Raw genomic sequence first — 57,671 nt, 5'->3', positions numbered from 1 at the left:
GGCGGTTCCGGTGTATCCGGTGTGTCATCTGGAATTTCAATTTCCGGAGTTATTTCTGGACTAACTGCCGGTGTCACTGCCGGAGAAACAATCGGTGTTTCATCCGGGTCAGGATCAGGAGTTACGACTGTCGAAGTACTCAGGGTTCTGGTATGTGCCTTAATGGAGAAACAATACTCGGATTTGGCTGCATCTGTCCATCTTTTTCCATCTGCGGAATAAAAACTTTGATTTGCATCAATACCGGCAACTGTTGTAAACCAGGAACTGCTGCTGCTTGTTTTTTCCAGATAATATCTCTGAGAACCGTTCGGAATTTGAAGAACAACAGAGTAGAGAGTTCCCGGTGGAATCTTCACCGGCTTCTCAAGCCGAATGGTCTGGATTCCGGCAAAGGCCTGCGTATATTCCATTGGTGTGGCATAAGCAGGAGTGCCGCTTGTCGGATCAGAAGGATTCGTCAGATCGGTATAAATCTGAATCTGAAAATCAGTATTATCCTGTGGAACTGCAGTAACGATCTCACCGAGCTCTTCATCTTTTCCTTTTCCGGCGGTTGCCTTAAAAATATTGGAAGCATAGTATCCATTGGAAATACCTGGAAAGACAACGGTTCCTGCGGAAGCACCATCATAAAAATAATTATTATTATATTCTTCTGAAGTTGATGCAGTATTGCAGACCAGGTTGGAAAAGGTTGCATTGTCATAGGCCATATAGAAATAGCCTTTGTCACCGAAGCCTGTGCCATAGCTGTTTTTGACAATCCATGCACCGTTTCTGCTCGGCTTGGGACCATCTATAAAGTTTTCTTTCTTATAGTTGTCATCCCATCCCACAATTGTCACAGCATGATTGACCATCTGTTTACCATTAGAGGAAAGTTTAGGAACAGCCTGGTAATAGGCTGCGGTATTGACAGTATAATTCTGAAGATTCCAGTACATCATCGCCGATACAGATTTATATTCGCTTAAAAGCAGTTTTACACGGTCTTCATCGTATTCCGAAAAGACAGCATCCTCCATATATGCAGCACTGTCGTATGCAAGATCTTCCGGCCAGGTTTTGGTTGTGGAAGAGAAAGGTACCTTTTCTTCGGTGGTCATACCGGACCAGGTGCTTAAGAAGAAGGAAGCCACCTGACCATTTCCGGTTCCGTGATAATCAGCATTGGTTCTTGTGATCTTGTCGTTGGGAGTATTAACAAGAGGATCATTTACGCGATTGGCCCAGAAATAAGCAAGATGCTCTTCTGAGAGATCATAATATCCGAGTCCTCTTGAAAGAAGAGAGGTCTCAATATTTGAGGTAAGACTGAAATCCCAGCAGAGGCTGGTCGAACTCTGATTTTTTACGGGTGTGACAAGCCCTTCTTTTGCCGAGTTGTATTCTTCTGGATAAAGTGCATAGGGTACAATATCCAGATCACTGGTGACTTCATCCGTTACAGGCATATCGGTAAGTTCCGGGATCATGGCGAGCTGGGCTTCACGTTCTTCATCTGTCATTGGACGCCCGAGAACATAATCCAGTTCGCTGTCAATGTCAGTAGCTGTCCCGTCTGAGAAAACTTCCTGGCTGTCATCACTGCTAAAATCGTCAGATTCATTTTCTTTATCAGAATTGACTGCCGCAATAGAGGAACCTTCCTCGTCTGTAGATACATCGGAATCTGTTGCATCAATGGACAGATTCGTATCCTCTGAAGCCACTGTGTCATCTGAAGCAGCCATATCAGCTGCTGAATCAGAATCAACTGTCAGATCAGAACCATCGTCTTCGGCTGATAATTCAACATTGCTGTACTCGCCGGCATAAACGGGAATTCCTCCGAAAAGGAGCGAGCCAGTAAGAAGCAGTGCAAGGACTCGTCTGTTTTTAGGTGATTTATGGTAATGCATAATAACCTCCGATTTTAAAAACGTTTATAGCAGCACTTGAAAACAGATTTTTTTTATCATAACACATATGAGAATAAAAGCAACCGGATGAAAACAGAAAGTTGACATAAAAATACCCTGAAGATTCGAAAATCTCCAGGGTAACTTAGGAAAAAAGATGGCCGATGATTATTTGTTGATAACAACACCTTTCTGCAGCATAACATTTGCATACAGAGCTTTTTCACTTGTAGAAATGATGCAGTAAGCTGTTTTGGCTTCATCATAGAATGCAAAACGTTCGATGTTTCCTACTACAGCATCTCCTCTGTCATCATATTTACGGATGATCTCTTTGTAGGTATCCCAGATTGGGGTTTCTACATCGTCACCAGGCATTACTTCCATCAGGTTAACCGGATGTTCTACATAAGTATCCAGTGGGAAAACTTTCAGGATCGCTTCCAGAATTTCCGGAACACCATGTCCGTCACAGCGGATGGTAATCGCATTTTTACCCATAGATTCAACCGGGAAGTTACCGTCTGCGATAACAAGACGATCGCTGTGTCCCATTTCACATAATACCTTTAATAATTCAGGTGATAAGATTTCAGGAATTCCTTTTAACATATCTTTATGCCTCCGTTCAAATTTTTACTGAATTATGGCATATCTCGCACAGAGACAGCCTCTATATAAAGAATGTACCTGCATTTATGATACTTTGCAAGAGAATATTTTCCGATAAAAGATGAATATTTTACACTGTTTTGAAGAAAGTGAAAAGTGAATATTTTATGGTTGACAGAAGCAGAGAACAGAGGTATGATTGGCTCAAACGGAAACGTTTCGGTTTTGCAAATGTTATCCGGCATTACAGAAACAGTAAGAACAAAAATCATACATATATTATGAGGAGGAAAATCATTATGCCACTTGTTACATCAAAAGAAATGCTGTCCAAAGCTCAGAAAGGCGGTTATGCAGTAGGTGCATTTAACGCAGAGAACATGGAGATGGTCAAAGCAATCATTCAGGCAGCAGAAGAACTCAAAGCACCAGTTATGATTCAGACTACACCATCTACAGTTAAATACGGTACCGTAGATACCTATGCGGCAATCGTTGCAGCAGAAGCAAAGAAAGCATCTGTTCCGGTATGCCTTCATCTGGATCATGGCAGCAGCTTTGAGCTTGCTATGCAGGCAATACATGCAGGATATACTTCTGTTATGATCGATGGATCCAAACTGGATTTTGAAGCAAACATCGCAGAGACCAAACGTGTGGCAGATGTAGCAAAAGCACTTGATATTCCATGTGAAGCAGAACTTGGTAAGGTCGGCGGCAAAGAAGATGATCTGGAAGCAGAGGCAGACACCAACACAGATCCACAGGAAGCAAAAGAATTCGTAGAGCGTACAGGAGTTACATCTCTTGCAGTTGCAATCGGAACTGCACATGGTTTCTATGTGGGAACACCGGTTCTCGACAAAGAACGTCTCAGTGAGATTCGTGAAGTTGTAGACATTCCGCTGGTTCTCCATGGCGCATCCGGACTCAGTGATGAAGATGTTATGGATTGTGTAAAACGTGGTATCTGCAAAGTAAACTTTGCTACAGAACTTCGGGCAGCATATTCTAAGGCAGTGAAAGAACTTCTTGCAGAAAAACCGGATACCATTGATCCGAAAGCATATGGCAAGACAGCTATTGCAGCAGTGAAGGAACTGGTTATGGCAAGAATGAAAGTCTGCGGATGTGACGGAAAAGCAGAATAAAAACAAAAGTACGAGAACCATGATTCAGTACACAGAAATATCAGTGGAAACAGAAGGCAGTGAGACATAATGGCGGCAACAATGAAAGACATCGCCAGACGGACTGGTCTTGGTCTGGCTACGATTTCTTCTTATTTTAATGGCGGTAATGTCCGAGAGAAAAACAGAATAAAGATTGAAGAAGCCATTGAGGAACTCCATTATGAAGTCAATGAAGTTGCCAGAGGGCTGAAGACGAATGCGACCAAAACAATAGGTGTAGTGATTCCGGAGCTGAATAATACATTCTGCGCTGAAATCATAACGGGTATGGAAGATATCCTTCGAAGTCATGGCTATGCCACGATCGTCTGTGACTGCCGAACCGATAAGAAACTGGAACGGGAGGCAATAGAGTTCCTGATCCGCAGGCGGGTTGACGGAGTTATTAATATGCCGGTCGATGAAGAAGGAAATCATCTGAAGAAATTTCAGAAGACAGGAAAACCAATCGTTCTGATTGACCGTAAGATACAGGGAATCTCCTGTGACAGTGTGTTGGTGGACAATAAAAAAGCTGCGGAGGATGCAGTACGACAGTTTATAGAAAGAGGTCATCGCTATATCGGGATCATCGGTGGACCGAAGGGGATTTTTACTGCACAGGAACGTATGGCCGGATATTACAGAGCATTGAAAAAGGCCGGAATTCCGGTCAGAGAATCCCTGATCTGTCATGGAGATTATACGATTCAGGGCGGTGTACAGAGTCTGGAGGAACTGGTGCAGAAAAATCCGGATATGACAGCGGTGTTTGTGACCAACTACGAAATGACAATGGGGGCCATGATCGGAGTAAATGAACTTGGAATACAGATACCGGAACAGCTTTCTGTGATTGGTTTTGACAATCTGCAGTTTGCGAGAGCATGTAACCCAAAGTTGACGATTGTATCACAGCCAACGGATGGAATTGCCAGAGAAGTGGCAAGAATCATGCTGGAACATCTGGAAAATGGCAAAAAAGAATCAGAAGAGTTTTTTACAGAAAAACTGCAGACAGAAATCATAGAAGGCAAGTCTGTAAATACTTTAAAATGATACAGAGAGAACAGATCGGAGTGTCAGCTGAAGAGAAGAAAATCCGGATATTTCGGAAAATGGGAGCAGCAAAATGAAAAAATCATATTTACTTGGAATTGACATCGGAACAAGTGCCTGTAAGGTTGCTGTATTTGACAGAGAAGGCAGAGTCCTTGCAGCTGCAAATGGTGCTTATCCGGTATATTATCCGCATGAGGGATGGGCGGAGCAGAATCCTGAAGAATGGTGGAGCGCAGTCTGCCAGGCAACAGAGGAAACGATACAGAAAGCCGGAATCGCACCAGAAGAAATCGCCGGAGTGGGAATTGACGGACAGAGCTGGTCGGCAATCGCAATAGATCGGGAAGGAAAAGTCCTTACCAATACTCCGATCTGGATGGACACCAGAGCACAGTCTGTTTGTGACAGACTGAATCAGGAGATTGGAGCTGATGAGATTTTTAAGATATCAGGAAATTCCCTTCAGCCATCTTATTCTACAGCAAAGATCATCTGGTACAGGGAAAATCAGCCGGAGGTTTATAAAAAAATATACAAGATCCTTCAGTCGAACAGCTACATTGCATTTAAACTGACAGATGCGATCACGCAGGATGTTTCTCAGGGATATGGACTGCATTGCTTTGATATGAAAAAAGGATGCTGGGATGAAGAGATGTGTGAACAGCTTGGAATTCCGATGGGATTCCTTCCGGAAATATGTGACTGTGATCATGTGGTAGGCACTGTCACCGCGAAGGCAGCAGCAGAGTGTGGACTTGCCGAGGGAACACCGGTTGTTGCCGGTGGACTTGATGCTGCATGCGGAACGCTTGGAGCTGGTGTGATCCATACAGGAGAAACACAGGAACAGGGAGGACAGGCCGGGGGAATGAGCATTTGTACAGATGAGTACAAAGCTGATCCAAGGTTGATCCTCAGTTATCATGTTGTTCCGGGCAAGTGGCTCCTTCAGGGAGGAACTACCGGAGGCGGTGGAGTCATGCGCTGGTTTGAACATGAATTTGCAGACTATGAGCGTATGATGAAAGAAGAGACAGGAGCTTCATCACTGGATCAGCTTAATGAAATCGCAGAAAAAGTAGCCCCGGGATGTGATGGAATGGTATTTCTTCCATATATGTCCGGAGAGCGCTCACCAATCTGGAATCCGTATGCAAAAGGTGTTTTCTACGGCCTGGATTTTGCCAAGACCAAGGGACATATGGTGCGTGCCTGCATGGAAGGAGTGGCTCTTTCCCTGAGACATAACCTGGAAGTTGCAGAGGAAGCCGGAGCGGAGGCAGAAGTTCTGAGAGCTATGGGTGGATCTGCGAATTCTTTACTCTGGACACAGATTAAATCCGATATCACAGGTAAACCGATCGTTGTTCCGGCATCTGATACGGCTACGACACTTGGAGCAGCAATCCTTGCAGGCGTAGGAGTTGGATTCTATAAGGATTATGATGAGGCAGTTTCACTTACTGTCAAAGAAACCCGCCGTCATGAACCGAGTCCGGAGAACAAAGCAGTTTATGATAAGACTTATCAGACTTATCTTGAACTCTATAAGTCCCTGGCCCATATGATGACCGCGAAATAAAAGCTGGGAGGGCGTTTCCCTCCTTTATGAAAGGAGAAAATATATATTATGAAAGCAGCAGTAGTAGTTGCAAATGAAGACGTACAGTATCAGGAAGTCGAAGAACCAAAAGTAACCAAAGGAACTGTAAAAATCAAAGTCAGATACTCGGGTATCTGTGGTTCTGACATTCCTCGTGTTCTCAATCACGGAGTTCATTTTTATCCAATTGTTCTGGGACATGAATTTTCCGGTGATGTGGTAGAAGTTGGCGAAGGCGTAACCAAAGTCAAAGTTGGGGATCGTGTATCCGGTGCTCCACTTCTTCCATGCATGAAATGTGACGATTGTCAGCAGGGCAACTTCTCACTCTGTAAACATTACAGCTTTATTGGATCCAGACAGCAGGGCAGCAATGCAGATTATGTTGTAGTTCCGGAGCAGAATGCAGTACCATTTGATAAGACAGTTCCATATGAACAGGGCGCTATGTTTGAGCCTGCAACAGTAGCAATCCACGGTGTATTCCAGAATGATTATCATGGTGGCGAATATGTTGCAATCCTTGGTGGTGGTACAGTCGGAATGTTTACTATGCAGTGGACAAAGATCTTCGGTTCCAAAAAAGTTGTTGTATTCGATATCAGTGATGAACGTCTTGCACTTGCAAAACGTCTTGGTGCAGATGAAGTCATCAATACAAAAGAAGAAGGATATATGGAAAAAGCCATGGATATCACAGGCGGAAAAGGATATGGTTTCGTATTTGAGACAGCCGGACAGGTTCCGACCATGCATATGGCATTTGAACTGGCTGCAAACAAAGCTCATGTATGCTTTATCGGAACACCGCATGAGAATCTGACCTTTACACCAAAACAGTGGGAAAATATGAACCGTAAAGAGTTCAAACTGACAGGTTCATGGATGTCTTACAGTGCACCATTCCCGGGACGTGAATGGGATCTGACAGCACATTACTTTGCAACCGGTCAGCTGAAATTTGATCCGGGCTTCATTTATAAGAAAATCCCGATGAGTCAGGCACAGGAAGCATTCCAGTTATTTAAGACACCAGGACTTGTAAAAGGTAAGATCCTGTTATCAAACGAGGAAGAATAAAATGATACTGACAGTAACATTAAATGCTGCAATCGATAAACGATATGTAGTTGATGATTTTAAAGCAGGTGAAGTAAACCGTGTCCGGGAATGTTCTTACGTTCCCGGAGGCAAAGGTCTTAATGTATCCAAGCCGGCATCTATTTATGGTGCGGAAGTCGTAGCAACCGGATTTGTAGGTGGCCACGCAGGAAATTATATTGAAGATGCTCTGAAACCGTTTGGAATCAAAGGTGAGTTTTATCATGTAGATGCGGAAAGCAGATCCTGCATCAATATATGGGATGAAGTGAATCATGTACAGACAGAATTTCTGGAACCGGGATTTACGTTGACTGAAGAAGATTTCCGGGGATTTGAAAAAAAATTTACAGAGCTGGTTAAGGATGCAGATGTTGTTTCCATGTCCGGAAGTGTACCGAAGGGGCTTGATGGAACTGCATATCAGAGACTGGTCAAAATCGTAAAAGAAGCTGGCAAACCGGTGATCCTTGATACCAGTGGCAAACTTCTTGAAATGGGGATCGAAGCATGTCCGACACTGATCAAACCAAACATTGATGAGATCCGTATGCTGACAGGCAAACACTGTGATGACATTCAGGATATCATTGATGCAGCTAAGACAATCCATGCAAACGGAGTGGAGATCGTAGCAGTTTCCCTTGGTGCAGATGGTTCTCTGGCTGTTGGTGAAGAAGGCATCTTCCGTGCAATCGTTCCGAAAATTGATGCCGTAAATACCGTAGGATGCGGTGATTCCATGATCGCAGGTTTTGCACTTGGATTAAGCGAGGGCCTTTCTCTGGAAGAAACTTTAAGAAGAGCAAGTGCAATCTCAGCCGCTGCGGCAATGCGTGAAGAAACGGGATTTTTTGTAATGGAAGATATGGAAAAACTGCTTCCACAGATTGTTGTACAAAAACTATATAATACAATTTAGGAGGAAACAAAAATGGCAGAATTTATTGATCCGGCAATCGTGCCGAAGGTAACACTTCCGTCAGGAGAAAAAGTTCCATGTATGGGTATGGGAACCTTTGGTTCTGACAGAGTAAGCGCTGAAGATGTTTCAGCAGCAGTTGCAGGTGCAATCCGCAGCGGATATCGTATGTTTGACTGTGCAGCATGCTACGGAAATGAACATCAGATAGGTGAGGTTTTCAAAACAGCTTTTGATGAAGGTGTTGTAGAAAGAAAAGATCTTTTTATCATGACAAAAGTATGGAATGACATGCACAGAAAGGTCGAAGAAGCCTGCACAAAGAGTATTCAGGATCTTCAGTGCGATTATGTAGATCTGTATTTCATTCACTGGCCATTCCCGAACTATCATGCACCATTCTGTGATGTAGATTCCAGAAATCCAGATTCCAGACCATTCAGCGTAGAAGAATTCATGGATACATATCGTCAGTGTGAAGAACTGGTAGAAAAAGGAAAAATCCGTTATATTGGTATTTCCAATATGACCATCCCGAAACTGGAAGCGGTTCTTCCTTTAATGAAAATCAAACCGGCAGCCTGTGAACTGGAACTTCATCCATGCTTCCAGCAGCAGGAACAGTATGATTATCTTGTTGCTCATAATATCCAGCCGGTAGGCTATATGCCACTCGGTTCACCGAGAAGACCGGAAAGAGATATCTGTCCGGAAGATGTTGCGGATATGCAGACACCGGAAATGCAGGAAATTGCCAAAGCACACGGTGTTCATCCTGCACTGATCGCTCTGAAATGGGCTCATCAGAGAGGTGAGATTTCTATTCCATTCTCTGTACATAATTATGTAAGTAATCTGAAGTGTGTGACAGAAGATCCGTTGACAGAAGAAGAAATGGCCAAGATTGGAACACTGGAAAGAGGAAACCGTCTGGTTAAAGGCCAGGTATTCCTGTGGGAAGGTGCAAAGGATTGGCATGATCTGTGGGATGAAGAGGGATTTATTGTTAAGTAAGGAAACTGCCCTTAGCCCCGTCAATCATTTTGACAATTGAAAAATTTTGCGAGGGGAGGGCGCTCATAGTTGCGAAGGCCGCTCTCCCCTCGCACACCCCACCGGGTTATGCCTGTGTGGGGCTTTTTATTGGAAAAATATCAGTTTTTGAATTGTAGATGGCTGAGATTAAAGCAAGTATTAAACAAGTCCATGAAATAACGGGTCGTGAATGACCTGTAAAAGAGTAAGTACTGAACGGATCAACAAAAATAGCCGAGTTTGGGTGGCTTGGAAGTAAATAAGCATGATAAAGGTCAGTGAAGTGCCGGAAATTGGGATGATTTCACTATGATTTCCACAGTCCAGTGGGTGGACAGAGATACTTCTACTCACACCCACGTACCGATGATACATAGTGCAATACCACTTAGTATTACTCCCATTTCACCCACGTGTCTGTGAAAATAACTACACAAATTCTTCAAATCATGTTACAATAAAATACTGACAAAAAATAGTCAGACTTAGTCTGACATGATAAGGCACGTGAATTTAAAGATGGGGGAGTAAATACATGTATCGAATATTACTGGTGGATGACGAGATCCTCGTCCGTGATGCCATTAAAGAGAACATTGACTGGGGTGCAATCGACTGTGAACTCGTAGGCGACTGCGAAAATGGAAAACAGGCAGCTGAATTTGTAAAAGAACACCCGGTGGATATTGTACTGACGGATATATTGATGCCATATATGGATGGAATGGAACTGAGCAGTTTTTTGCATGATAATTATCCGGAAATTGTAATTGTGATTTTTAGCGGGTTCGGAGAATTTGAATATGCAAAAAAGGCAATTAAGTATGGAGTAAGTGAATATCTGCTAAAGCCGGTGACAGCGACAGAACTTACCGAAGTAATTGAAAAAATGAAGGAAAAAGTGGAACAACAGCGTCTTGAAAAAACTAAAATGGATGTATTGGCCCAAAATTCGGAAAAGTACCGTAAAAATAAGCAGATGATCCGGTCAAAAAATATAGAAGCGCTTGTAAATTGTACGACGGATGTGAATGCGAGCATTGAACGTCTTGAGGATATGGGAATTGATATTTCAGCAGCAGCCTATCGTGTTGCACTGTTCGATATAGATCTATATTCGGGAATGTATCAGCTGGATACAGAAAAACAACAGGAAAGTGCACTGATGGCGTTTGTGTTGTTTAATATCAGTGATGAGATCGTAACCAGGGAAAATGCAGGAATTGCCTATCAGGAGGGCAGCAATCGTGTATGTATTCTTTTCCGGGAAAACTGGAGCCGTAATTTTACTGTCAAAACAAAAGAAATCTGTCTGGAGATTCAGCAAAAGACCAAAGAAGTTATGGGCTTTGATGTCTCTATGGGAATTGGTAAGTGGGTAAAAAAGCCGGAAGAACTGATCCAGTCGCATGATATGGCAGAACGGACGTTACAGTATCGATATCTGCTTGGCGGAAACCTTTTTATCGACATGGAAGAACAACATCCGGTGCAGGAAATTGCGATTGATGAGAACCTGTCTGAACTGAAAGAAGCAATGAAAACCGGACAGAAAGAACAGGTGGATCAGATCCTTTACGATATTGAAACTGCAATTCGTCAGGCACTTATGGAAAAGAGCCGTGCATGTATGTATCTGCAGCAGGTTATCCGAACTATGGACAACGCGTGCGAAGACGTATCGGCAGATATGGACAGAATCAGGGAAGGCAGAGATGAATTGCTGCGTCAGGTAACCGACCAGAAGTTTTTTGAAGATGCATGCAAAGTCGTACAGAAACATACAGACAGAATTTTTGCAATTCTGTCAGAGATGAATACCTCCAGCAGTGAAAGACAGGCCCGACTGGCGATTGACTACATACAGAAGAATTATATGGAGCCGGATCTCAGCCTGAACAGTATCTGTTCTTATTTAAATATCAGTACCAGTTACTTCAGCACGATCTTTAAAGATGAAACAGGAGAAACATTCACAGAGGCTTTGATTCGAACCAGAATGGAGAAAGCAAAAGAACTCCTTGAAAATACAACAATGAAGAACTATGAGATTGCGGAAAAAGTTGGTTTTTCAGATCCTCATTATTTTGGAATCTCATTTAAAAAGATGACGGGATATACACCTACAGAATATGCAAGGGAGAAGCGTAAATGAAAAAGAAAAATCTTTCAGCGTGGTTTATTGGAAGATTCAACAGCATACAGAGTGTTATTTTTGCTACAGTGGCGGTACTGATTCTCAGTGCCGTTGTTGTCGTTACGGGCGTTTCTATGCGATTTACAAATACCTCAATTTTTGAAAATTCTTCCGAATATACGCATACGATCATTCAGCAGATGAATCAGAACATCGATTCTTATATTGATTATATGGAAAATATTGCTTATCTGATATCAAGTAATGAAGATGTGCAGGACTATCTGTTTGCAGATGAAGTTGACAGTGAGGGCCGCTATCGTATCCTGAATCAGTTTCAGACGATACTGGACAGCCGTAGTGATATACGTAATGTTGGGATTATAAGTAAAAATGGCAGGATGCTGATCAATGATGGAAGTAAATCTGTGAATAGAGATCTTGATCTGAATACACAGGAATGGTACACAAAAGCATTAAAAAGTCCTGAGGCGCCGACGCTGACATCTTCACATGTGCAGCATATCATCAGCGGAGAGAGACCTTGGGTGATTACTTTGAGCAGAGGAATTCGAAACCGCGATGGAAGTGGTGAAAAAGAGGGGGTTTTCTTCATTGATCTGAATTACAGTGCAATCAGCGAATTATGTGACCAGAGTACCGTTGGAACAAAAGGATATGCATTTATTGTAGATGCCAAAGGAAATATTGTGTATCATCCACAACAGCAGCAGCTGTACAATGAGCTGCAGACGGAAAATATCAGTCTGATCATGAATACGGACGAAGATACAGTTCTGACAGGAACTACTAATAATGGGAAACTTTATTCAATCTCCCGGTCAGATAAAACAGGGTGGACAGTAGTAGATTGTACCAGTGTGAGAGAACTTTTAAGCAAAAGCCGCCAGGCTCAGAGTGTTTATGTGCTGACAGCTATTGTACTGGTTATTATAGCACTTCTTTTTTCAAGATTCATGGCAAGAAGTATTACACTTCCGATTCAGAAACTTCGAGATTCCATGAAAAAAGTACAGGAAGGAGATTTCGGTGTTTCGGATGTTGTGGTAGATTCAAAAAATGAAATCGGAAGTCTGACAAAATCGTTTGATGTCATGACGCATAAGATTCAGGAACTGATGGAACAGAATGTCCATGAACAGGAAGAGAAACGAAAGAGCGAGCTGAAAGCACTGCAATCACAGATTAATCCACATTTTCTGTATAATACGCTGGATTCTATCATATGGATGGCAGAAGGAAAAAAGAATAAAGAAGTTGTCCTGATGACCGCTTCACTGGCAAGATTACTTCGCCAGAGTATCAGTAATGAGGACGAAGTTGTACCGATAGCGAAAGAAGTGGAGTATGCAAGAGGATATCTGACGATCCAGAAAATGCGTTATAAAGACAAACTGGAGTTCCAGATAGACGTAGATTCTTCTATATTATATATACCACTGATCAAACTGGTTTTGCAGCCAATCATAGAAAATGCCATTTATCATGGACTTAAGTACAAGGAGAGCAAAGGACTTCTTATTGTAAAAGGTTTTATGAAAGATGGGAATGCAGTGCTTCAGGTGATTGATGATGGTGTTGGAATGGACGAAGAAACACTTGCACATATTTATGATAAACATAAAGTTAATTATCACTCTAATGGCGTGGGTGTGTATAATGTACAGAAGCGACTGAAACTGTACTATGGTGATGATTATGGAATTACCTATGAGAGCGAAAAAGGAAAAGGAACTACTGCAACGATTACGATTCCGGGAAGACAGGAGGGGCAGTTATGAAAAAACAGAAAAAATGGCTGAGTATCTTTCTGGTAGTCTGTCTGATTGGTGGAATCGGATGTGGCATCTGGTATCACCAGAAAAGAATTGATGGGCGTAGGCTTTCACTTGTGTATATTCCAAAGGTCGTAGACAAGACAAATGATTTCTGGAAGGCACTGATCCTTGGAACCAGAATGGCAGCACAGGAGTATAATGCAGTGATTGAAATCAAGGCACCATCCGAGGAAAATGACGTGGAACGCCAGAATGCACTTTTAAAGGAAGCAATCGAAGAAAATCCAGATGCGATCCTGATATCACCATCCAGTTTTACAGAATCCAACAAACTGTTGGACGAAGCGAAAGAAAAAGGAATCAAGATCAGCTTTATTGATTCTTATACGGAAGAACCGGTACAGGATCTGACGGTTGCAACGGACAATCTGGAAGCAGGAGAGAAACTCGGTAAATTTGCGGCATCACTTCTCGGACCGGATGATCAGATTGCGATCGTGGCCCATGTGAAGGGTGTATCTACCGCAGTGGAGAGAGAAGAGGGATTCCGCAAAGGACTCGGAGATCTGGCAGACAATATTGTCGATGTTGTTTACTGTGATTCCCAATATGAGAAATCCCGCAAGCTGACATTGGAATTGATGGATAAATATCCGGATCTCAAGATGGTAGCCGGGATGAATGAATATTCTTCTGTCGGTGCGGCACGTGCGGTAAAATCAGCCGGAGCCAAAGAGAGAATCCAGGTGGTCGGTATCGACAGCTCCCAGGAGGCAGTACAGCTGATGGAAAATGGAGTCTTCAAAGGTCTTGTTGTCCAGAAAGCATTTAAGATGGGGTATATGGGTGTGAAGGAGACAGTCCTTATGCTTCGTGGCAAGAGCTATGAAAAAGATGTAAATTCCGGCTGTGAACTGGTGACTCCCGAAAATATGTACAACAGTGAGATCGAGAAACTGCTGTTTCCGTTCAATACGCTCAAACTTTCCTGATGATTTTGTGAACAGAAAGGTTAAAAAAAGAATATAATAGTGAAAAAACTCTAAAAAAGGTTAAATATTTATGGACGAACCGTAAATATTTAACCTTTTTTTGTAAGATATTCCATTACAATTGTTCAGAATTAACGTTATTATATAGAAAACGCAAGAGATGTGTATAAAACTTTTAAGGAGGGTGAAACATTGGAAAAGCTGAAACAAAATCCAATAATCAAAAAACTCGGCCTGAACAGAATCTTACTTGTATGTATTCTTGTTCTGATGTTCGCAGTTTTTAAGTTAGTGCTGGGAAATAAATTCCCTGTTGGAGACAGCATCAAGTCCACTTTAAACTATGTATACTTCTTGGGATTCTTGTCACTGGGAGTTACGTTCGTAATTGCAACCGGAGGAATCGATTTCTCCATCGGACCGGTTATGTTCTGTTGTGCACTGGTATCCGGTTACTGTATGACATCTTATGGTGTTCCATGTGCAGCAGCAATGGTTATCTGCGTTCTGATCGGTCTTGCATTCGGTATCTTCAATGGATGGCTGGTATCTTATTTGTCCGTTCCAGCGTTCATCGTATCCATGGCTTCCATGAATATCGCAAAAGGTATCGCTTCTGTATTTACAAAAACACAGTCTGTAAGCTGGCCGCTGAGCACTGACCCGAAAAACGGATGGTTCCGTAGCATCGTATCAGTTAATGGATTCCCGGTAGGTCTGGTGATCTTCCTTGGAATGGCAATTGTATGTGGTATCGTTCTTTACAACACAAAACCAGGACGTTACATCCTTTGCCTTGGATCCAACAGTGAAGCAGTTAGACTTTCTGGTGTAGATACCAAGAAATGGAACATGCTCGCATATGTAATCTGTGGAGTCCTTGTTGGAATCGGAGCACTTTTCTTTGTAGCAACATATACAACCGTTCAGCCAGGTTATGGCGATCAGTACAACAACGAAGCAATCGCTGGTTGTGTAATGGGTGGTACATCCATGGTTGGTGGACTTGCTTCCATCGGCGGTACTGTAATCGGTGTATTTATTATCTCTCTTCTGCAGCAGGGAATCATGGCATTCGGCCTTGGTAAAGGACAGCAGATGATCATCACAGGTATCATCGTTATCGTAGCTGTATATGCCGACGTTTCTGCAAGACGTAGAAAGAACTGATCGAAAGGGAGGATGAAACAATGGGTGACGTTATTTTAACAATGAAGGATATTGATAAGTCCTTTCCTGGAGTTCATGCCCTGGATCACGTTAACTTCGAAGTGAGACGCGGTGAAGTACATGCACTTATGGGAGAGAACGGTGCTGGTAAATCAACACTTATGAAAGTTCTTACCGGTATTTATCAGAAAGATTCCGGATCTATTACATACAAAGGCCAGGAAGTTGCTTTCCACAACACTCGTGAAGCACAGGATAATGGTGTTGTAATTGTACATCAGGAATTAAATATGGTCGGTGACCTTACAGTTGCACAGAACATCTTTATCGGACGTGAGCCGAAGAAAGGTATCCGTGTAGATGACAAGAAGATGATTGAAGATTCCAAGAAATTATTCCAGGATCTGAACATCGACATCGACCCGAGAGAAAAGATGAGCAACCTTACTGTTGGTAAACAGCAGATGTGTGAAATTGCAAAAGCTATTTCCCACAAAGCAGAAGTTATCATCTTTGATGAGCCGTCAGCAGCTCTTACAGAAAAAGAAATCGCTGACCTGTTTGTAATTATTCGTGATCTTCGTGAGAAGAATCTCGGTATCGTATATATTTCACATCGTATGGATGAGATCAAGGTTATCACAGACCGTGTAACAGTCATGCGAGATGGTGGATATGTAGGAACACTGATCACAAAAGACAGTACAAAAGAAGACATCATCAACATGATGGTTGGTCGTGTTATTTATGAAGATCCTAAGGAACACAGCATGGTTGCTCCGGATGCACCGGTTGTTCTTAAAGTAGAACATCTGAACGCTGGTAAGATGGTTCAGGATGTAAGCTTTGAACTTCGTAAAGGTGAAATCCTTGGTTTCTCAGGACTTATGGGTGCAGGACGTACAGAGACTGCAAGAGCACTTTTTGGAGCAGACCCGAAACAGAGTGGAAAGATCTCCATTATGGACAAGAGCGGTCAGCTTAGAGAAGTTACAATCAACAGCCCACAGGATGCTGTTAAATATGGTATCGGTTATCTGTCAGAGGACAGAAGAAGATATGGTGTTGTCGTTCAGAAATCTGTTAACGAAAACACAACACTGGCAACAATGGAAGAGTTCACAAATGGAATCTTCATCAATAAGGCAAAAGAAAAAGAAGTCAGCGAAAGATATGTTAAAGAGCTGGCAACTAAGACACCAAGCGGTGATCAGCTGGTAGTTAACCTTTCCGGTGGTAACCAGCAGAAAGTCGTTATTGCGAAATGGCTTACCCGCGACAGTGACATCCTGATTTTCGACGAACCTACAAGAGGTATCGACGTTGGTGCCAAGAACGAAATTTACAAGTTAATGAGTAAACTGGCAGCAGAAGGAAAATCAATCATCATGATTTCTTCTGAAATGACAGAAATTCTCCGTCTGAGTGACCGTATCATCGTTATGTGCGAAGGTAAAGTAACTGGAAATATTGATATTTCCGAAGCTACACAGGAACACATCATGGATAAGGCTACAAGAAATATCGATTAAGGAGGATAGTCATGACTAAGAAGAAAAAAAGTATTATAAGTGATCAGAGATTTATTGTATTACTGGTTATCATCGCTCTGACAGCGGTTTTCTCCATTATGAGTAAGGAGTTCAGACAGTATACAACTCTCTTAAGTATGTTGGATTTCTCTTACTATGATCTTCTGATGGCAATCGGTGTTACATTCCCACTTATCACTGGTGGTGTAGACCTGTCAATCGGAACCGGAATGGTTTGTTATGCACTTATCGCCGGAACAATGGTAAGAAGCCATGGATGGCCGGTAGCAGCAGCTATGGTGCTCTGCCTGGTACTTGGACTCATCATTGGAGCCCTGAATGGTGTGCTCATCGGTGTTATGAACCTGCCACCGTTCCTTGCAACTCTTTGTACATGTATGATCACCCGTGGTGCTGGTTCTCTTTGCAGCGCAACACCATGGCCGGGACTTACACAGGATGGTGGATGGTTCCACTCAATCTTCAAGATCACAGTTGGTTCAGGAAGAAGTGCTTCCCGTTACCCAATCGGATTCCTGTGGATGGTTCTTCTGGTTCTGCTGATGGAATTCGTTCTGAATCACACAAAATTCGGACGTTACACTATCGCAATCGGATCTAACAAAGAAGCAGCAGCTCTTTCTGGAATCAATGTAAAATTCTACCATGTTATGGTATACGTAGTATGTGGTCTGTTCGTAGGACTTGCAGCTATCGCTTATGCAGCAGTAACACCTACTGTACAGCCTGGTACTGGTGCCGGACTTGAAATGGACGCGATCGGCGGTGTATTCGTTGGTGGTGTTGCAGCAACCGGTGGTTATGGTTCCGTAATTGGAACATTTGTTGGTATCTTCGTTATCATGCTCCTGAAAACAGGTCTTCCATATGTCGGCCTGCAGGCTAACTGGCAGCAGATCATCACAGGTCTGGTACTTATCATCGCAGTCCTGATCGATATCATCAAAGAAAAGAAAAAAGCAGCAATGTAAAGAACAAGCAGCAAGGCGGATTACAATGTCCGCTCTGCTGTGAAAGAAATTGAATATTTATTAAAAGGAAAATTCAATAAGGATGTGGGGCGTCAGACAATTTCCTACTGACGTATCATCATAAAAAAACTATATAATTTATAAGGAGGAAGTAAATTATGAATTTCAAGAAGGTAGTAGCATTAAGCATCTGTGCAGCAATGGTAGCAGGAATGTCCGCATCAACAGTTATGGCAGCTGATCTTCCGGATCAGTTCAAAGATCTCAAAGCAAATGAAGCTTATGAGTTCCCAATGATGGTTAAATCTTTCCAGTCCACATACTGGGATGCAGCACAGGAAGGTATGAAGAAAGCTGCAGAAGAACTTGGTGTTACTTACACAGCTCAGGGACCGAACAGTGAATCTGATATCGCTGATCAGGTTAACATGATCAATACAGCAATCGCTTCCAATCCAAAAGGATTAGGACTTGCAGCTTGTGATACATCTTCTGTTCTTGACGCTCTGAACGAATGTGTATCCAAAGATATCCCGGTTGTTACATTTGATACAGGTATCGCAGATGCTCCAGAAGGATCCATCGCTTGCGAAGTTTGTACAGACAACGCACAGGCTGGTTCTGTAGCAGCTGAAAATATGTACAATGCTATCAAAGATGTTGTAGCTAACGCAGATGGACAGGTTATCATCGGTGAAGTTAACCAGGATGCTACAGCTCAGAACATCCAGCAGCGTGGTGGCGGATTCATCGACAAAATGATCGAACTGCTTCAGGCTGACGGAAAAACAGTAGCAGTTGCTGGAAACGAATTCTATGTAAACGCAGCTAAAAACGCTGATGCAACAGAAGCAGACGCAGACGTTGTTATCCAGGTTGCTGTACCGGCACAGACAACTGTAGAGCTTTGCTCTAACGAAGCTCAGGCTATCCTTTCCAAAGAAAACTGCATCGCTATCTTCGGATCCAACCAGACAGCAGCAGAAGGTGTTCTTGCAGCTAACGCTAACCTGAACGTTCTTGGATCTGACGCAGCAGCAGGCGATGTTATCGGTGTTGGTTTCGACGCTGGTTCTATCATCAAAGCAGCAGTTCAGGACGGAACATTCCTTGGTGCAGTTACACAGTCTCCACTTATGATGGGATACTACGCAATCTACGCTCTGACAGCAGCAGCTAATGGACAGGAACTTGAAGATGTTCCTACAGATGGATACTGGTATGATTCCACAAACATGGACGACGAAGAAATCGCTCCAAACCTTTATGACTAATCTTTAGTTTAGGGTGAAAACCCCCAGGGCATTTGCCCTGGGGGTTTTTTAAGTAACACATTCACAATTTACTTCAATAAAGCAACTGAGGACACTTTTTTTTACAAACGAGGTTCTTAACATTTATCGCTTTTTAGGATATTATGTTATTATCAAATATGAAAGAACCTTTTTGACATGGCATTTTGCACAACAATAAATGCTATACACATCTTACATATTTAGGAGGATTTAACAATGGCAACATATTATGCAGCAGTAGATATGGGCGCATCCAGTGGACGTCTGATTCTTGGACACATGGAAAACGGAAAGATGGAACTTGAAGAGATCCATCGTTTCGAAAATGGTATGGTTAAGAAAGACGGAGAACTCTGTTGGGAATTCGACCGAATTTTTACAGAAATCGTTGCTGGTCTTAAAAAATGTAAAGAAATCGGCAAGATTCCGGTAAGTATGGGTGTTGATACCTGGGGCGTTGACTTCGTTCTTCTTGACAAAGAAGACAAAGTACTTGGAAACACTGTAGGATATCGTGATCACCGTACAGAAGGCATGGATGAAGAAGTTTACAAATTCATTCCAGTAGAAGAACTGTATGCAAGAACTGGTATCCAGAAAGCTATTTACAATACTATTTATCAGCTTATGGCAGTTAAGACAAAACATCCTGAATATCTGGAAAAAGCAGAAACTCTGCTTCATGTACCGGATTATTTCCATTTCCTTCTGACAGGACAGAAGACTTGTGAATATACAGAAGCTACAACAGGACAGATGGTTAACGCTGAAACAAAAGACTGGGATTATGAGATCATTGACAAACTTGGATATCCAAGAAGAATTTTCCAGAAACTGATCATGCCTGGAACAGTAGTTGGACATCTGACAGAAGAACTTCAGAAAGAAGTTGGATTTGACCTGGAAGTAGTTGCACCTGCAACTCATGATACAGGATCCGCTGTTCTTGCAGTACCGGCAAACGATGATGACTTCATCTACATCAGCTCCGGAACATGGTCACTGATGGGTATCGAAAGAAAAACTCCGGACTGCTCCGCAAAGAGCTGTGAACTGAACTTCACAAACGAAGGTGGATACGAAGGACGTTTCCGTTACATCAAAAACATCATGGGTCTGTGGATGATCCAGTCTGTACGTCATGAAGTAAATGACAAATACAGCTTTGCAGAAATCTGCGCAATGGCAGAAGAAGCAAAAGACTTCCCGTCCAGAGTAAATGCAAATGATGAATGTTTCCTTTCTCCAGAAAATATGACAGAAGAAGTAAAAGACTACTGCCGTAGAACAGGACAGAAAGTTCCGGAAACAATGGGCGAGATCGCAACAGTTATCTACACCAGTCTTGCTGAATGCTATGCAAAAACAGCAAAAGAACTGGAAGAGATCACAGGAAGAACTTACAGCCGTATTCATGTAGTTGGCGGAGGCTCTAACGCTGGATACCTTAATGAACTGACAGCAAAAGCTACAGGAAAAGAAGTTCATGCTGGCCCTGGCGAAGCAACAGCAATTGGTAATATTACAGCACAGATGCTGAAAGCCGGAGATTTTAAATCCGTAGAAGAGGCTCGAACAACAATCCACGAGTCCTTCGGAATCAAAATTTATAAATAACAAATAGGAGGTTTTACTATGTTAGTAAACACAAAGGCAAAAGTCGGTGTATTTTCTATCGCTTTAGGAGCATATCTTCCTCAGTTTCCATCACTGGTACCTGAGTTTGAAGCTCAGTATGAGGCATTCAAGAAGACAATTCCGGATACAGTAGAGATCATTGACGGAGGAATGGTAACAACAAAAGAGCAGTCTATGGAAGCCGGAGATAAATTCCGTGCAGCAGATGTAGACCTTGTATTCCTTCAGATGCTGACATATGCTACATCTTACAATATGCTTCCTGCAATCCGTGATCTGGATGTGCCAGTTGTTCTGGTTAACGTTCAGAAACTGAAAGCACTGGATTACGATCACACAGATATCGCTGCATGGCTTGGTGAAGGATATGCCTGCGGTGCTGTTGGTGAAGCTGTTGCTGACCTTGAAAGAGCAGGCAAGAGACATGCTGTTATCACAGGTGTCGTAGAAGGTGGAGATCCGGCTGTACAGGCTGAGATCGAAGACTGGTGTAAAGCTGCTCAGGTCAGAAGAAGATTCCGTGATACTAACATAGCTCAGATTGGAAGACCATATCCGGGTATGATGGACCTTTACATCGATGAGACAAACCTGTACAACAGAATGTTCCTGTACACCAAACAGTTTGACTGGGAAAAAATGTGGGCTATCGCTGATGATATCACAGATGAAGAAGCAATCCGCGCAAAAGCTCAGGATATTCTTGATACATTCGATATCGAAGATGGCGGCACAATTGAAAAAGTATGGGATATGGCAAAATACGTTGTAGCATTTGAAAAATGGGTAAAAGATGAGCACCTCAGCATGGTTGCTTCTCATTACGACGGATTTGCACAGGGCAAAGCCGGTGTCCTTGACAGTATGCTGATCCCGGCATTCTCTATGCTGATCAAACAGGGTACAGCATGTGCAGTTGAAGGTGATATGAAAGTCGCTATGGCAATGAGTATCCTTAAGACAATTTCCGGTACAGGCCAGCTTTCTGAAATGTACTCCATCGACTTCAACGATGACATCTGCATCATTGGACATTCCGGAAGTGGAGATGCTGATATTTCCGATAAGAAACCTACCATGAAGATCGTGCCGGTATTCCACGGTAAAACAGGCGGTGGATATCTGACACAGTTCTATCCATACACAGGTCCGGTTACCTATCTTGCAATTACACAGGATAAAGACGGACACTTCAAATTTGTTGTAGCGGAAGGTGTTAATGAAGAAGGACCTATCCTTTCCTTTGGTGATACAAACATGAGAACACGTTTCACATGTGGTGCAAGAGAGTTTGTAAACCGTTGGAGCGAAGCTGGCCCGACACATCATATGGCAGCAGCTACAGGAAGACATATCGATACAATCCTGAAGGTGGCAAAAATCTTCAATATTCCGGTTGATATCGTTACAAGATAATTTTACCATCTACTTTATACACATATTCATATTCAAAAAAGAGATCGCATAAAGCGGTCTCTTTTTTTATTTTCCGTATAATGGAGGAATAGAATCAAGGGTTGCAGAATGTTTTCGGGCAGGTATACGAATTTCAACTTCTGTTCCATGGCCGGGATTGCTGGTGTAGCTGAGTCCATAATCAGGGCCATACAGGATCTGAAGACGTCGATGTGTATTGTACACTGCTATATTTGTGCCACCGGAGGAACTTGCACCTTCACCGGACAGGATCGTTGCAAGTTGCTCCGCAGCAATTCCGATTCCGTCATCAGATATCAGAAGAACAATGTCTGAATCTTCCATCCATCCGGTAAGAACAATAGTTCCTGTTTTATCAGCGGTTTCCAGAATGCCGTGCAGTACAGAATTCTCAATGATTGGCTGCAGAGTCAGCTTTGGAATCTGATATTCCATGAGTTCATCAGGAATGTCGGATACAAAGGTAATGCTGTCATGATAACGCATATTCTGTATCAGCAGGTAGATGGAAACGTGTTCTGCTTCTCTGTAAATCGTGCTGATGCTCTGTTTGCGGCTTAAAGTCAGCTTATAAAAGCGGGAGAGACTCTGAACGGCGCGGGAAACTTCATCTGTCCGTCCCTGCTGCGCCAGCCAGTTGATCATATCCATGGTATTATAAAGAAAATGTGGATTGATCTGGGCCTGAAGAGAACGAAATTCAGCGATTCGAAGTTCTTCTGCAGCTTTAGCCTGATCAGTCATAAGCTGATCCATCTTACGCGTCATATAGTTGTAAGTATCAATAAGATCACCGATCTCATCATGGTATTCCGGACTGTCCATAGGACTTAAGGTTCCTTTACGTACCTTACTCATCTGATGTATGACAGAGGAAATTCGGTTCGTGATCGAGTGTGACATAAAATGTGCAAGAACCAGGGCGAATACCAGAAAACCAAGATACATCAGGACATACTGAACCATGATGGCATTACTCTGATGAATCAGTGGACCAGAAGGTAGGACAGTAACCATAAACCATTCGGGCTGTTTGATGTTATAGAAGCCGGCATACACGGTAGTATCCAAAATATTCCGTTCAATGAAGTTGTTGGAGGACATAAAAGATTCCTCAATTGTATCGTAATCCAACAGATAGATACCCGAAAGGGATATATCGGAGGATGCGACCACGGCATTTCGATCATTGATGATGTAAGAAACACTTCCGTCAATCGTCAGATTATCTTTCAACATATCTGAGAGATAATCTGAAGAACTGTAAAGGGCGATGTAAGCCTGACGGGCTTTTCCCTGATAATAAAAGGTCGTGGAAGTAATATATGCAAGATCTCCGTATTTTTTTTTCTCGCGTTCACCAAGATAGAAAGCAGGACAGAACAGGGAGGACTGCTGTGTACCCTGAAAGATACCGTACCAGTAGGTACCACGAGCTTTGCTCATAGGTGAAAAATAATCTTTCGTAAGATCATCACTGAAAAGTCGTACAGATTGCGGTGGAAAATCCATATAGATCTGTAAACCGGAGATCATATCAGAATCAATCAGATTTTCTACATATTCATGAAAATACTGTGCATCGTTTGTATCCAGAAACATCTGAAATGGTGAGTTAACAGGCTGGTGGAACAGAATCTGAAAAAATTCCTGATCAGTGATTCCGTCATGGGCATCAATGATCTGCTGTACAAGATCTTCTATGTAAGGAGCTGTCTGGGCGGAAGTATCCTGTTCCTGACGAATCGTGTAGGAGACAACCATGTCATAAAGTTTTCCATAGAAGAAGCAGGCCATCATTACAACAGGTACAGTTGCAGTGAGCAGCAGTACAAGTGTAAATTTGTAACTCAACTTCATGTCACCATAAGACTGCCGGCATTTTTTTATAATATTATTCATTTCAAATTCTGCTCCCTGTATTCAGAAGGAGAAAGCCCACTGTATTTTTTGAAGCTCTTTCCAAAATAGTTACCGTCACTGTAGCCAACCCTGGAAGATATGTCTGTGATTTTAAAACGTGCATCTTTCAGAAGCTGTTTGGCTTTTTCCATACGATATTCTGTTATATACTGATTCAGCGTCTGCCCGGTCTCGCTTTTAAAGAATGTGCATACATACGAAGTAGAAAGAAACACATGGGAACTGATATCCTTTACAGAAAGAGTTTCGTTCATATAATTCTTACTGATGTAGTCTTTGATCAGAAAAATAGTCGGATTTTCCTGAGAAGTTGTTTCGGCTTTCGTGAAATATTCTTTTGTTTTGGTGATCAGGGTCTGATGAAGCTCCGGAAATGTGAAACAGTCATCAATTGTTTCGGCGATACTTTCAACATTTCCGGAACCGGCAATCTTCTGTTGGTGGCGGGCATCTTCCAGGCATAAAAAAAGTTTGTAATAAAGATCTTTGACCGGATTCTGCAGAAAACGATGATTTTTATAAAAAGTAGTATACAGTTTCTGAAGAATAGTTTCAGCGGAGATCTGATCCAGCCTGGATAATGCATCTGCAAAAGCCGCCGCCGGCGAGTCTGAAAAAATATTACTCTGTACATCCGGACTTTCGTCTGGCTGGGCAGAAGTCAGTAGCGTATTTTCTGGAAAAAAATAACTGCTCTGTAACAGAATAACAGCAGAAGTATAGGTCTGATAGGCTTTTGAAAGGCCGTATACTGTATCACCACATGCCATAGAATAATGTCCGATCTCTGCAAAATGACTGCAAAGGTAAGTATTCACTGACTGCAACTGTCTGCTGGCTGGCTCATTCTGTGAAAACAGAAAATAAACAAGATACTGCATTTTCTTTTCGAGATAAATGCATTTCATATGAAATGGTTCCAGAAAATCCTGGAATTCCTGATAAAAATCAGTCATGGATGGAATGGATGCATCCAGAAACAGATCCGTTTTTACGATAAAAGAAGTAAAGTAAGTGGATGCATTCATAGTAAGCCCAAGTTCAGATGAGAGCTGCTCTATGATCTGGCTGTTGCCTCCGTAGGGAAGAGTCAGCTGCAGTGCCAGACGGGAAGCAGTTTCCATTGAATGCAGTGTCTCGCCTCTGCGGGAATGGACTTTTTGGGTGTAAAGTTCACGGGCTTCGCGGATGGCAGTTTCGATTTCTGAAATAGAAAAAGGCTTTTCAATATAGTTGACTGCTTTTAATTTGATAGCCGCCTTCAGATATTCTTTATCTGAGTATCCGCTCATGAAGATCGGAACAGTATCAGGAAGAAACTTTTCCAGACGTTCCAGCATGGAAATACCATCCATGCGGGGCATACGCACATCACACAGAATGATTTCCGGCTTGCAGAGCCGTGCTGTTTCAAGACCGTGCACACCATCATCTGCCTGCAGGACTTCATCTATGCCAAGAGAAGCCCAGTCCAGCGAAGTGATCACACCAGTGCGGGTAAGCTCTTCATCATCTACGATCAGTAATTTCATATGATTCTCCTTAGTATTGGTGCAGTAAAGATTAAAGTTACCAAATCATTTTCAGAACCTTGTTACAGATATCAGCAGCACAGGGATGCTGAATTTCATTAAAAAGACGGTTTACCCGTGTCCGTTCAGATTTCCAGAAATCCTCTTTTGGAGAGAGGGCATCCAGAAAGTCATTGAATGTCTCAGGCTTCGGACCAGGGGTTACGTCATCATAATCAAAATTCATGCCGCGTCCGTCAAGGTACTGCTGACGGTCGTACGGAAGAAATATCATTGGTTTGTCAGTGAGAAGATAATCAATGTAAATACTGGAATAATCGGTGATCAGGCAGTCAAAGATATTCAGAATACCGGTGACATCTTCAGCCTGTTCATTTCCAAGAAAACGAATTCTTTTTCCAAGATATGGAGCAGCAGAACCCTGTTCGGCAACATGAGTCCGTATAAAAAGCAACATGTTCTTTTCATCAAGAAATGCCTCCAGCTGTTTCTGATCAAAATCTTTAAACGGAAACAGCTGAACCTGTCCATAATCGCGGAAAGTTGGGGCATAAAGCACAGTCTTTGTATATTCCGGAAGATCCGGAAACAGTTGGCCTAAAATTTCACGGCAGTCATTTTTTTGGAACAGTCCATCGTTTCGCGGCTGTCCCCAGACCTTGATTTTGTCTTCAGAAACAGCAAAACTTCTGGCCATAAGGGGAATCAGTTCATGAGAGGTTGTCAGGATACAGGTATAGTTTTCAGAGAAAATCTTTTTGAAATAAATACGTGCTGCTTTTTTGAGATTAGGATCCAGAAGAGCAATTTTTTTCAGTGGAACACCATGCCAGAGATTAATGATCAGTCTCTTTTTGTGAAGACCGGTCCCATAGGCAGGAAGCCCGGCAGATGTAAACCATACACCGGCTGACAGTGCCTGACGAATACCCTGTATATTTTCTGTTTCGATAAAATACTGTTTTCCATATTTAGAGGAAAGACTATTTCGAAGCTCCGGATCATTGATCACGAAAAGAGGGGTGATCTCCGGAAGATTTTCTTTTACGTATTCAAAAAGATAACGGGAATTATAATTGTAATGACTGTTATCTGTAGAAGAAAACAGCCAGATATGAGAATCTGGACGAATCTGTCCAAAATGCTCCAGGCATGCTGTGAACAGCAGATTTTTGGCTTTTCCCATGGTTGCTATGTCCTTTCCAGTTAAAATGATACAGTATCAGCGGTATTTCCAGAATCCATGTATGGCATAGGAAATAAAATACAGAATACAGCGCATGTGGCTGTAGCCCATATAACGATATACTTTATAAGTCATAATGGCAGATTTCTTTTTGTCTCCGGATTTGCTGGTTTTGCTCATACGATATTTAAGAAGCGGGCGGTCAATACCGGCAGCGGGACCGTATTTGCGCAAAATCTTAAGCCATGTAAGGTAGTCTTCGTGGCTGTCATCGTGTTCCATCGGGAATTCAGCAGCGACATCTCTCAACAGGAGAACAGAAGAACAGTTGATACTGTTATGTTTCAGAAGATCCCTGTAAGAGACTGTTTCCTTCACCGGGATATATTTGCCGGTAGGAGTTCCATCGTAGTTCATAAGTTCTCTTCCGGTAGAACAGAGTACACGACCTGTTTCGTGAAGAGTATCCAGCTGAATCTGCAGTTTGCCGTTTTCCCACCAGTCATCTGCGTCAAGGAATGCGACATACTGTCCGTGAGCTTCCTGAACCCCCCGGTTACGGGAGGCTGCAGCTCCAATATTATGTGGATTTTTCAGATAATGGAAATCTGGACGATTCCGGTAAACGGACAGTACTTCTGAAGTCTGGTCCGTGGAACCGTCGTCAATGACCAGCAGTTCCAGAGGAATATTCTGGCAGAAAACAGATTCCACTGCCTGTCGGATGGTAAAGCCACCATTATAGACGGGCATGATAACTGAAATCAGAGGTTTATTTGTTGTCATAAAAAGTTCCTTTCAGTTTTTGGACGAGATATCACCGGCAATTAAAGCCTCTACCTGGGCGGCTGAGGTACGGTTAATGCATTCGGCATCGATATGCAGTGGGAGAACTTTTCCTTCTGCGAATAACTGCATGCCGTGCAGGAGTCCGGCTTCTGAATCTTCGAGCAAAAGCCCGCCGTATTTTTTCAGAAAACTGTGACATCCGCTTACGTCGCAGGCCATTACAGGGATACCGAGTGTTGCCGCTTCCATAAGAACGATTCCCTGTCCTTCATAATAGGAAGAAAGAAGGAACAGATCACAGCGTTTCAGAATGGGCATAGGATTGGTGACTGCACGGATCAGGATAATATGATCGGATGCGCGCAGAGCCCTGGTATGAGCCAGTGTTTCATCGTAGAGATTACCAACACCGCCGATGATGATCAGCCAGGTGTCAGGGTGCTCCTTCCAGTATTGTTCAAAAGCATCCAGAAGTCGTTTGTGTCCCTTCTCAGGTGAAAAACGACCGATGCTGATAAATTTTGGAGCGTCAGAATCAAGTACAGACTGTAGTGTTTCCAGAGAAACATTGGATAGTGTATCTTCATTGAATGCAACGGGAGCAAGGCTTCGCTCCAGCACACTCTGATAATCGTGACAGTTGTGTATGACCGTGATTCTGGAACGGTCAGCACCGAATTCACTGACAACAGGCTGGATAAGATCTTCACTCACCGGTACAATGTGATCATAGGTATGATATGCCTCTTTCAGAAGATAAGGGTTCATATTGCCTTTCAAGTGGACTTCCCTTGCCATATCATTGTGAATCCAGATACTTCGTGGGCATGGAGCCTCTTCAAGAAGTGAAGTTGTATAGGCTTCGTAGCCGTTATAATGAATTACACAGGCAAATTCAGTACTTCCGAAATGTTTTTTCCATTCGCGTCTGTAAGCGGTATGCAGTCTGTGTTCGGCCCAGGAACCGGTATGGCCTTTCAGTTTCAGAAGCTGGACAGCCATTGTCAGCAGATCCATATTCATTTCACTGGCCAGTGGATAGATCCCGACGCCTTCCGGGAGGCGTTCCATCCTTTCCGGGTGATCTTTTACGTACAGTGAACGGAAAGAAATAAAATAATTATAACGGGTAAGATCCAGTTCATGAAGCTGAGAATACAGGACAGTTGTGATACCGTTGAGATCCAGGTCTCCTGCATAAATCAGAATATTTTTTTTACCATTGCCATGATATTGGTACTTGCGGCAGCAGTCCTCATGAAGGAAGACCTGACGACAGATCTTTTCGGCACCGTGTCCGTCTTCATAGCTGGCATATTTTTGCATAAAAGCATTGTCCGGTGTGCCACCGGAGCAGTGTGCAAATGGAATGACCTCCTCTGCTTTTTCGGTATAATCAAAAGGATAGGAATCGATTGTTTCATACATACCACGGGAACTTTCATATTCCTTGCGGTCATAGGCAAAAAGTATGATTTTTTTGCCGGAGTTGGCATAATCATAAAACACGCTGGAATAATCCGTGATCAGCGTATCACAGACACTCAATCCCTCATAAGTATCCCAGGATGCCGGAAATGGCAGAATATGATGATAACCGGAAAAATCTTCCAGACCATGAAGGAACGGATGCAATTTAATAAGAAGAATCTCATCCTCATTCAGCTGGGAATCCCACAGAGAAAGATTTTGAGAGAGCGTTTGCATATATCCCTGATCGTCCAGAGCATCAAAATTACCACGGAAAGTCGGAAGGTAGGCAAGCAGTTTTTTGCCCTGCAGACCGACCTGCTCTTTTAAGTGGAGATTTGCCGGCTGACGAAAGATATCGTTACGTGGGTAACCCTCGCGAAGAACGGTTCCGCGGTACAGACTGTCCAGCATATAGGCTCCTGACATTTTTTCTTCCATAAACTGGTTTGGAAATACCAGATAGTCAGAATCCAGCAGATTCCGCTGTACATTTCCCATGGTTACCATCTCAGGACGATTGTCACGTCCCATCTTCTTAAGAGGCGTGCCATGCCAGGTATTCAGGTAAATCTGACCTTCCTTTTTTATAAAGCGTCCCGGGAACGAGGTATCATTCACAAGATAGCCGGCACGGCTGAGGGCGTGGTAATAAGCAACAGAACCGGTACGCACAAAACGAACTCCCTGAATGGAGTTCTTCTGGAGTTTCTCTTTTATTTCATTTTCAGAGTCACGATGGACGGACAGTACAAGTGTGAAACTGCGATAGGGTTCCTGACAGAGCTCTTTTAATAAGGAAAGAATATTACTCTCCAGAGCTTTGCCACTTCTGGATTCCAGCAGGATCATATGGGGATCCAGATTATTTTTTTCATAGAATGTATTGTAAAAAGGATACCAGCTGCCGTTTCGCAGTTTCTTTTTTACTTTGCCAAGAAAGCTCATTTTTGCACGAATTCCCTTCAGTAATAAATATATAGTAACTATAACAAATGCAAAAACTCATGTCAATGTCATGGAACGCTTGCTGTGAACAGTTACTAATGACAGTGCCTGTTTTGGGAAGATAACTGGAAAATATTACCCATTAACAGGAAAATATTTTACCCCGATTCGAAATATTTTCCTGTTTTGGATAGAAAGTTTTATTGTTATAATAATAACAGATTTAAGAAAAGGGAGGAAAGAGCCGTGTCTGAATATGTTCTTGAACTTAAAGGCATAACAAAGATTTTCCCGGGCGTTAAGGCACTGAACAATGTACAGTTCCAGTTAAAACCTGGCGAAGTTCACGCACTTATGGGTGAAAACGGTGCTGGTAAATCTACATTTATTAAAGTAATTACCGGTGTACATAAGGCAGAAGAAGGCGAGATGTTCTTAAATGGACAGAAGGTGGATTTCAAAGGACCGAAAGATGCACAGGCCGCAGGTATCGCAGCCGTATATCAGCATCCGACATCTTATCCGCATCTGACCGTTGCAGAAAATATTTTCATGGGACATGAGATCATCAAAAACAGAATGATCCAGTGGAAAGCCATGAACACAGAAGCAAACAAACTTCTGAAACAGCTGGATGCAGATTTTGATGCAACAGCAGAAATGGGTACCTTAAGTGTTGCTCAGCAGCAGATGGTAGAGATTGCAAAAGCAATGTCCACCAATGCAAGAATCATCATTCTTGATGAGCCTACTGCAGCACTGACAAGATCCGAATCCGAAAAACTTTACACACTGGTTGATAAATTAAAAGCTGACGGAGTTTCCATTATCTTCATTTCTCACCGTTTTGAGGATATGTATCGTCTGGCAAGCAGAGTTACTGTATTCCGTGATTCCCAGTATATTGGAACTTACGATGTAGATGGAATTACAAATGCAGATCTGATCAAAGCAATGGTTGGTCGTGAGATCAAAGACCTGTTCCCGAAACCGGAAGTGAAACTGGGAGATGAGATGCTCAAGGTTGAAAATCTTTCCAGAACAGGTTATTTCAAAGATGTATCTTTTAAAGTTCGTGCAGGTGAAATCCTTGGACTTACCGGTCTGGTAGGTGCAGGACGTACCGAAACCGTTGAAGCTGTCTGCGGTATCACACAGCCGGATTCCGGTAAGGTTTACCTCGAAGGTAAAGAAGTTCACATCAAAAAACCGTCCGATGCAATGGAAAAAGGTATCATTCTTCTTCCGGAAGACCGTCAGAAAGAAGGTCTGATCATGAGCTGGGGACTGGGAAGAAACGTAACACTTCCTACCATCAGCAAATATGCGAAGAGTGGTATCAATGATGAAAAGACAGAACGTGATCTTGCCAAAAAACTTCTTGAAGAAGTTGATACAAAGGCAGTTGATATCTTCCAGCCGGCAAGCTCTCTTTCCGGTGGTAACCAGCAGAAAGTTGTTGTTGCCAAGGCGTTAAGCCAGGAAATGAAAGTTGTTATCATGGATGAGCCTACCAAAGGTGTAGACGTAGGTGCAAAAGCTGAAATCTATGCGATCATGGGCGACCTTGCAAAGAAAGGTTATGCGATCATCCTGATTTCTTCTGAAATGCCAGAGATCCTTGGTATGGCAGACCGTATCGTTGTTATGTGCAACGGACGTAAGACCGGCGAGCTGAACCGTGGCGAAGCTACACAGGAAAGAATCCTTGAACTCGCAATGGAAAAAGGACATACAGGGGGTGCTGAATAATGGAAAAGAAATCAGTCATGAAGAAGATCACAGGCTCCCGTGAAGCACTGCTTGCAGTTGTCCTGATCGTTCTTTTTGTAATCATTACAGCAATCAACCCATCATTCCTGACTCCTAAGTCACTGATGGATATGCTGAAAAACAATGCAGTAACAATGGTAATGTCACTTGGTATGCTGTGTGTAATGCTTGTTGGCGGAATTGATATTTCTATCATGTCAACACTTGCACTTTCCGGTATGAGCATCGGTATGCTTCTGAAATATGAACATATCTCCAGCACATTCCTCGCATTCGTGATCGCAATTGCAATCGGTATCGTATGTGGAGCTGTTGTTGGTCTGATCATTTCCAGAGCAGATGTTCCTCCGATCATTGCAACCATGGGCTTTATGTATATCTACCGTGCACTTGGTTATCAGGTATCCCACGGTGGTGAATGGGCAAGTGCAGCAGCACTTGGTAACTTTAAGAATTTTGCAACAACAAAATTCCTTGGACTGAATGCAGTCATCTGGGTAATCATTGTATGCTATGTATTCTTCTTCTGGTTTATGAAATGGACCAGAACAGGTCGTATGATCTATGCAGTAGGTAGTAACCCGAGTGCAGCAGAAGTATCCGGTATCAACGTAAAGAATATCAAACTTCTTGTTTATACGATCATGGGTCTTCTGGCAGGTCTTGGCGGAGCTCTTCAGGTTTCTGTATATGCATCCGCAATGCCGGATATGCAGTATGGCGGTGAGATGGATGTTATCGCAGCCTGCGTTATCGGTGGTGTAAGCATGAGCGGTGGACGTGGTACCGTAATCGGTGCTTTACTTGGATCCCTGATCCTTGCAACAATTGCAAAAGCACTTCCGCTGATTCCATTCTTCAACCAGTTATGGCTGAATACCATCAAGGGTATTATCATCCTCGTCGTAGTAGTAATGAATGTAATCCTGCAGCGTATCGCTGATAAGAATGCACTGAAAGGAAGGGAGATGTAATCATGGCTGGAAAATCTGGAAGAAGTATTAATAATGTGCCGGAGAGCCCAGTGAAGAAAATGATCTTCTCCTGGGAAGGAATATTGGTCCTGCTGTTTATTGCAGTCAATATTTTCTGTGCAATGTTTTCTGAATATTATAACCTGAGCAGTCTGCTTCGTCAGATGCCGGTTTATCTGGCAGAAGTATTCATGATGCTGCCGATGGCATACATCCTGGTACTTGGTGAGATCGATATCTCCGTAGGTGCGATTGTTTGCCTTTCTGCAACAATGAGCTGTATCGTGTGCAACACAAATGCACCATTTATCGTAGTTGTGATCACAGCGCTTGGCGTTGGTACCATCTGCGGAGCAGTTAACGGATTTATCCTTACCAAATTCCAGGAACTGCCTCCAATGATCGTTACACTGGCAACACAGATCATCTTCCGTGGTATTTCCGAGATCGTTCTTGGAAGCGGTGGAAGTATTTCTGCAAGTAACACTGATGGCTTCCGTGCGATCGGTGGAAAGATCGGAAATGTTCCATACATTCTGTTCCTGGTACTGATCCTTTCTGTAATCTTTGCAATTGTTTTAGGTAAGAGTACATTCGGACGTCGTGTATATGCAATCGGTACAAACCGTCTGACAGCATATTATTCAGGTGTTCATGTACAGAAGATCCGTTTTATCATCTACACAATCATGGGTACTGTTTCCGGACTGTGTGCACTGTTCCTGGTTTCTTCTTCATACGGTGCAAACACAACAACCGGTAACGGATTTGAAATGGATGCTATCGCAATGGCAGTATTCGGCGGTATCTCTTCTACAGGTGGTAAAGGTAATATCGCTGGTGGTGTTATTTCTGCATTCATCATCGTTTGCCTTCGTGTAGGTCTTGGTCAGAGAAACGTCAATGCACAGGTTATCCTGCTGATCATCGGTCTTCTTCTGATTGCAGCAGTAGCTCTTCCGAATATTATCGGAAATGTTAAAAAAGCAGTAAGCATGAAGAAAAACTAAATAAAAATTTAATAACGCTAGTGGCTGCTCTCTTGTAGCAGGGGAGCAGTTGCAAATAAAAAACTATATTTCCAAGGGAGGAAAACAAAATGAACAAAAAAATTATCAGCGCACTTCTTTGTGGAGCAATGGTACTTGGCTGTGCAGCACCTGTAATGGCAGCTGACAAAGCTGGGGACGGACAGAAAATCGCACTGGTTGGAAAATCAGCAGGTAACGCATTCTTCGAAATCGCTGCAAAAGCATTTAAAGAAACAGCAGAAGCTGAAGGTGCAACTGTAGATGTTGTTTACCCGGAAGCTGCAACAGCAGATGCTCAGATCAAAGTTCTTGACAACCTGATCTCCCAGCAGCCAGATGCAATCTGCATCTCCGCAAACGACGTTAACGCTCTTCAGGCTAAACTGGAAGAAGCTATGGACGCTGGAATCAAAGTATCTTCTTTCGACTCCGCTCCGAATAAAGACAGCCGTCAGGTATTCGTAAACCAGGCTGGTACACAGGCAGTTGGACAGGCTCTTATGGATGCTGTTCTTGACATCTCCGGTGGAGAAGGACAGTTCGCTATCCTTTCTGCAACATCTCAGTCTGCAAACCAGAACGCTTGGATCGACGCTATGAAATCCATCATGGAAGGCGATGAGAAATACAGCAAACTGGAACTTGTAGAAGTAGCTTATGGTGATGACGAACCTCAGAAATCTACAGACCAGACAGCAGCTCTTCTTCAGAACTACCCAGATCTGAAAGTTATCTGTGCACCTACAACAGTTGGTATCGCTGCAGCTGCTAAATACCTTCAGGACAACGAATCTGCTTGCAAACTGACAGGTCTTGGACTTCCTTCTGAAATGCAGGAGTATACAGGTGATGACGATGCACATTCCTGCCCATACTTCTATCTGTGGGATATGGAAGGTCTTGGAAAACTTTCCGCATATGCAACAATGGCACTTGTAAAAGGTGACATCACTGGTGCAGAAGATGAAACATTCACAGCTGGCGATATGGGTGAATTCACAATCACAAAAGCTGATGATGACGGAACAGAAATCGTTCTTGGTGAGCCACTTCAGTTCACACCAGACAACGTAGCTGACTACGCTAAACTGTACTAATCAGCACGCTTGGAGAAGCTAAAGTTTTTCTGAATATGATAAATCCTTAAAAACAGGGCGGAGCCGAAAGGCTTCGCTCTGTTTTTGTGTACTTTTTTGTCATATTGCTTTATACTGTCTGAGCATGGTAGAATAAAAGAAATAAGTTACCGGAGCAAAATTATAGCAGTGAAGAAAGCGGGAGTAACAGATGCAGCAGGCTTTATTGGATCATTTAAGAGTTGTAACAGAAGAAGAACAGAGAATCCTGGATGGGGTTGCAGAGGTAGATAAGGATCTTTATACATCTGGGAAGGATTTCACGGTGGACAGTGCGAAAATGCTCAGTGAGGGCAAACTGATCGCTGTACGTACCCATACACGATTTGTGCATTTTCCATCGCACAGGCATAATTATATTGAGGTGCTTTATGTCTGCCAGGGACAGCTTACAAATATTATAGGTGGCAAAGAAGTCGTGATCCATGCAGGCGAACTGTTGTTTTTGAACCAGTATACGAGACATGAGATCCTGCCAGCGGGGGAAGAAGATATTGCAATCAACTTTATGATTCTTCCGGAATTTTTTGATGTGGCCTATACGATGGCAGGGAGTAATAATGTCCTTGCGGATTTTCTGGTCAATGTACTCAGACAGGATGAAGAGCGGGGAGAGTACCTGCATTTTAAGGTCGCAGAGGTGCTGCAGATCCAGAATCTCCTGGAGAATATGATATACTCTCTTGTGACCGGTAAAGGCGATCAGAATCGGATCAACCAGACAACGATGGGACTGATTTTCCTCTATCTTCTGGAATCTGTACAGTATGCGGAGATGCGCCTGCCGAATCAGTATGAAAACATGATCACTATGACAACGCTGGATTATATCGAACAGCAGTACAAAACGGCGACACTTACAGAACTCTGCGAAAAATTGCATTTGCCGATGCATATGCTGAGTAAGATGATCCGGAAAAATACGGGATTTAATTTCAAAGAACTGCTTCAGCGCAAACGTCTGAACAAAGCTGTGGAACTGATGTGCGAGACAGATCTTCCGATCAGTGACATCATTGCAGCGGTTGGTTATGAGAATGGCAGTTATTTTCACCGGGTATTTAAAGAACGCTACCATACGACACCGAGAGCGTTCCGTGTGGCAAATGGAAAAGAAGAACGGGTGAGATTATAAAAAAGGGGCATTGCAGATGTAATAATAACATACATTTGTAATGTCCCTTTAGATTTTATTTTATCATTTGTGTCAGACAAGAACTGTCCACAGATTATGTAGAACATGAATGCAGAGAAGATGCTGTTCTGAACAGTTACCGGAGAAGTCCTCTTTTGTGTCCTGTTCTTTTGTACATATTCTAAAATCTGTGGTCAGTATATCACATGGTCAGGTTTTTGAAAAGCTCGATATCTGACGCTTTTACTTTGAGATTTGTCTCAATCACTTTTCCTTCAGCTGTTGTGATTTTGATCTCAATCAGTGTATCTTCTTTGACAGCTGTGCTGGCTGCCTGAAGAAACTTCGGGAATTTCGGATGATTCTGGGTAAAGGTTGCCCAGGAATTTTTTAACTGCATTAAATTTCCAAGATTCATGTGTTGTGCCTCCTAATTCTGAAAATGAATCTGCTCACCCTGAATGACCGGATAACAGATTAAAGTAGTTCCATCCAGATTTTCTCTGTGCATATCAACAGCACTGATCTGGTGGTTTTCGTAAGTTGTATAATAGTAAATTCCTTTTGTTGCGTTACAGCAGGATGTATAGAGTGTGATTTCATATTTTCCCTCAGTAACCTCGCAACAGCCCCTCTGCTGGTCAACGGAGCCAAGAATATGGAAAAACTGGCTGATGCTTTCAGCTTCGGAATCTCCGGAGATGGAATTCATCTTTGTGAAAGCAACACGTGCAAAACGGGAAGCAGAAGACAGGTCACCCGGAAGTCCGAGGGCACCCATTCCGCGGCTGTAGGCAGTAAGAGTCAGATCATCTGCAAAAGTATTTACGGGCTGTTTTGAAGAAATGTGCATATAATTATTCAACTGGAACATCTGCTGTGGAAAAGGTGGGTTATTTGTGAGTACACCGACCGGATTATCGTAGATATGCAGACCGTCTGCGATGGATTCTACTGTAATAGATGCAGTTTCATCAGAGATGATCCAGTGAAGCTGCGCCAGAGGAAACTGTTCGCTGAATGGAGTATTGACCAGATTCATGTGGGAAAGAAGTGTGCGAACTTCCGCGACAGAAGCACACTGGCTTAAGATCCACGGGATGAATTCGAATTGGGCAACATTGGTTACATCCGGTTTTACATTGGCATAAGCAGCATTTCCAACGAAATTCAGTCCTGCCATGCCAACACCTTTTTCATTGATGGCATCATAATATAATGGATAACCTCCGGCTACATGAGCCATGCCGATGATCGCATAGTGCGTTTGTTTTGTACCGGCATGCCGGAAAGAAAACGGATAATTCCTTGGAGTGATCGTAATCTGATCGCCGTAAGAAAATTCGTAGTCCAGTGTTCTTCCAAAATAAAAATCTTTTGTTTTATAAGTTGCAGCTGTACACATAAGCATTCCTCCTTAGAAATCGAAGTCTGCGTAATCTTCCGGCAGGAAGCGGTGGTAAATGATATGGCAGCCTTCGTCTTTGAAACAATAGTAATAAGTGTCTTCTGGTTTATCAGCAAAACGGATCAGACGGTCAAATTCGTCGTTGTTTATTTCTTCTGTGATAATGTTCTGTGAATAAGTATGGAACAGATCCAGAATTTCATTCATCGTGCAGTCGTGTTTTGCTACTAATTCCACAAGACTTTTGATGAATTCGTTTGGTGCGGTGTTATCATGCACATAGACGGTTCCTTCTTTTGGGATGTGAAAACAGAAACGATCTCCTTTGTGAGAGATTTCGATCTGTCCAAGCTTTTCTGTGATGGATGTCGGTAAGGCATTCAGGCGGGCCTGCATCTCGTCTGCATTGTCTGTGGCAGAGAAAAAATGATTCAGGGAAGAAAGCGGATAGTACAGACGGATATCTTCTTTAAAGAAACCGAGTTTCGCCTGTTCTTCCTTGATGATGTCGATCAGATTTCGTTCAAGTTTATCATAGCCCATGTCGGGAAACCTCCTTTATATAAGATGGATTAGTTTGCAATATGCATTCGGCCAGAATCGAAATGGTCGTAAGCAGTAAGTTAAATAACTGCAACATATTGTAGCAGATTCATACATAAAATACCAGAGTCGTTCGGAAAAAATAGAATGGACAGATTCGACAAAATGTTACAAAAAAAGCTCGTTGACAGTACCAGGGCAGTGGGATATCATAGAACAAAAGAGGTAACTGTTTACAGAGACTCAAAATTTGACATATAGGGGAAATCATCATGTTAGTTTTAGTATATCACAAATGCAGCACCTGCCAGAAAGCCCTAAAATGGCTTGATGAACACAAGATTTTTTTCGAGGAGCGCCCGATCATAGAGGAAAATCCTACATATGAAGAATTGAAAGAATGGTATGAAAAAAGTGGAATGCCACTTAAGAAATTTTTTAACACCAGTGGCATGCTCTACAAGCAGATGAACCTCAAGGATAAACTTCCGGAGATGTCAGAGGATGAACAGCTGAAATTACTGGCAACAGATGGCATGCTTGTCAAACGCCCGCTTGTAGTAGGTGAAGATTTCGTCCTTACAGGATTTCGCGAGAAAGAGTGGGAAGAGAAGATTCGGGGCTAGACGACAATTTTATACTGTGAAATTTTTGCTTACGAAAGTTTTGTTGATTTATCTCTATTTATCTATTGTATTTTAGGGTATATTCGTGTAAAATAGAATACAATTTAGTCTAGTAACGCATGAATGCGTGAATTCTGGCGAAGCTGTAAATGCATCGGCCGGAAATCCTTTGTAGAATAGAAATAGAGATGGAGGAAGAGAGCAAATGGCAGATCATGAGATGTTGAATCTTGAAGAGATGGGCAATTTGAAAGACAGCATGGAATTGCTTGGGGAAGAACTGATGAATGGTCACCGGATCAACCCGAATCTGTATGTAGAATATGATGTAAAAAGAGGCCTGCGTGACTCCGCAGGTAAAGGTGTCCTGACAGGGCTTACCGAGATTTCAGATGTAACAGGTTACGATCTTATTAATGGACGTAAGATCCCGGCACATGGAAGACTGTATTATCAGGGATATAATGTAAATGATATCATAGATGGTCTTAAGGGACGTAAATTTGGTTTTGAAGAAACCATCTATCTGCTTCTGTTCGGAAGACTTCCGTCAGATAAAGATATGGAAATATTCAAAAATATCATGGAAAACTTTGAAACTCTGTCCGGACGTTTTGTGCGTGACGTTGTTATGAAAGCTTCCAACGGTGATATCATGAATGCAATGCAGAGATGTATTCTCACTCTGTACACCTATGATTCCAAACCAGAAGATATTTCTGCGGAAAATGTTCTTCGCCAGAGCATTGAAATGATCGCAAAACTGCCTTTGATTGCAGTATATTCCTATCATTCCTACAGACATTTCCGTCGTGATGAGACTTTGTTTATCCGTAATCCACAGAAAGGGCTTTCCCTTGCAGAAAACATCCTTCTGATGCTTCGACCGGATGGCAAATACACAGAACTGGAGGCGAAAGTACTTGATATTGCCCTGATTCTTCATGCAGAGCATGGTGGTGGTAACAACTCTACTTTTACGACACACGTAGTTACTTCTTCCGGAACAGATACTTATTCTTCTATTGCAGCATCTATCGGTTCGCTCAAAGGACCTCGTCATGGTGGTGCAAACCTTAAGGTACAGAACATGTTTGAGGATATCGAGGCGAATGTCAAAGACTGGACAGATGAGAAAGAGGTAGAAGCATATCTCCGCAAGATTCTGAATAAAGAAGCATTCGATCATACCGGTCTGATCTATGGTATGGGACATGCTGTTTATACACTTTCTGATCCGCGTGAAGTAATCCTGAAACGTTTTGCCAGAGACCTTGCACAGGAGAAGGGAATGATGAAAGAATTTGCCCTTTACGAACTGGTAGAACGTCTGGCAGGAAGAATGGTCATGGAACAGCGGAGACTTTTCAAAAATGTCTGCGCAAACGTAGACTTTTACAGTGGTTTCGTATATACTATGCTTGGAATCCCCAAAGAGCTGTTTACACCAATTTTCGCAATTGCACGTATTCCGGGATGGAGCGCACATCGTCTTGAGGAAATCCTCAATGCGAGCAAGATTATCCGTCCGGCATATAAATATGTGGGACATCATGCAAACTTCGTTCCGTTTGAAGAAAGAGAGCCGGAGGAAGGCTGCGAAGAAGTATTGCGGGATCTCGAAAAGGAATCCCCAGAACAGCCGGAAGAACAGGCAGAAACTATAGAAAAAGAGGCACCGCAGGATTCGACAGAGTGCCCTGAGGAGAAGAAATAAATGAAACAGGTTATTTTAACTGGTGACCGTCCTACCGGAAGACTTCATGTAGGACATTATGTAGGATCACTGAAAGAACGTGTCAAACTTCAGAATTCCGGTGATTATGATGAAGTTTATATTATGATCGCAGATGCACAGGCACTGACAGACAATGCAGAGCATCCGGAGAAAGTACGTCAGAACATCATTCAGGTTGCACTGGATTATCTGGCATGCGGGATCGATCCGGCAAAATCTACAATCTTTATTCAGTCTATGGTACCGGAACTGACAGAACTGACTTTTTATTATATGAACCTTGTTACGGTTGCACGTGTGCAGCGTAACCCTACCGTTAAAGCTGAAATTCAGATGCGTAACTTTGAGGCAAGCATTCCGGTTGGTTTCTTCTGTTATCCAATCAGCCAGGCAGCAGATATCACAGCTTTTCGTGCAACTCATGTGCCGGTTGGCGAGGATCAGCTTCCAATGCTTGAACAGTGTAAGGAGATCGTACACAAATTTAATACAGTATATGGCGAAACTCTTACCGATCCAAAGATTGTCCTGCCATCCAATAAGGCATGCTTACGTCTGCCTGGTATTGACGGCAAAGCCAAAATGAGTAAATCTCTTGGCAACTGCATTTATCTTTCTGATGAGGAAGCGGATGTTAAGAAGAAGATCATGTCCATGTTTACGGATCCGAATCATCTTCGTGTCCAAGATCCTGGTCGTGTAGAAGGTAACCCGGTATTTATTTACCTGGAAGCATTCTGCAAACCGGAATATTTCCCGGAATTCCTTCCGGAATACCAGAACCTTGAAGAACTTGAAGATCACTACCGCAGAGGCGGACTTGGTGATGTCAAAGTTAAAAAATTCCTGAACAAGGTAATGCAGGCAGAACTTGGACCGATCCGTGCAAGAAGAAAAGAATGGGAACAGCGTATCCCAGATGTTATGGATATTCTCAAAGAAGGCAGCAGAGTAGCAGAAGCCAAGGCCGCTGAGACTTTGAATGCTGTTAAGGCATCCATGAGAATCAACTATTTTGACAGCGACCAGTCTGATATGTATCAGAAATAAAAAGCATTAAATTATAGCAACTGTTTTGGAAAAATCTGAAACAGTTGTTTTTTTGTGCGTTTTAAATCTGATAGAAAAAAATGTGTGTTGTTTTTTGTGGGTTTCTTTTTGGAAATCAGTTGTTTTTTGCAGAGTTTAAATAAGATAACCTTGACATCAGGAAAGTTAAATAGTAAAATTATAACTATTAGATAGTCGGTATTATATGAGGTATTTGACGATAGATGAGATTATGAAAGTGAGGAGCTATCAATGGCAAATGAACATAATGATCAGATCAGAATCGTGCAGGAGACGGTTGCAGGTAAGGAGATTACCTTTGCACATGTAATGGGTGGCCCGGCTCCGATCATATATCAGAAACTCGGATTAAATCCTCAGGTGGATTATCGTTCATCTGCAATCGGAATCATGAACATGACACCATCTGAGTCAGCAGTTATCGCATCTGATATTGCAGTGAAGAGCGGCAATGTATATCTTGGATTTGCAGACCGTTTTACAGGAACGATGATCATTACAGGAGAAATCTCAGATGTCATGTCCGCAATGACGGAAGTCGTAGATTATTTCCGCGATACGCTGGGATATGTGGTTTGCAATATTACCAAGAGATAGGAAGTAAGGCATGGAAGAACGAATAACGAGAGAAGAGCTTCTCGAAAGACTGTTTCATGATGATTATGAAAATCTGAAAGGAAAGAAACTTCGTCTGACGCGTGTACGGGTTCCGGGTAAGTCTCTTGATTTTGCACATGTAATCACTCCTTCAGATCCGGCTGTTTATCAGAACCTGGCACTCAACATTGGTGTTCACGAAGGAGAAGATCATACAGGTGAATCCATTGGTATTATGCGCGTTACGCCATGGGAGGCCATTGTGGTTGCAACAGATGTTGCAGTGAAGGCGGCAGATGTTCAGGTAGGATTTATGGATCGTTTCAGTGGAGCACTGATTATACTTGGCGGTTTATCGCAGGTGATGACTGCAGTAGAAGAAGTTGTGAAATTTTTTCGTGATGAGCTGCATTTCGATGTATGTGAGATTCACAAAAGCTGATAACAGGACAGGATAAAGAATGAAAAAAGTTTTCTTAATGGGGCGAAGTGAAGCTGGTAAGACTTCTTTGACACAGGCGTTGAAGGGTGAAGAATTACATTATCACAAAACCCAGTATACAAATTCAAATGAAGATACGATCGATTCACCGGGAGAATACGCAGAATCCAAGCATTTCAGCGTCGGACTGGCGTGTTTTTCTTTTGAGGCAGATGTTGTTGCAATCGTGCAGGCGGCAGATGAACCATTCAACTTATTCAGTGATGGCAGCAGATGTTTCCTTTTGAGACCGCTGATCGGTATTATTACAAAGGTTGATTCTCCATATGCTAATTTACCAATGGTTCGTCAGTGGATGCAGAATATGGGATGTGAGCATATTTTTGAGGTGAATAATGTTACACGTGAAGGTATTCCTGAATTGATGGCGTATCTTCAGGATGATCTTCCGAAGCTGACACTTGAACAGGCTAAGTTTAAGCAGAGCCTTGGGCTGAACGAATGGCAGCCATTGCCGGAAGGTGTGGAATATCCGAAAGATATTCGATAAGACATGACAGAGAGACATACAGAGATGTGTGTCTTTTTTTTATGTAATAATGGAAAATTACTCCGTAATGTTCCTATTACATAAAAACGCTCTGCGAGGATGCGACCAGATGCAGATGGAATATGTCTGCTACCTGGTAGAAAAATGAAAAGAATGAAAAGTTTTCAGAAATGAAACATAAAACATGGTAATAAACATCAAAAATGAATAATAAAAAGATGCAAAACATAGAAAAAATATACGTATAGCACAAAAATATTGACTGTATTTCTGAAAAATGATATGTTTTAAATGAAAAATGAAACAAAGATTGAAAGAAAAATGAAATCATAAAGGGGGTAATGAGATGGTAAAAGTCGGGATTATAGGATGTGGAAAGATTGCACAGGTTCGTCATATTCCGGAATATCTGGATAATCCGAATGCAAAGCTGACTGGCCTTTATGATCTGAATCTGCAGCGGGCAAAAGAACTTGCTGAAAAATATGACTGTAAGTCTTATGAAAGCGTTGAGGAGATGCTGGCAGATCCGGAAATTGATGCAGTCAGTGTATGTGTGGCAAATCATGTGCATGCTGAAATTACGATTGCAGCATTAAAAGCCGGAAAACATGTACTTTGTGAAAAACCGATGGCAACAAAATTAAAAGACTGCCAGATGATGGTGGATACAGCAGAGCAGATGAGCAAAAAACTTATGATCGGTCAGAATCAGAGATTTGCAAAAGCCCATGCAGAAGCAAAAAAACTCATCGAGCGTGGAGATATCGGAAGCGTTCTTACTTTCAAAACAACATTCGGACATGGCGGTCCGGAAACATGGAGTGTAGATGCTGGTCCGCAAAACTGGTTCTTTGATAAGAAGAGAGCTGCAATGGGAGCAATGGCAGATCTTGGAGTACATAAGACAGACCTGATCCAGTACCTGCTTAATGATACAGTAGAGGAAACAACTGCAAAAGTTACGACTCTGGATAAGAAAGACAGTAATGGAAACCTGATTGGAGTAGATGACAATGCCATCTGTATTTACAAAATGAAGAGCGGAATCATCGGAACGATGACAGCCAGCTGGACGTATTATGGTGAGGAGGATAATTCCACGATCATCTATGGAACAGAAGGAATGCTCAAGATTTATCATGACCCGAAATATTGTATCGAACTGATCCGCAAAGATGGAGGAAAAGTGTTCTACGATATTGATCAGATTCAGACAAATGATAATCAGACAAAATCAGGAATCATTGATGCCTTTGTAGAATCTGTAGAAAATGATACAGAACCGGCTGTTCCGGGGAAAAGCGTACTCAGTGCAATGAAAGCAATTTTCGGAAGTCTGAAATCAAGCGAACTTGGAAGAACCGTTCGCGTAGATGAGGAGGAATTAGAGTGAAGATAGGGTTAGTCAGTGCAATACTGGAAGATTATGATTTCAAAAAAATGATCGATACGGTTTCAGAGATTGGCTATGAATGTGTGGAAGTTGCCTGCTGGCCGAAAGCCAAAGCAGAGCGCAGATATGCAGGAGTCAGCCACATCGACGTGGCAAATCTGGGAGACAAAGAAGCAGAAGAAATTCTTTCTTATTGCAAAGAGAAGAATGTGGAGATTTCTTCTCTGGCATTTTATCCGAATACCATGGATGGAAATCTGGAAAAAAGAGCTGCCAATATTGAACACTTATACAAAGTAATCGATGCAAGCAAAAAACTTGGAATTAACCTTGTTACAACCTTTATCGGAAGAGATCAGACAAAGACAGTAGAAGAAAATCTGGAACTGGTAAAAAAAATCTGGATTCCGATCGTGCGTTACGCAGAGGAAAAGAAAGTTCGTATTGCAATCGAAAACTGCCCGATGCTCTTTGACGGAGATCAGTGGCCAGGTGGACAGAACCTGATGACAACACCGGTAATCTGGAGAAAAGTCTTTGATATTCTTGACAGTGATTATATCGGAATCAATTATGATCCATCTCATTTTGTATGGCAGATGATTGATTACATCCAGCCGCTTTACGAGTTTAGAGATAAAATCTTCCATGTACATTACAAAGACATTAAACTTTTCAAAGAAAAACTGAAAGAGTGTGGAACAATGGCATATCCACTTCAGTACATGAAACCAAAGCTTCCGGGACTGGGAGATGTGGATTGGGGCAAATATGTGTCTGCATTAACAGACATTGGATTTGAAGGATATACCTGTATTGAAATTGAAGATAAATCTTTCGAAGGTTCCGAAGAAAGAGTTCTGGACAGCTTGAAACTTTCTCTGAGATATATGAGACAGTTTGTAATCTGAGAAGTTGCTCTGAATAATTGAATTATTAAATAAAATGCTGAAATAATGCGGGGGAAAACCGCTTATTAAAAACAAACATATTCCAAAAGGAGGAAATGAATTATGAAGAAAACAGTAGTTTGCATGCTGATCGCAGCTATGACAATGGGTAGTATGGTTACTCCAGTATTTGCGGACGGAGAAGGAGATGCTACACACATTTATGTACTGACAGCTCCGGAAGATCATGGCTGGACTGGTTCCGTAGCAACATTCGCAAAAGAAAAAATCGAAGAAGTAAATGACGCAGGAACTTACAGTGCAGAGCTGATCACATCTGCAGATGCAGCAGAACAGATTGTCAACATCGAAGATATCATCGCAGCTGGTGAAGACAACATCGCTGTTGTTATTCAGCCAATCGATGATACTGTTCAGTCTGCAATCCAGCAGCTGGTTGACGCTGAGATCCCATATGTAGCTTTTGACCGAATCATTGAAGGCGTAGCTGACAGTGCAGTATCCAACGTAAAAGGTGACAACGAAGGTATCGGTGCAGCATGTGCGGCTTACTATACAGAGCAGGGATTAAAACCTGGTGATGCAGTTTATGTATACGAAGGAGATACTTCTTCTGTAACAACTCTCCGTGATGAAGGATTCACAAAGTACCTTACCGGAGAACTGGAATACGATGGAAAAACAATTGCAGACGATGCAAAATGGTCTGAAGACGATCTGAAATCTATCACATATTCAGGTGCTATGAACTGGAGCCGTTCTGATACAAAGACAGCCTATGAATCTCTGCTCGGAGATGCATCCAACGCAGATATCAAATGGTTCTATGCAGAAGACGATGAACTTGCAATGGGTATCCTTGAAGCTCTTCAGGGCGGCGGAATCGACGATGCAACAAAAGAAAAATTCCTCGGAAATGCACCTTATCTGACAGGCTGTGGCGGACTGGATGAGCTTTATGCAGTACTTCGTGGTGAATCCTTCACAGATATCGCAGATCAGTTTGGTGGTATTGTATCTGTAACTTACAGCCCGGCAATGATCCAGACAGCAATCCAGGATATGGTTGATTATCTGGATGGAAAAGATGTAGAACAGGATCACGTAATTGCCTGCGAAATCGTAAATAAGGACAACGTAAAAGATTATCCTTCTTTCTAAATCGAGTAATTTTCGTGATATAATTCTTTTTAATAAGACAGAAATGGCGAAGGGAACTGTAAAGTTCCCTTCTGTCAGATAATTAAATGAATGCGTATCAGAGCAATGTATCAAAAAGCCCGGTAACTCGGGCGGGGAGGCGAGAATTATGAGTTTGCTGCAGATGAAGAACATCTGTAAGTCCTTCAGTGGGGTTCCGGTACTGAAAAATGTACAGCTTACAGTAGAAAAAGGAGAGGTGCATGCACTTCTTGGAGAAAATGGAGCGGGAAAATCAACACTTATGAATGTTTTGACAGGTGTATTTCCGCGTGATAAAGGCGAGATAGAATTTGATGGTAAGGAACTGAAAAATATTACAATAAAGCAGTCTGAAAACCTGGGAATAGCTTTTGTTCATCAGGAACTAAATCTGTTTAATGATCTGAAAGTATATGAAAATATTTTTCTTCAGAAAGAATATACGACTAAATTTGGATGTCTTGATAAGAAAAAAATGATTCAGGAGGCAGAGAGACTGTTCCAGGAACTGGGAGTGGATATTGATCCTACGCAGCAGGTTTCTAAACTGAAAACCAGTCAGAAACAGTTACTTGAAATATCAAAAGCACTGTTTTTTAAAGCAAAACTTCTGATTTTGGATGAGCCAACAACATCATTAAACAATGATGAGGTGGCACATCTGTTTGACATTGTCAATAATTTGAAGAAAAAGGAAACTTCCTTTATCTTTATTTCACATAAAATGCCGGAGATTTTCCGTCTGTCAGACCGATATACCGTATTCCGAAATGGAGAATTTATAGGTGCCGGAAATATAAAGGATACTACACCAGAAGATGTTACACGTATGATGGTTGGAGAGAAATATTCGGATCAGGATGTATATGAAAAAAGGTCGTTGGGTGATATAATCCTGGAACTGAAGGATTTCAGTGGAGAAGGTTTTCGCAATATCAATCTGGCAGTAAAAAAAGGCAGTATTGTTGGACTGACCGGCCTTCAGGGTGCCGGAAGCAGTGAACTGATGCAGTGTATGTTTGGTGTAACAAGAGCATACAGCGGCGAGATGCGGGCAATGGGCAAAGTTATGCGGGATCACTCTATTCATACAGCTATGAAAGATCAGATTGCGATGCTTGCTTCGAACAGAAAAGAAAATTCTGTGATTCCAGATATGAATATTCTGGAAAATATGTATCTGTCAGAACATACTCTTTCTGCATGGAAACCAGCTATTTCAAAAAAGAAAGAAATAGAGAGATATAAAAAATATAAAGAGATGCTGAATATAAAGGCAAATTCCTGCGAAGATTTAATTACATCATTAAGTGGTGGAAATCAGCAAAAAGTTTTTCTTGCACGTTGGCTGAATACAGATGCAGAAATTCTTCTTCTGGACAACCCGACACAGGGAATCGATGTAGGAGCAAAAGCAGAAATTTACAAACTGATCCTGGAACTTGCAAAACAGGGAAAAACAATTCTGATCAATACTTTAGAAATACCGGAGATCCAGAAAGTTGCCGATTACTGTGCAGTATTTTATAACGGTGAGATCATTAAAGTTCTGGAACATCAGGAAATTGATGAGATGACAGTCATGATGTATTCAACAAATGCGGCGCAGGCAGAGGAGGGAAAATAAGATGAGTAAAAAGAATACAGCAGTTCCTGGACGTATCGCAGGATTTTTGGGAGAAAATAGTTATATCATTGTTTTTGTGGCAATTTTTATCGTATATGCACTGACAACAAACGGACTGACCTGGAGCGGTATGATGAATGTATTTCGTCATTCTGCAGTAATTGGCATCATCGGATTGGGCATGGGACTGATCTGCATCACCGGTGAGATCGATCTTTCTGTTGGTTCCATGCTGGCTTTAGATGGTGGATTTTCTGTCATTATCTTTAACATGACAAACAGCATTATCCTCACATTTTTATTTGCAGTTCTGTTTGGCGCATTCTGCGGACTGATCAATGGCGTGATGGTAGGATGGATCCAGATGCCAGCATTTATCGTTACACTGGCAACGATGCTGATTTATCGTTCTTTTGCACAGTATTTCTGCCAGCATGTGGATAAAGCACTGATCGGGGGAGGAAGTTCTGTGTACAAGATGGCAAACAGCCAGTCCTCTTATCAGACACTTTATAATTTTGGTAATGGAAAAGTATCTACGATTCCGATCGTTGGTCTGATCCTTATTATCATGACACTTGTTTTTGTATATATCACAACAAGTACAAAATATGGCAAAAAAGTATATGCAGTAGGAAGTAACATGAAAGGTGCACAGATGGCGGGAATCAATACCGCGGTTGTGAAAATTTCTGTATTTGTGATCGCGGGTGCACTTGTTGGAATCGGTGCTTTTCTCTGGATTGCAATGAATGCTTCTGCTGACCCGGCAACGACAGGAAACAGTTATGAGATGTATGCTATCGCAGCAGCAGTCCTTGGTGGAATCAGTATGTCGGGTGGAAAAGGAAAATGTCTGGGAATTCTGTTTGGTGCAATGTCCTATACGATTATTGATAAAATTATTGTGTCCCTTAAAATGGACTCTCTTATTAACAACGCGATTAAAGGAATTATTCTGTTGATCGTCATCATGGTGCAGATTGTAGGTCCGCAGATCAAACAGAAATTCAAGAAGACAGAGTAGAAATACAGGAACATAAATATCTCTGTTAAACAGGCTCAAAATGCTTTATAATAGAAATGATTTTAACCTAAAACCTGAAAAAGAGAGAAAGTATGAAGAAGATAACTGTTTCGTTAATTGCTGAGAAAGCACAAGTATCACCGGCAACGGTATCAAGAGTTCTGAATCACAGAGAACTGGTGAAAGAGCCAACAATACGACGGGTAGAGGAAGCAATGCGTTCTCTGGGCTGTCAGATAGAAAATACAGTCACAGTTTCGAAGGAGACACAGCCGTTGATCGTTCTGAACATTCCGGGAATCGAGAATGTATTTTATCAGGAGATCATCCGGGGTGCGAGAGTATCTGCAAAGGCACATGGATGCCATCTGCTGATCCATGAATCACATCTGAATAAAGGGAATCTGCTGGATTTCTGCAATCTTCTGCGGAGAGTGGATGCAGCAGGCGTGATTCTTCTGAATCGTGTTTCGGAAGAGGGCCTGAATCAGATACGAGTGATCGCTCCGCTGGTACAGTGCTGTGAATATAATGACCATGCGGATTACCCATATGTCAGTATTGATGACGCCAGAGCTGCAGAACTTGCAACGGAATATCTTCTGTCAAATGGAGGAAGTAAGATCGCGCTGATCAACGGACCGGGAAACTTCAAATATGCAAGAAGACGTCAGGAAGGATTTATGAATGCACTTCGTAACGCGGAGGTCATGATCCCGAAGCAGTGGATCGTGCAGCTGCCGGAAGTAAGCTATGAGATGGCTTATGCAGCGGTGTGCAGACTTCTGAATTCTGACAGCAGACCGAATGCATTTTTTACCATATCCGATGTTTTTGCAGCGGCAGTGATCCGTGCGGCGAAGCGTTTTCACCTGCATGTACCGCGGGATATTCTGGTGGTTGGATTTGATAATATTGAGTTATCCTCTATGACCTCACCTTCGATCACAACTGTCAATCAGCCGAAATTCCAGATGGGCTATACAGCCTGTGAAATGCTTCTGGAACTGATGGAAGATCCTCATGAGGAAATGAAATCGCTTTTACTTGATACAGAACTGGTGATCAGAGAATCAACCTGAGATAAAAAGATATGTAACTTTACAGAAAAACACCGGAGCAGGTTATGAAATCTGTTCCGGTGTTTTCTTGAATATGTGTGCATTCTTAAGATATCATATCTGAATCCCAGATGCAGTAGCACATATTATAGAAATATTGTACATTTTCTATTTTTGATAATTACATTCCATCTTTCAGCACATCATAGTCTCTCAATACTTTCTCGATCACCGTTCCCTTAATGAAGTGGAGCAGAGGTTTCTTAATGATGCCGGCTCCCGGAATATCAATTTCCAGTGGAGATTTACCATCCATCAGCTTCACACTGCTGCTTAAGAGTTCACGGATATCGTAAACGCTTCCCCATACTTCCGGTACGCCACGGTCAACACCGAGGAGTCCATAAACAGCTTCCATCGCAGTTCTGACAGAGTATTCTGTGGTGAATACGGTATCACGCGGGGTATCTGCGAACTGACCGAGGAAGGCGAAGTTTACACAGCCATCCGGGATAACATCCGGGCGGTCACCCTTGGTTCTTGGCATGAAGAATGCGGTGATATAAGGCATCATGGTCGGTACGCACACTGCACTGTGTTCAGCAAGTTCATCAATCTGATCTTCCGGAACACCGAGATGATACAGCCACTCTGCGGTGATCTCTTTACCGGTACAGTCTTTCATAGGTTTCTTGATATAGTCGCCAGGTACATCTGTGAACAGACCATAAACCCATACGCAGACCTTATCTTTGTCCTGATCCTTGAACTGTCCCTGACGGTTGATGGTCCAGCTTAAGAGCCACTTGGAATCCTGACAGCTTACGATACCACCTGTAACAACTTTGCCAGTACGCGGATCACGTTTGCAGATGTCAGTAATATAAGGAATGATCTTGTCATCCAGAGTTGTGACGGTCGCGGATTCCCAGTTGGTCTTGTTGATATCGGAGCAGAATTTTTCCGGATGTCCGAAGGACGGATCCTGTGCTGCGATATTTTTCCAGAGTGACCAGCAGCCGCTTGTACGAACTTCCGCATCACCGTTTGGTGCATGGTTCTGATCACCGTAGATCGTGCCTTCTGTACAGCTTCCGTTGGTAACAAATACGAGGTCATTTTCAGTAAGGACGATGCCTTTTTCTACGCCGTTGACTTTGCATTCGATTGCAGAAGCAATCTTCTTGCCATCCTTGAAATCAAAGATAACGTTAGTAACTTCAGTATTAAACTGGAAGTCAACGCCAGCATCTTCCAGATATTTCTGCATAGGCAGGATCAGGGAATCATACTGGTTGTATTTTGTGAATTTAAGTGCACTGAAATCCGGAAGGCCTGCGATGTGATGAATGAAACGCTGGAAGTACAGCTTCATCTCCAGGGCACTGTGCCAGTTTTCGAATGCAAACATGGTTCTCCAGTACAGCCAGAAGGTGGAATTGAATACTTCATCATCGAAAACATCTTCGATGGTCTTATCGTAGAGGTCTTCATCTTTAGTCATAAAGAGCTTCATGATTTCCATACAGCCCTTCTGGCTGAGGTTGAATTTGCCGTCTGTATGAGCGTCTTCTCCGCGATTTACAGTTGCACGGCAAAGAGAATAGTTTGGGTCATGTTTGTTCAGCCAGTAGTATTCATCCAGTACGGAAACACCAGGTGTTTCAATAGAAGGAATGCTGCGGAACAGATCCCAGAGACACTCGAAATGGTTTTCCATTTCACGGCCGCCTCTCATGACATAGCCACGTGTTGGATCAAAGATACCATCGCAGGCACCACCGGTGATGTCCATAGCTTCCAGAATGTGGATATGGGAACCAGGCATCTGACCGTCACGAACGAGGAAGCAGGCAGCAGCGAGTGAAGCAAGCCCGCTGCCTACGATATAAGCGTTTTTGTCATCGACGCCTTCTGGCTTTTCCGGACGGGCGAATGCTTCGTAGTTACCGTTTGTATAATAAATACCTTTGCTGTTCTTTTCATATTTGCCGCGTTCTGTGTTGCGGTAATCAGATCTGGCAGCTTCGGCTTTTTTGGCCTTTGTAGCTTTGATCTCTTTATTTTCCTGAGACGTTTTGGTAAGAATAGCTGCTGCGCCGGCTCCGGCTGCAAGTACAACACCAAGTTTTAATCCTTTTTTAGACATGTAAAAAACCACCTTTCATTTGTTTGTGATGATGTGTAGCTTTCCTTTTCTGTCTCTTATAGTATTGCCATTTGCGTTTGAATTCAATTTACAAAAAATATGGAATGAGTAAAAACTTATCATTTGGCATGTTTTGTAAAGTTTTGAATAGAATTTGTGATGTTTCCATGGATTGTGATGCACATGTTGTCACAGATAGATGCATAATCTGATCGCATTCCCTGACGAATCCAGTCGAGCATGATTCCGACAAAACTGTATTTGTAAAAATCAGCGATGAAATTTTTCTGTTCGTTAGTAAGAAGTGTTTCTTTTGACTGCTCTTCGACAACACCCATGATAAGGTAATGAGTTAACTGGAAGAGAAAATTCTCAATCTGTTCCCGACTGATTGCGTTGTAAGCATTTATAATGAAAGGTTTGTTTTCATAGACTGCTTCAAAAATCTGAAGAAGTCCTTCCTGCCAGGTATCATAGGTCTTTTTTCCCTGGAGAGCTTTACGTGATTCTTCGAGACATGCCCATTCGACCAGATCGTAGATATCTTTGAAATGATAATAAAAAGCCATACGGCTGATGCCACAGTCGGTGGTCAGATCGTTGATCGTGATTTTGTTCAGCGGCTTTTTGAGAAGAAGTTTTTTCAGGGATTCTGCCAGAGCATGTTTGGTGATATTTGACATGGGATTCCTCCGTTTGTGTGTTGGCTTTGAAGTGCATATTTCGGGATTTTGCCATATTTATGACAAAACACTTCACGGGATAGTGCCAGTGAGCAGTAACTGTTTATTATTATAATAGGATAACGGAATGTCTGCAAGGTTGACAGTTACTGGCACTGGTGAGAAAATTAGGATACAATTACTGTTTACTCAGTTGTTGTGAACGGTCAGATATAATGAACATCGGAGGCAGGATATATATGAGTGGATTAAAAATAAAACAGGAATGGATGCAGAAAACAGTTGTTGTCTGGTTTGGCGCACTTTTATGTTGTCTGTTGTGGGGAAGTGCATTTCCCTGTATCAAAATCGGATATCGGCTGTTTGAAGTTGATGCAGCGGATACGGCATCGCAGATCCTTTTTGCCGGCTGCAGATTTACACTGGCAGGAGTTCTGGCAGCTGGGATTGGAAGTGTAATGGAGGGACGTTTTTTACGTCCGGAGAGAAAAGCAGCAAAAGAAATTATCTGGTTAAGTCTGCTTCAGACGATCATTCAGTATTTCCTTTTTTATATGGGACTTGCACATACCAGTGGAGTAAAAGCTTCTATTATAGAAGCGGTGAATGTATTTATTGCGATTCTGGTAGCCGGATTTTTGTTTCATCAGGAAAAGATTACATCAAGAAAAATCACTGGCTGCATTCTGGGATTTGCAGGAGTAGTATTGATTAATCTGAATGGAATGAACTTTCAGTTCAGTCTTGCAGGAGAGGGAGCCATTTTCTTTTCTACGATCGCTTATGCATTTTCTTCGGCGTTTGTAAAGAAATTTTCTCAGAAATTTAATCCGGTCATGCTCAGTGCTTATCAGTTTATTATCGGAGGAATCGTGCTTATGGCAGCAGGAGGCGTTATGGGCGGACATATTACAAAAGTGACACCAAGTGGAATCGGACTGCTGGTTTATCTGGCGCTGGTTTCAGCAGTGGCATATTCCCTCTGGGGCATTCTTCTGAAATATAATCCGGTTTCAAGAGTTACAGTATTTGGATTTATGAATCCGGTATTTGGCGTGCTTCTTTCGGCACTTCTGCTGGGCGAAACAGATCAGGCATCCGGAATATTGGGATTGCTTTCACTTCTGCTTGTAAGTGTTGGAATTTATGTGGTAAACAGTGGAAAGTGACCATGGATGATCGAACATGAAATACAGCGTAAAAAATCGTAAAAATTATGGAAAAAACTGTTGACATATGAATGCCCTTATAGTAGAATAACTCAATGTGACATAGTGCGATGACTCCTGAGCCAAAGCCCCGGCAAAGGTGTTTTTATCAGCGGTTTCGGACATTTCCGCAGTATAGATTTGCACTGTTCACCAGGAATTTTATATATGATATTACGGATGACCGTAATTACACAAACTATCGTTGATAAATAACAGGAGGTAAAACCATGCAGACTTATATGGCTAATCCAGATAAAATCGAAAGAAAATGGTATGTAGTTGACGCTGAAGGCTGTACACTGGGCCGTCTGGCATCTGGTGTTGCTAGCGTATTAAGAGGAAAGAACAAACCGCAGTTCACACCACACGTTGATACAGGTGATTATGTGATCATCGTTAACGCTGATAAAGTTAAAGTAACTGGTAAGAAAATGGATCAGAAGATTTACTATCATCACTCCGATTATGTTGGTGGAATGAAAGAAACCACATTAAAAGAAATGATGGCTAAGAAACCGGAGAAGGTTATCGAGCTGGCAGTTAAAGGTATGCTTCCAAAAGGACCTCTGGGAAGAACCATGTACAAGAAACTTTTCGTTTATGCCGGACCAGAGCACAAACATGAAGCTCAGAAACCGGAAACCTTAACATTTTAATAGGAGGTAGGAGACATTGGCTAGCGCAAAATTCTACGGAACAGGAAGAAGAAAGAAATCAATCGCAAGAGTTTACCTTACACCTGGTACAGGCAAAATCACAATCAATAAAAGAGATATCGACGAATACTTCGGATTAGAGACTCTGAAAGTTATCGTTCGTCAGCCACTGGCTGCAACAGAAACAGAAGGAAAATTTGACGTTCTCGTTAACGTTAAAGGTGGCGGATACACAGGACAGGCTGGTGCCATCAGACATGGTGTTGCAAGAGCCCTTCTTGAAGCAGACGCTGAATACAGACCAGTTCTTAAAGCTGCTGGATTCCTTACACGTGATCCACGTATGAAAGAACGTAAGAAATACGGTCTCAAAGCAGCTCGTAGAGCACCTCAGTTCTCTAAACGATAATTTATCGTTCAATATTGTATTATCTATCCCGGGAGCAATATGCTTCCGGGATTTTTCTAAAATTAATCTAATATCTTCTGATATTCAAAGCATTGATTCATTCATAATTCAAACAATTCAAATCAGTTAAAATAAATTTCAATAAAAAAATCCTAAATTATATTAATAAAATAGAATAGCAAAAAAAGTATCTTCAAAAGGGAAGTTAAAGTAATAAAGATAAAATCTAATGGCGGATGTTATCCTCGGACCATAGTAATAGTAAGAAAAGGATACAATCGCGAGTGATAAAGTATCTTTAAACAATGGAAAAATAACATGAGGATGCAATTGAGAATGATAAAGCATCTTTAAACAATGGAAAAATAACATGAGGATGCAATTGAATATGGCAAAGCATCTTCGGGTTTAGGGCAAGATGAATTAAGGATGCATTTATCGGTATCTGATATATGAAGAATATCTGCAAAAGTATAGAGAAAATAGTTGAGGATGCACAATTATTAACAAAAGTATCTACATGAGGAATTGAGAAGCAAATGAAGATATAACAGGATACAAAAAAGTATCTTTAAATTTAAGGACTATCAAGTTGAGTCATAGTTTAAGTCTTATAAAATAGCAATTGAATAAGCTATAAATTTGCGAATGGAAAACAGTAAATTAAATGAGAGAGAACAAATAAAATCAATAAATAAAACCAATAAAGGAGAAAGTGATTTATGCAAAAATTCAAAGATGCTTTACGTGAGGAGCAAAAACGATTGGAAGAGATAATTGCAAAGGCAAAAAAAGAGAATGAGCATATGCCGGAAGGCAATCTCAGAATATCAAAGCACAAAAACAGATGCCGCTATTATCATTGTGTACATGATAGAAATGGCATCTATATACCGAAAAGAAATATGATATTAAGAGAGCAATTAGCTCAAAAGGCATACAATAGCTCCATCATAAACATAGCAGAAGAGCAGCTTGCTAAAATAAATAAAATGTTGGAAATAGATGCGGATGAGGAAATGAAAAAAATGTATGATTCCTTGCATCCTGACAGAAAGAAATTAATAAATCCAATTGAGGATACCTGGGAGAATAATCTTCAAAAATGGTTTGCAGCACCATATCAAGGGAAAGAATTTCAAGAGGGCGCACCTATGATTTTAACTGAAAATGGAGAAAGAGTACGATCAAAATCCGAGAAGATTCTGGCAGATTATTTTTACAGGCAGAATATTTTGTATAAGTATGAAAAACCATTATATTTGAAGGGGTATGGCACTGTTTATCCTGACTTTACATTTTTGTCTTCAAAAACAGGGAAAGAGATATATTGGGAACATGAGGGGATGATGGATAAGCAAGAATATGCAAGAAATGCTGTTCGAAAAATAGAATTATATCAAAAAAATGGGATTTATCCTGGGGAACGATTGATTCTTACATTTGAGACGGAACAAAGTATGCTTAATCAGAATATATTAGAAAAATTAGTAGAGAAATATTTATAAACTACTGTAGCTGAATTTTAAATTGCTACGAAAAGTATCTGCAATGATGAGTATTTTTACTATGAAGATGATATTTGGGATAAGAAGGTATCTGCAGATCAAAGAAAAGCAAATTGTAGATGCAAGTATTTGTAGGGAAGTATCTTTAATTTGCAAAGAAAGCAAGATAAAGATACACTAATCAGGCTGCAAGCATCTTCAAGTGCCATAGAAAGAAAAGCAAGATACACTAACCAGGCTGCAAGCATCCTCAAGTGTCATAGAAAGAAAAGCAAGATGCAATCACCAAGTAGCAAGCATCCTCAAGTGCCATAGAAAGAAAAGCAAGATACAATCACCAGGCAGCAAGCATCTTCAAGTGCCATAGAAAGAAAAAGCAAGATGCAATCACCAGGTAGCAAGCATCTTCAAGTGCCATAGAAAGAAAAGCAAGATACAATCACCAGGCAGCAAGCATCCTCAAGTGCCATAGAAAGAAAAGCAAGATATAATCACCAGGCAGCAAACATCCTCAAGTACCATAGAAAGAAAAGCAAGATACAATCACCAGGCAGCAAGCATCCTCAAGTGCCA

At 42.0% G+C, this 57,671-nt stretch carries 48 protein-coding genes (1 of these 48 running past the window's edge); 36 read left to right on the top strand and 12 right to left on the bottom strand.

Going from position 1 to position 57,671, the window contains the following annotated elements:
- On the bottom strand, positions 1-1,904 hold the 5' portion of the coding sequence (locus tag LI112_RS00240; protein WP_227190058.1) for a C1 family peptidase. The gene continues 736 nt to the left of window position 1, outside the view; 1,904 of the gene's 2,640 nt are visible here — the first part of the coding sequence; its start codon is at positions 1,902-1,904; its stop codon lies off the left edge, out of view.
- Positions 1,905-2,072: 168 nt separating this feature from the next.
- Complete coding sequence (locus LI112_RS00235; RefSeq protein ID WP_005427685.1) at positions 2,073-2,516, bottom strand: RbsD/FucU family protein; 444 nt, start codon at positions 2,514-2,516, stop codon at positions 2,073-2,075.
- 299 nt (positions 2,517-2,815) lie between these two features.
- Here LI112_RS00235 and gatY point away from each other — a divergent pair, with 299 nt between their 5' ends.
- The 15 genes from gatY to LI112_RS00160 all read left to right on the top strand — a co-directional run bounded on the left by gatY (position 2,816) and on the right by LI112_RS00160 (position 22,385).
- A complete protein-coding gene (gatY, locus tag LI112_RS00230; protein ID WP_022387950.1) occupies positions 2,816-3,667 on the top strand; it encodes a class II fructose-bisphosphate aldolase in 852 nt (283 codons plus the stop codon).
- Between the two features lie 69 nt (positions 3,668-3,736).
- Positions 3,737-4,747, top strand: a complete 1,011-nt coding sequence (locus LI112_RS00225; protein WP_227190057.1) for a LacI family DNA-binding transcriptional regulator — start codon at positions 3,737-3,739, stop codon at positions 4,745-4,747.
- A 73-nt stretch (positions 4,748-4,820) separates the two neighbouring features.
- The gene (gene xylB, locus LI112_RS00220; protein WP_227190056.1) at positions 4,821-6,335 is read left to right on the top strand and encodes a xylulokinase; all 1,515 of its coding nucleotides are present in this window, start codon (positions 4,821-4,823) and stop codon (positions 6,333-6,335) included.
- Between the two features lie 48 nt (positions 6,336-6,383).
- A complete protein-coding gene (locus LI112_RS00215; RefSeq protein ID WP_118012194.1) occupies positions 6,384-7,436 on the top strand; it encodes a galactitol-1-phosphate 5-dehydrogenase in 1,053 nt (350 codons plus the stop codon).
- A gap of 1 nt (position 7,437) precedes the next feature.
- On the top strand, positions 7,438-8,379 hold the full coding sequence (pfkB, locus tag LI112_RS00210) for a 1-phosphofructokinase (RefSeq protein ID WP_144368907.1): 942 nt from the start codon (positions 7,438-7,440) through the stop codon (positions 8,377-8,379).
- Between the two features lie 12 nt (positions 8,380-8,391).
- Entirely contained in the window at positions 8,392-9,393 is a 1,002-nt protein-coding gene (locus LI112_RS00205; RefSeq protein ID WP_055065766.1) for an aldo/keto reductase, read from the top strand.
- Positions 9,394-9,949: 556 nt separating this feature from the next.
- Entirely contained in the window at positions 9,950-11,569 is a 1,620-nt protein-coding gene (locus tag LI112_RS00200; RefSeq protein WP_227190055.1) for a response regulator, read from the top strand.
- Positions 11,566-13,353, top strand: a complete 1,788-nt coding sequence (locus LI112_RS00195) for a sensor histidine kinase (protein WP_195968072.1) — start codon at positions 11,566-11,568, stop codon at positions 13,351-13,353. Before LI112_RS00200 ends, LI112_RS00195 begins: the two co-directional genes overlap by 4 nt.
- Positions 13,350-14,342 carry a substrate-binding domain-containing protein gene (locus tag LI112_RS00190; RefSeq protein ID WP_227190054.1) on the top strand — a complete coding sequence of 331 codons (993 nt, stop codon included), beginning with the start codon at positions 13,350-13,352 and terminating at the stop codon, positions 14,340-14,342. The genes LI112_RS00195 and LI112_RS00190 overlap by 4 nt, the downstream gene beginning before the upstream one ends.
- Before the next feature lie 192 nt (positions 14,343-14,534).
- Positions 14,535-15,512, top strand: a complete 978-nt coding sequence (locus tag LI112_RS00185) for an ABC transporter permease (protein ID WP_227190053.1) — start codon at positions 14,535-14,537, stop codon at positions 15,510-15,512.
- Positions 15,513-15,532: 20 nt separating this feature from the next.
- Complete coding sequence (locus tag LI112_RS00180; protein WP_227190052.1) at positions 15,533-17,044, top strand: sugar ABC transporter ATP-binding protein; 1,512 nt, start codon at positions 15,533-15,535, stop codon at positions 17,042-17,044.
- Positions 17,045-17,055: 11 nt separating this feature from the next.
- The gene (locus LI112_RS00175) at positions 17,056-18,036 is read left to right on the top strand and encodes an ABC transporter permease (RefSeq protein ID WP_227190051.1); all 981 of its coding nucleotides are present in this window, start codon (positions 17,056-17,058) and stop codon (positions 18,034-18,036) included.
- A 158-nt stretch (positions 18,037-18,194) separates the two neighbouring features.
- Complete coding sequence (locus LI112_RS00170; protein ID WP_227190050.1) at positions 18,195-19,310, top strand: substrate-binding domain-containing protein; 1,116 nt, start codon at positions 18,195-18,197, stop codon at positions 19,308-19,310.
- 237 nt (positions 19,311-19,547) lie between these two features.
- A complete protein-coding gene (rhaB, locus tag LI112_RS00165; protein ID WP_005427642.1) occupies positions 19,548-20,948 on the top strand; it encodes a rhamnulokinase in 1,401 nt (466 codons plus the stop codon).
- A gap of 18 nt (positions 20,949-20,966) precedes the next feature.
- Positions 20,967-22,385 (top strand): arabinose isomerase, encoded by a 1,419-nt coding sequence (locus LI112_RS00160; RefSeq protein WP_055055971.1) that lies wholly within the window; start codon positions 20,967-20,969, stop codon positions 22,383-22,385.
- A 66-nt stretch (positions 22,386-22,451) separates the two neighbouring features.
- On the opposite strand, the gene LI112_RS00155 is transcribed toward LI112_RS00160, so the two are convergent.
- The 5 genes from LI112_RS00155 to LI112_RS00135 are packed head-to-tail and all read right to left on the bottom strand — an operon-like array spanning position 22,452 to position 30,254.
- The gene (locus LI112_RS00155; RefSeq protein WP_227190049.1) at positions 22,452-24,308 is read right to left on the bottom strand and encodes a sensor histidine kinase; all 1,857 of its coding nucleotides are present in this window, start codon (positions 24,306-24,308) and stop codon (positions 22,452-22,454) included.
- Entirely contained in the window at positions 24,305-25,861 is a 1,557-nt protein-coding gene (locus tag LI112_RS00150; protein ID WP_005427637.1) for a response regulator, read from the bottom strand. Before LI112_RS00150 ends, LI112_RS00155 begins: the two co-directional genes overlap by 4 nt.
- Positions 25,862-25,898: 37 nt before the next feature.
- Complete coding sequence (locus tag LI112_RS00145) at positions 25,899-27,047, bottom strand: CDP-glycerol glycerophosphotransferase family protein (protein WP_173898658.1); 1,149 nt, start codon at positions 27,045-27,047, stop codon at positions 25,899-25,901.
- A 36-nt stretch (positions 27,048-27,083) separates the two neighbouring features.
- Positions 27,084-27,833 carry a glycosyltransferase gene (locus LI112_RS00140; RefSeq protein WP_005427629.1) on the bottom strand — a complete coding sequence of 250 codons (750 nt, stop codon included), beginning with the start codon at positions 27,831-27,833 and terminating at the stop codon, positions 27,084-27,086.
- Positions 27,834-27,845: 12 nt separating this feature from the next.
- Complete coding sequence (locus LI112_RS00135; RefSeq protein ID WP_173898657.1) at positions 27,846-30,254, bottom strand: glycosyltransferase; 2,409 nt, start codon at positions 30,252-30,254, stop codon at positions 27,846-27,848.
- Positions 30,255-30,500: 246 nt separating this feature from the next.
- On the opposite strand from LI112_RS00135, the gene LI112_RS00130 reads away from it, so the two are divergent.
- The 5 genes from LI112_RS00130 (at position 30,501) to LI112_RS00110 (ending at position 36,303) form a co-directional block, all read left to right on the top strand.
- Positions 30,501-32,006, top strand: coding sequence for a sugar ABC transporter ATP-binding protein (locus LI112_RS00130; RefSeq protein ID WP_022389021.1), 1,506 nt, complete (start codon positions 30,501-30,503; stop codon positions 32,004-32,006).
- Positions 32,006-33,001 (top strand): ABC transporter permease, encoded by a 996-nt coding sequence (locus LI112_RS00125; RefSeq protein WP_118392840.1) that lies wholly within the window; start codon positions 32,006-32,008, stop codon positions 32,999-33,001. The genes LI112_RS00130 and LI112_RS00125 overlap by 1 nt, the downstream gene beginning before the upstream one ends.
- Before the next feature lie 2 nt (positions 33,002-33,003).
- On the top strand, positions 33,004-34,011 hold the full coding sequence (locus tag LI112_RS00120) for an ABC transporter permease (protein WP_118392841.1): 1,008 nt from the start codon (positions 33,004-33,006) through the stop codon (positions 34,009-34,011).
- 89 nt (positions 34,012-34,100) lie between these two features.
- Entirely contained in the window at positions 34,101-35,129 is a 1,029-nt protein-coding gene (locus LI112_RS00115) for a substrate-binding domain-containing protein (protein WP_022388889.1), read from the top strand.
- 190 nt (positions 35,130-35,319) lie between these two features.
- Complete coding sequence (locus LI112_RS00110; protein WP_118392842.1) at positions 35,320-36,303, top strand: AraC family transcriptional regulator; 984 nt, start codon at positions 35,320-35,322, stop codon at positions 36,301-36,303.
- A 202-nt stretch (positions 36,304-36,505) separates the two neighbouring features.
- On the opposite strand, the gene LI112_RS00105 is transcribed toward LI112_RS00110, so the two are convergent.
- Genes LI112_RS00105 through LI112_RS00095 form a run of 3 tightly spaced genes read right to left on the bottom strand, consistent with a single transcriptional unit; the run spans position 36,506 to position 38,254 of the window.
- Positions 36,506-36,721, bottom strand: a complete 216-nt coding sequence (locus LI112_RS00105) for a hypothetical protein (RefSeq protein WP_005427618.1) — start codon at positions 36,719-36,721, stop codon at positions 36,506-36,508.
- 12 nt (positions 36,722-36,733) lie between these two features.
- Positions 36,734-37,708 carry a choloylglycine hydrolase gene (gene bsh, locus LI112_RS00100; RefSeq protein WP_055055963.1) on the bottom strand — a complete coding sequence of 325 codons (975 nt, stop codon included), beginning with the start codon at positions 37,706-37,708 and terminating at the stop codon, positions 36,734-36,736.
- Between the two features lie 12 nt (positions 37,709-37,720).
- The gene (locus LI112_RS00095) at positions 37,721-38,254 is read right to left on the bottom strand and encodes a DUF3877 family protein (RefSeq protein ID WP_005427616.1); all 534 of its coding nucleotides are present in this window, start codon (positions 38,252-38,254) and stop codon (positions 37,721-37,723) included.
- A 272-nt stretch (positions 38,255-38,526) separates the two neighbouring features.
- On the opposite strand from LI112_RS00095, the gene LI112_RS00090 reads away from it, so the two are divergent.
- The 12 genes from LI112_RS00090 to LI112_RS00035 all read left to right on the top strand — a co-directional run bounded on the left by LI112_RS00090 (position 38,527) and on the right by LI112_RS00035 (position 50,503).
- A complete protein-coding gene (locus LI112_RS00090) occupies positions 38,527-38,880 on the top strand; it encodes an arsenate reductase family protein (RefSeq protein WP_005427615.1) in 354 nt (117 codons plus the stop codon).
- Positions 38,881-39,085: 205 nt separating this feature from the next.
- Complete coding sequence (locus LI112_RS00085; RefSeq protein WP_118392843.1) at positions 39,086-40,597, top strand: citrate/2-methylcitrate synthase; 1,512 nt, start codon at positions 39,086-39,088, stop codon at positions 40,595-40,597.
- Positions 40,598-41,668: a tryptophan--tRNA ligase gene (gene trpS, locus LI112_RS00080; RefSeq protein WP_118012178.1), complete on the top strand. Its 1,071-nt coding sequence runs from the start codon at positions 40,598-40,600 to the stop codon at positions 41,666-41,668.
- 252 nt (positions 41,669-41,920) lie between these two features.
- A complete protein-coding gene (locus LI112_RS00075) occupies positions 41,921-42,286 on the top strand; it encodes a BMC domain-containing protein (protein ID WP_005427612.1) in 366 nt (121 codons plus the stop codon).
- A gap of 10 nt (positions 42,287-42,296) precedes the next feature.
- On the top strand, positions 42,297-42,728 hold the full coding sequence (locus LI112_RS00070; RefSeq protein WP_055065744.1) for a BMC domain-containing protein: 432 nt from the start codon (positions 42,297-42,299) through the stop codon (positions 42,726-42,728).
- Positions 42,729-42,747: 19 nt separating this feature from the next.
- Positions 42,748-43,278 (top strand): EutP/PduV family microcompartment system protein, encoded by a 531-nt coding sequence (locus tag LI112_RS00065; protein ID WP_005427609.1) that lies wholly within the window; start codon positions 42,748-42,750, stop codon positions 43,276-43,278.
- A gap of 346 nt (positions 43,279-43,624) precedes the next feature.
- Positions 43,625-44,674 carry a Gfo/Idh/MocA family protein gene (locus LI112_RS00060; RefSeq protein ID WP_005427607.1) on the top strand — a complete coding sequence of 350 codons (1,050 nt, stop codon included), beginning with the start codon at positions 43,625-43,627 and terminating at the stop codon, positions 44,672-44,674.
- Positions 44,671-45,585: a sugar phosphate isomerase/epimerase gene (locus LI112_RS00055; protein ID WP_055055962.1), complete on the top strand. Its 915-nt coding sequence runs from the start codon at positions 44,671-44,673 to the stop codon at positions 45,583-45,585. Before LI112_RS00060 ends, LI112_RS00055 begins: the two co-directional genes overlap by 4 nt.
- Before the next feature lie 102 nt (positions 45,586-45,687).
- The gene (locus LI112_RS00050; protein ID WP_022388882.1) at positions 45,688-46,746 is read left to right on the top strand and encodes a substrate-binding domain-containing protein; all 1,059 of its coding nucleotides are present in this window, start codon (positions 45,688-45,690) and stop codon (positions 46,744-46,746) included.
- A 148-nt stretch (positions 46,747-46,894) separates the two neighbouring features.
- Complete coding sequence (locus LI112_RS00045; protein WP_022388883.1) at positions 46,895-48,394, top strand: sugar ABC transporter ATP-binding protein; 1,500 nt, start codon at positions 46,895-46,897, stop codon at positions 48,392-48,394.
- 1 nt (position 48,395) lies between these two features.
- Positions 48,396-49,421 carry an ABC transporter permease gene (locus LI112_RS00040; RefSeq protein WP_005427601.1) on the top strand — a complete coding sequence of 342 codons (1,026 nt, stop codon included), beginning with the start codon at positions 48,396-48,398 and terminating at the stop codon, positions 49,419-49,421.
- Between the two features lie 92 nt (positions 49,422-49,513).
- Positions 49,514-50,503 carry a LacI family DNA-binding transcriptional regulator gene (locus LI112_RS00035; protein ID WP_129795547.1) on the top strand — a complete coding sequence of 330 codons (990 nt, stop codon included), beginning with the start codon at positions 49,514-49,516 and terminating at the stop codon, positions 50,501-50,503.
- Positions 50,504-50,663: 160 nt separating this feature from the next.
- On the opposite strand, the gene LI112_RS00030 is transcribed toward LI112_RS00035, so the two are convergent.
- The gene (locus LI112_RS00030) at positions 50,664-52,631 is read right to left on the bottom strand and encodes an oleate hydratase (protein ID WP_173898655.1); all 1,968 of its coding nucleotides are present in this window, start codon (positions 52,629-52,631) and stop codon (positions 50,664-50,666) included.
- Between the two features lie 119 nt (positions 52,632-52,750).
- A complete protein-coding gene (locus LI112_RS00025; RefSeq protein ID WP_022388884.1) occupies positions 52,751-53,314 on the bottom strand; it encodes a TetR/AcrR family transcriptional regulator in 564 nt (187 codons plus the stop codon).
- A gap of 239 nt (positions 53,315-53,553) precedes the next feature.
- On the opposite strand from LI112_RS00025, the gene LI112_RS00020 reads away from it, so the two are divergent.
- The 4 genes from LI112_RS00020 (at position 53,554) to LI112_RS00005 (ending at position 57,098) form a co-directional block, all read left to right on the top strand.
- A complete protein-coding gene (locus LI112_RS00020; RefSeq protein ID WP_227190048.1) occupies positions 53,554-54,483 on the top strand; it encodes a DMT family transporter in 930 nt (309 codons plus the stop codon).
- Positions 54,484-54,752: 269 nt separating this feature from the next.
- Positions 54,753-55,181: a 50S ribosomal protein L13 gene (rplM, locus tag LI112_RS00015; RefSeq protein WP_005427591.1), complete on the top strand. Its 429-nt coding sequence runs from the start codon at positions 54,753-54,755 to the stop codon at positions 55,179-55,181.
- A gap of 16 nt (positions 55,182-55,197) precedes the next feature.
- On the top strand, positions 55,198-55,590 hold the full coding sequence (gene rpsI / locus LI112_RS00010) for a 30S ribosomal protein S9 (protein ID WP_005427589.1): 393 nt from the start codon (positions 55,198-55,200) through the stop codon (positions 55,588-55,590).
- A 722-nt stretch (positions 55,591-56,312) separates the two neighbouring features.
- A complete protein-coding gene (locus tag LI112_RS00005) occupies positions 56,313-57,098 on the top strand; it encodes a hypothetical protein (RefSeq protein ID WP_117638468.1) in 786 nt (261 codons plus the stop codon).
- Positions 57,099-57,671 lie beyond the last annotated feature (573 nt).

It is taken from the genome of Blautia sp. 210820-DFI.6.14, assembly GCF_020558815.1.
Classification (GTDB): Bacteria; Bacillota; Clostridia; order Lachnospirales; family Lachnospiraceae; genus Blautia_A; species Blautia_A obeum.
The sequence above is the reverse complement of the archived record's forward strand: the minus strand, read 5'-3'. Positions and strand labels throughout refer to the sequence as shown.

Coding starts and splice junctions, on each gene's coding strand:
- gatY (WP_022387950.1), top strand. CDS start 2,816: ATGCCACTTGTTACATCAAAAGAAATGCTGTCCAAAGCTCAGAAAGGC.
- pfkB (WP_144368907.1), top strand. CDS start 7,438: ATGATACTGACAGTAACATTAAATGCTGCAATCGATAAACGATATGTA.
- bsh (WP_055055963.1), bottom strand. CDS start 37,708: ATGTGTACAGCTGCAACTTATAAAACAAAAGATTTTTATTTTGGAAGA.
- LI112_RS00105 (WP_005427618.1), bottom strand. CDS start 36,721: ATGAATCTTGGAAATTTAATGCAGTTAAAAAATTCCTGGGCAACCTTT.
- LI112_RS00190 (WP_227190054.1), top strand. CDS start 13,350: ATGAAAAAACAGAAAAAATGGCTGAGTATCTTTCTGGTAGTCTGTCTG.
- LI112_RS00155 (WP_227190049.1), bottom strand. CDS start 24,308: ATGAATAATATTATAAAAAAATGCCGGCAGTCTTATGGTGACATGAAG.
- LI112_RS00110 (WP_118392842.1), top strand. CDS start 35,320: ATGCAGCAGGCTTTATTGGATCATTTAAGAGTTGTAACAGAAGAAGAA.
- LI112_RS00050 (WP_022388882.1), top strand. CDS start 45,688: ATGAAGAAAACAGTAGTTTGCATGCTGATCGCAGCTATGACAATGGGT.
- LI112_RS00120 (WP_118392841.1), top strand. CDS start 33,004: ATGGCTGGAAAATCTGGAAGAAGTATTAATAATGTGCCGGAGAGCCCA.
- LI112_RS00115 (WP_022388889.1), top strand. CDS start 34,101: ATGAACAAAAAAATTATCAGCGCACTTCTTTGTGGAGCAATGGTACTT.
- LI112_RS00170 (WP_227190050.1), top strand. CDS start 18,195: ATGAATTTCAAGAAGGTAGTAGCATTAAGCATCTGTGCAGCAATGGTA.
- LI112_RS00180 (WP_227190052.1), top strand. CDS start 15,533: ATGGGTGACGTTATTTTAACAATGAAGGATATTGATAAGTCCTTTCCT.
- rhaB (WP_005427642.1), top strand. CDS start 19,548: ATGGCAACATATTATGCAGCAGTAGATATGGGCGCATCCAGTGGACGT.
- LI112_RS00085 (WP_118392843.1), top strand. CDS start 39,086: ATGGCAGATCATGAGATGTTGAATCTTGAAGAGATGGGCAATTTGAAA.
- LI112_RS00060 (WP_005427607.1), top strand. CDS start 43,625: ATGGTAAAAGTCGGGATTATAGGATGTGGAAAGATTGCACAGGTTCGT.
- LI112_RS00235 (WP_005427685.1), bottom strand. CDS start 2,516: ATGTTAAAAGGAATTCCTGAAATCTTATCACCTGAATTATTAAAGGTA.
- LI112_RS00045 (WP_022388883.1), top strand. CDS start 46,895: ATGAGTTTGCTGCAGATGAAGAACATCTGTAAGTCCTTCAGTGGGGTT.
- LI112_RS00135 (WP_173898657.1), bottom strand. CDS start 30,254: ATGAGCTTTCTTGGCAAAGTAAAAAAGAAACTGCGAAACGGCAGCTGG.
- LI112_RS00095 (WP_005427616.1), bottom strand. CDS start 38,254: ATGGGCTATGATAAACTTGAACGAAATCTGATCGACATCATCAAGGAA.
- LI112_RS00150 (WP_005427637.1), bottom strand. CDS start 25,861: ATGAAATTACTGATCGTAGATGATGAAGAGCTTACCCGCACTGGTGTG.
- LI112_RS00075 (WP_005427612.1), top strand. CDS start 41,921: ATGGCAAATGAACATAATGATCAGATCAGAATCGTGCAGGAGACGGTT.
- LI112_RS00195 (WP_195968072.1), top strand. CDS start 11,566: ATGAAAAAGAAAAATCTTTCAGCGTGGTTTATTGGAAGATTCAACAGC.
- trpS (WP_118012178.1), top strand. CDS start 40,598: ATGAAACAGGTTATTTTAACTGGTGACCGTCCTACCGGAAGACTTCAT.
- LI112_RS00020 (WP_227190048.1), top strand. CDS start 53,554: ATGAGTGGATTAAAAATAAAACAGGAATGGATGCAGAAAACAGTTGTT.
- LI112_RS00215 (WP_118012194.1), top strand. CDS start 6,384: ATGAAAGCAGCAGTAGTAGTTGCAAATGAAGACGTACAGTATCAGGAA.
- LI112_RS00005 (WP_117638468.1), top strand. CDS start 56,313: ATGCAAAAATTCAAAGATGCTTTACGTGAGGAGCAAAAACGATTGGAA.
- LI112_RS00200 (WP_227190055.1), top strand. CDS start 9,950: ATGTATCGAATATTACTGGTGGATGACGAGATCCTCGTCCGTGATGCC.
- LI112_RS00030 (WP_173898655.1), bottom strand. CDS start 52,631: ATGTCTAAAAAAGGATTAAAACTTGGTGTTGTACTTGCAGCCGGAGCC.
- LI112_RS00225 (WP_227190057.1), top strand. CDS start 3,737: ATGGCGGCAACAATGAAAGACATCGCCAGACGGACTGGTCTTGGTCTG.
- rplM (WP_005427591.1), top strand. CDS start 54,753: ATGCAGACTTATATGGCTAATCCAGATAAAATCGAAAGAAAATGGTAT.
- LI112_RS00035 (WP_129795547.1), top strand. CDS start 49,514: ATGAAGAAGATAACTGTTTCGTTAATTGCTGAGAAAGCACAAGTATCA.
- LI112_RS00090 (WP_005427615.1), top strand. CDS start 38,527: ATGTTAGTTTTAGTATATCACAAATGCAGCACCTGCCAGAAAGCCCTA.
- LI112_RS00070 (WP_055065744.1), top strand. CDS start 42,297: ATGGAAGAACGAATAACGAGAGAAGAGCTTCTCGAAAGACTGTTTCAT.
- LI112_RS00160 (WP_055055971.1), top strand. CDS start 20,967: ATGTTAGTAAACACAAAGGCAAAAGTCGGTGTATTTTCTATCGCTTTA.
- LI112_RS00205 (WP_055065766.1), top strand. CDS start 8,392: ATGGCAGAATTTATTGATCCGGCAATCGTGCCGAAGGTAACACTTCCG.
- LI112_RS00125 (WP_118392840.1), top strand. CDS start 32,006: ATGGAAAAGAAATCAGTCATGAAGAAGATCACAGGCTCCCGTGAAGCA.
- xylB (WP_227190056.1), top strand. CDS start 4,821: ATGAAAAAATCATATTTACTTGGAATTGACATCGGAACAAGTGCCTGT.
- LI112_RS00025 (WP_022388884.1), bottom strand. CDS start 53,314: ATGTCAAATATCACCAAACATGCTCTGGCAGAATCCCTGAAAAAACTT.
- LI112_RS00065 (WP_005427609.1), top strand. CDS start 42,748: ATGAAAAAAGTTTTCTTAATGGGGCGAAGTGAAGCTGGTAAGACTTCT.
- LI112_RS00140 (WP_005427629.1), bottom strand. CDS start 27,833: ATGACAACAAATAAACCTCTGATTTCAGTTATCATGCCCGTCTATAAT.
- LI112_RS00175 (WP_227190051.1), top strand. CDS start 17,056: ATGACTAAGAAGAAAAAAAGTATTATAAGTGATCAGAGATTTATTGTA.
- LI112_RS00145 (WP_173898658.1), bottom strand. CDS start 27,047: ATGGGAAAAGCCAAAAATCTGCTGTTCACAGCATGCCTGGAGCATTTT.
- LI112_RS00040 (WP_005427601.1), top strand. CDS start 48,396: ATGAGTAAAAAGAATACAGCAGTTCCTGGACGTATCGCAGGATTTTTG.